Origin of the sequence: Mycobacterium celatum (assembly GCF_002101595.1) — a bacterium.
GTDB classification, from domain to species: Bacteria; Actinomycetota; Actinomycetes; order Mycobacteriales; family Mycobacteriaceae; genus Mycobacterium; species Mycobacterium celatum.
Genome location: NZ_LQOM01000050.1, coordinates 1 through 57,671 on the forward strand (window position 1 = coordinate 1; position 57,671 = coordinate 57,671).

General features: G+C 65.5%; 52 protein-coding genes and 3 tRNA genes (1 of these 55 running past the window's edge). 33 read left to right on the plus strand and 22 right to left on the minus strand.

Going from position 1 to position 57,671, the window contains the following annotated elements; all coding sequences use genetic code 11:
• A partial coding sequence (trxA, locus tag AWB95_RS21235) for a thioredoxin (protein WP_099539785.1) occupies positions 1-293 on the plus strand: 293 nt, incomplete at its 5' end.
• A 121-nt stretch (positions 294-414) separates the two neighbouring features.
• Positions 415-1,635, plus strand: a complete 1,221-nt coding sequence (locus AWB95_RS21240) for an N-acetylmuramoyl-L-alanine amidase (RefSeq protein WP_062541622.1) — start codon at positions 415-417, stop codon at positions 1,633-1,635.
• Here AWB95_RS21240 and AWB95_RS21245 read toward each other — a convergent pair.
• The 9 genes from AWB95_RS21245 to rpmH all read right to left on the minus strand — a co-directional run bounded on the left by AWB95_RS21245 (position 1,622) and on the right by rpmH (position 7,853).
• On the minus strand, positions 1,622-2,353 hold the full coding sequence (locus AWB95_RS21245; RefSeq protein WP_062541623.1) for a hypothetical protein: 732 nt from the start codon (positions 2,351-2,353) through the stop codon (positions 1,622-1,624). The two genes, AWB95_RS21240 and AWB95_RS21245, sit on opposite strands and share 14 nt — an antisense overlap.
• Positions 2,354-2,589: 236 nt before the next feature.
• Positions 2,590-3,576, minus strand: coding sequence for a ParB/RepB/Spo0J family partition protein (locus tag AWB95_RS21250; protein WP_085168615.1), 987 nt, complete (start codon positions 3,574-3,576; stop codon positions 2,590-2,592).
• Entirely contained in the window at positions 3,573-4,532 is a 960-nt protein-coding gene (locus AWB95_RS21255; RefSeq protein ID WP_062539922.1) for a ParA family protein, read from the minus strand. Before AWB95_RS21255 ends, AWB95_RS21250 begins: the two co-directional genes overlap by 4 nt.
• Positions 4,529-5,242, minus strand: a complete 714-nt coding sequence (rsmG, locus tag AWB95_RS21260; protein ID WP_062539923.1) for a 16S rRNA (guanine(527)-N(7))-methyltransferase RsmG — start codon at positions 5,240-5,242, stop codon at positions 4,529-4,531. The genes AWB95_RS21255 and rsmG overlap by 4 nt, the downstream gene beginning before the upstream one ends.
• A 61-nt stretch (positions 5,243-5,303) precedes the next feature.
• Positions 5,304-5,852: a Jag family protein gene (locus tag AWB95_RS21265; RefSeq protein WP_062539924.1), complete on the minus strand. Its 549-nt coding sequence runs from the start codon at positions 5,850-5,852 to the stop codon at positions 5,304-5,306.
• A gap of 93 nt (positions 5,853-5,945) precedes the next feature.
• A complete protein-coding gene (gene yidC, locus AWB95_RS21270; protein ID WP_062539925.1) occupies positions 5,946-7,058 on the minus strand; it encodes a membrane protein insertase YidC in 1,113 nt (370 codons plus the stop codon).
• On the minus strand, positions 7,009-7,341 hold the full coding sequence (yidD, locus tag AWB95_RS21275) for a membrane protein insertion efficiency factor YidD (RefSeq protein ID WP_062539926.1): 333 nt from the start codon (positions 7,339-7,341) through the stop codon (positions 7,009-7,011). The genes yidC and yidD overlap by 50 nt, the downstream gene beginning before the upstream one ends.
• Entirely contained in the window at positions 7,338-7,688 is a 351-nt protein-coding gene (gene rnpA, locus AWB95_RS21280) for a ribonuclease P protein component (RefSeq protein WP_062539927.1), read from the minus strand. Before rnpA ends, yidD begins: the two co-directional genes overlap by 4 nt.
• 21 nt (positions 7,689-7,709) lie before the next feature.
• Positions 7,710-7,853 carry a 50S ribosomal protein L34 gene (rpmH, locus tag AWB95_RS21285; RefSeq protein ID WP_081968348.1) on the minus strand — a complete coding sequence of 48 codons (144 nt, stop codon included), beginning with the start codon at positions 7,851-7,853 and terminating at the stop codon, positions 7,710-7,712.
• 594 nt (positions 7,854-8,447) lie between these two features.
• On the opposite strand from rpmH, the gene dnaA reads away from it, so the two are divergent.
• The 9 genes from dnaA (at position 8,448) to AWB95_RS21330 (ending at position 20,636) form a co-directional block, all read left to right on the plus strand.
• On the plus strand, positions 8,448-9,941 hold the full coding sequence (gene dnaA / locus AWB95_RS21290) for a chromosomal replication initiator protein DnaA (protein WP_085168616.1): 1,494 nt from the start codon (positions 8,448-8,450) through the stop codon (positions 9,939-9,941).
• 467 nt (positions 9,942-10,408) lie between these two features.
• On the plus strand, positions 10,409-11,608 hold the full coding sequence (gene dnaN, locus AWB95_RS21295; protein ID WP_062539928.1) for a DNA polymerase III subunit beta: 1,200 nt from the start codon (positions 10,409-10,411) through the stop codon (positions 11,606-11,608).
• An 8-nt stretch (positions 11,609-11,616) separates the two neighbouring features.
• Positions 11,617-12,765: a DNA replication/repair protein RecF gene (gene recF / locus AWB95_RS21300; protein ID WP_062539929.1), complete on the plus strand. Its 1,149-nt coding sequence runs from the start codon at positions 11,617-11,619 to the stop codon at positions 12,763-12,765.
• A complete protein-coding gene (locus AWB95_RS21305) occupies positions 12,762-13,334 on the plus strand; it encodes a DUF721 family protein (protein WP_062539930.1) in 573 nt (190 codons plus the stop codon). Before recF ends, AWB95_RS21305 begins: the two co-directional genes overlap by 4 nt.
• A gap of 214 nt (positions 13,335-13,548) precedes the next feature.
• Positions 13,549-15,579: a DNA topoisomerase (ATP-hydrolyzing) subunit B gene (gene gyrB, locus AWB95_RS21310; protein ID WP_084707103.1), complete on the plus strand. Its 2,031-nt coding sequence runs from the start codon at positions 13,549-13,551 to the stop codon at positions 15,577-15,579.
• Between the two features lie 11 nt (positions 15,580-15,590).
• Positions 15,591-19,361, plus strand: coding sequence for an intein-containing DNA gyrase subunit A (gene gyrA / locus AWB95_RS21315; RefSeq protein WP_062539932.1), 3,771 nt, complete (start codon positions 15,591-15,593; stop codon positions 19,359-19,361).
• Between the two features lie 49 nt (positions 19,362-19,410).
• Positions 19,411-20,301, plus strand: coding sequence for a DUF3566 domain-containing protein (locus tag AWB95_RS21320; RefSeq protein ID WP_085168617.1), 891 nt, complete (start codon positions 19,411-19,413; stop codon positions 20,299-20,301).
• Positions 20,302-20,350: 49 nt separating this feature from the next.
• Positions 20,351-20,424: transfer RNA gene (locus AWB95_RS21325), tRNA-Ile, on the plus strand.
• A 139-nt stretch (positions 20,425-20,563) separates the two neighbouring features.
• Positions 20,564-20,636: transfer RNA gene (locus tag AWB95_RS21330), tRNA-Ala, on the plus strand.
• A gap of 6 nt (positions 20,637-20,642) precedes the next feature.
• On the opposite strand, the gene cwsA is transcribed toward AWB95_RS21330, so the two are convergent.
• The gene (gene cwsA, locus AWB95_RS21335; RefSeq protein ID WP_062539884.1) at positions 20,643-21,062 is read right to left on the minus strand and encodes a cell wall synthesis protein CwsA; all 420 of its coding nucleotides are present in this window, start codon (positions 21,060-21,062) and stop codon (positions 20,643-20,645) included.
• Positions 21,063-21,171: 109 nt separating this feature from the next.
• Here cwsA and AWB95_RS21340 point away from each other — a divergent pair, with 109 nt between their 5' ends.
• Positions 21,172-21,720 carry a peptidylprolyl isomerase gene (locus AWB95_RS21340; RefSeq protein WP_062539887.1) on the plus strand — a complete coding sequence of 183 codons (549 nt, stop codon included), beginning with the start codon at positions 21,172-21,174 and terminating at the stop codon, positions 21,718-21,720.
• 9 nt (positions 21,721-21,729) lie between these two features.
• Here the strand turns inward: AWB95_RS21340 and AWB95_RS21345 are convergent, their stop codons facing one another.
• Positions 21,730-22,146 carry a PH domain-containing protein gene (locus AWB95_RS21345; RefSeq protein ID WP_062539885.1) on the minus strand — a complete coding sequence of 139 codons (417 nt, stop codon included), beginning with the start codon at positions 22,144-22,146 and terminating at the stop codon, positions 21,730-21,732.
• Between the two features lie 155 nt (positions 22,147-22,301).
• Positions 22,302-22,583, minus strand: coding sequence for a cell division protein CrgA (crgA, locus tag AWB95_RS21350; RefSeq protein ID WP_062539886.1), 282 nt, complete (start codon positions 22,581-22,583; stop codon positions 22,302-22,304).
• Between the two features lie 97 nt (positions 22,584-22,680).
• On the opposite strand from crgA, the gene AWB95_RS21355 reads away from it, so the two are divergent.
• Positions 22,681-23,445, plus strand: coding sequence for a DUF881 domain-containing protein (locus AWB95_RS21355; RefSeq protein ID WP_085168618.1), 765 nt, complete (start codon positions 22,681-22,683; stop codon positions 23,443-23,445).
• A gap of 127 nt (positions 23,446-23,572) precedes the next feature.
• Positions 23,573-24,244 carry an aminodeoxychorismate/anthranilate synthase component II gene (locus AWB95_RS21360; RefSeq protein ID WP_085168619.1) on the plus strand — a complete coding sequence of 224 codons (672 nt, stop codon included), beginning with the start codon at positions 23,573-23,575 and terminating at the stop codon, positions 24,242-24,244.
• Here the strand turns inward: AWB95_RS21360 and pknB are convergent.
• The 7 genes from pknB to AWB95_RS21395 form a co-directional block, all read right to left on the minus strand.
• Positions 24,222-26,102, minus strand: a complete 1,881-nt coding sequence (gene pknB, locus AWB95_RS21365) for a Stk1 family PASTA domain-containing Ser/Thr kinase (RefSeq protein ID WP_062541831.1) — start codon at positions 26,100-26,102, stop codon at positions 24,222-24,224. The two genes, AWB95_RS21360 and pknB, sit on opposite strands and share 23 nt — an antisense overlap.
• A complete protein-coding gene (locus AWB95_RS21370) occupies positions 26,102-27,397 on the minus strand; it encodes a serine/threonine-protein kinase (protein WP_085168620.1) in 1,296 nt (431 codons plus the stop codon). Before AWB95_RS21370 ends, pknB begins: the two co-directional genes overlap by 1 nt.
• Positions 27,394-28,869, minus strand: coding sequence for a D,D-transpeptidase PbpA (gene pbpA, locus AWB95_RS21375; protein ID WP_062541585.1), 1,476 nt, complete (start codon positions 28,867-28,869; stop codon positions 27,394-27,396). Before pbpA ends, AWB95_RS21370 begins: the two co-directional genes overlap by 4 nt.
• Entirely contained in the window at positions 28,866-30,269 is a 1,404-nt protein-coding gene (locus tag AWB95_RS21380) for an FtsW/RodA/SpoVE family cell cycle protein (protein WP_084707389.1), read from the minus strand. Before AWB95_RS21380 ends, pbpA begins: the two co-directional genes overlap by 4 nt.
• A 50-nt stretch (positions 30,270-30,319) precedes the next feature.
• Entirely contained in the window at positions 30,320-31,780 is a 1,461-nt protein-coding gene (locus AWB95_RS21385; RefSeq protein ID WP_085168621.1) for a PP2C family protein-serine/threonine phosphatase, read from the minus strand.
• On the minus strand, positions 31,777-32,244 hold the full coding sequence (locus AWB95_RS21390; protein WP_045379966.1) for an FHA domain-containing protein FhaB/FipA: 468 nt from the start codon (positions 32,242-32,244) through the stop codon (positions 31,777-31,779). Before AWB95_RS21390 ends, AWB95_RS21385 begins: the two co-directional genes overlap by 4 nt.
• Before the next feature lie 124 nt (positions 32,245-32,368).
• The gene (locus tag AWB95_RS21395; RefSeq protein ID WP_062541670.1) at positions 32,369-33,907 is read right to left on the minus strand and encodes an FhaA domain-containing protein; all 1,539 of its coding nucleotides are present in this window, start codon (positions 33,905-33,907) and stop codon (positions 32,369-32,371) included.
• A 245-nt stretch (positions 33,908-34,152) separates the two neighbouring features.
• Here AWB95_RS21395 and AWB95_RS21400 point away from each other — a divergent pair.
• The 4 genes from AWB95_RS21400 (at position 34,153) to AWB95_RS21415 (ending at position 38,707) form a co-directional block, all read left to right on the plus strand.
• A tRNA-Leu gene (locus AWB95_RS21400) sits at positions 34,153-34,238 on the plus strand.
• 293 nt (positions 34,239-34,531) lie between these two features.
• On the plus strand, positions 34,532-35,398 hold the full coding sequence (locus AWB95_RS21405; RefSeq protein WP_238600953.1) for a hypothetical protein: 867 nt from the start codon (positions 34,532-34,534) through the stop codon (positions 35,396-35,398).
• A gap of 251 nt (positions 35,399-35,649) precedes the next feature.
• Positions 35,650-37,458 (plus strand): serine/threonine-protein kinase, encoded by a 1,809-nt coding sequence (locus AWB95_RS21410; RefSeq protein WP_085168622.1) that lies wholly within the window; start codon positions 35,650-35,652, stop codon positions 37,456-37,458.
• Positions 37,459-37,663: 205 nt separating this feature from the next.
• Positions 37,664-38,707: a DUF1942 domain-containing protein gene (locus AWB95_RS21415; RefSeq protein WP_085168623.1), complete on the plus strand. Its 1,044-nt coding sequence runs from the start codon at positions 37,664-37,666 to the stop codon at positions 38,705-38,707.
• 122 nt (positions 38,708-38,829) lie between these two features.
• Here the strand turns inward: AWB95_RS21415 and AWB95_RS21420 are convergent, their stop codons facing one another.
• Both AWB95_RS21420 and AWB95_RS21425 read right to left on the minus strand, forming a co-directional pair.
• On the minus strand, positions 38,830-39,120 hold the full coding sequence (locus tag AWB95_RS21420; protein ID WP_084707039.1) for a WhiB family transcriptional regulator: 291 nt from the start codon (positions 39,118-39,120) through the stop codon (positions 38,830-38,832).
• A 140-nt stretch (positions 39,121-39,260) separates the two neighbouring features.
• Entirely contained in the window at positions 39,261-39,464 is a 204-nt protein-coding gene (locus tag AWB95_RS21425) for a hypothetical protein (RefSeq protein WP_062539455.1), read from the minus strand.
• A 159-nt stretch (positions 39,465-39,623) separates the two neighbouring features.
• Here AWB95_RS21425 and espM point away from each other — a divergent pair, with 159 nt between their 5' ends.
• Positions 39,624-40,712 (plus strand): ESX-1 type VII secretion system transcriptional regulator EspM, encoded by a 1,089-nt coding sequence (espM, locus tag AWB95_RS21430; protein WP_062539454.1) that lies wholly within the window; start codon positions 39,624-39,626, stop codon positions 40,710-40,712.
• 7 nt (positions 40,713-40,719) lie between these two features.
• On the opposite strand, the gene AWB95_RS23120 is transcribed toward espM, so the two are convergent.
• A complete protein-coding gene (locus tag AWB95_RS23120; RefSeq protein ID WP_139818534.1) occupies positions 40,720-41,400 on the minus strand; it encodes a hypothetical protein in 681 nt (226 codons plus the stop codon).
• A 309-nt stretch (positions 41,401-41,709) separates the two neighbouring features.
• Between AWB95_RS23120 and AWB95_RS23900 the strand changes: the two genes are divergently transcribed.
• From AWB95_RS23900 to eccD, 14 genes are all read left to right on the plus strand, one after another.
• On the plus strand, positions 41,710-43,278 hold the full coding sequence (locus AWB95_RS23900) for an EspA/EspE family type VII secretion system effector (RefSeq protein WP_232315613.1): 1,569 nt from the start codon (positions 41,710-41,712) through the stop codon (positions 43,276-43,278).
• Between the two features lie 99 nt (positions 43,279-43,377).
• Positions 43,378-43,695 (plus strand): ESX-1 secretion-associated protein, encoded by a 318-nt coding sequence (locus tag AWB95_RS21440; protein WP_084707038.1) that lies wholly within the window; start codon positions 43,378-43,380, stop codon positions 43,693-43,695.
• Positions 43,696-43,698: 3 nt separating this feature from the next.
• Entirely contained in the window at positions 43,699-44,544 is an 846-nt protein-coding gene (locus tag AWB95_RS21445) for an ESX secretion-associated protein EspG (RefSeq protein ID WP_062539451.1), read from the plus strand.
• Between the two features lie 17 nt (positions 44,545-44,561).
• Positions 44,562-45,104 (plus strand): hypothetical protein, encoded by a 543-nt coding sequence (locus tag AWB95_RS21450; protein WP_062539450.1) that lies wholly within the window; start codon positions 44,562-44,564, stop codon positions 45,102-45,104.
• A complete protein-coding gene (gene eccA / locus AWB95_RS21455) occupies positions 45,097-46,818 on the plus strand; it encodes a type VII secretion AAA-ATPase EccA (RefSeq protein ID WP_062539458.1) in 1,722 nt (573 codons plus the stop codon). The genes AWB95_RS21450 and eccA overlap by 8 nt, the downstream gene beginning before the upstream one ends.
• A 3-nt stretch (positions 46,819-46,821) precedes the next feature.
• Positions 46,822-48,261 (plus strand): type VII secretion protein EccB, encoded by a 1,440-nt coding sequence (eccB, locus tag AWB95_RS21460; RefSeq protein ID WP_062539449.1) that lies wholly within the window; start codon positions 46,822-46,824, stop codon positions 48,259-48,261.
• Entirely contained in the window at positions 48,261-50,495 is a 2,235-nt protein-coding gene (eccCa, locus tag AWB95_RS21465) for a type VII secretion protein EccCa (RefSeq protein WP_062539448.1), read from the plus strand. Before eccB ends, eccCa begins: the two co-directional genes overlap by 1 nt.
• 49 nt (positions 50,496-50,544) lie before the next feature.
• On the plus strand, positions 50,545-52,320 hold the full coding sequence (eccCb, locus tag AWB95_RS21470) for a type VII secretion protein EccCb (protein WP_062539447.1): 1,776 nt from the start codon (positions 50,545-50,547) through the stop codon (positions 52,318-52,320).
• Positions 52,321-52,415: 95 nt separating this feature from the next.
• On the plus strand, positions 52,416-52,712 hold the full coding sequence (locus AWB95_RS21475) for a PE family protein (protein WP_062539446.1): 297 nt from the start codon (positions 52,416-52,418) through the stop codon (positions 52,710-52,712).
• A 46-nt stretch (positions 52,713-52,758) separates the two neighbouring features.
• Complete coding sequence (locus tag AWB95_RS21480; RefSeq protein WP_062539445.1) at positions 52,759-54,102, plus strand: PPE family protein; 1,344 nt, start codon at positions 52,759-52,761, stop codon at positions 54,100-54,102.
• 87 nt (positions 54,103-54,189) lie between these two features.
• Positions 54,190-54,495 carry a WXG100 family type VII secretion target gene (locus tag AWB95_RS21485; RefSeq protein ID WP_062539444.1) on the plus strand — a complete coding sequence of 102 codons (306 nt, stop codon included), beginning with the start codon at positions 54,190-54,192 and terminating at the stop codon, positions 54,493-54,495.
• A gap of 33 nt (positions 54,496-54,528) precedes the next feature.
• Complete coding sequence (locus AWB95_RS21490) at positions 54,529-54,816, plus strand: WXG100 family type VII secretion target (protein ID WP_062539443.1); 288 nt, start codon at positions 54,529-54,531, stop codon at positions 54,814-54,816.
• Between the two features lie 92 nt (positions 54,817-54,908).
• Positions 54,909-56,294 (plus strand): MinD/ParA family ATP-binding protein, encoded by a 1,386-nt coding sequence (locus AWB95_RS21495; RefSeq protein WP_062539442.1) that lies wholly within the window; start codon positions 54,909-54,911, stop codon positions 56,292-56,294.
• On the plus strand, positions 56,291-57,671 hold the 5' portion of the coding sequence (eccD, locus tag AWB95_RS21500; RefSeq protein ID WP_084707037.1) for a type VII secretion integral membrane protein EccD. The gene runs 152 nt beyond the window's last position; the window shows 1,381 of its 1,533 coding nt (coding positions 1-1,381); the start codon lies at positions 56,291-56,293; the stop codon falls past the right edge of the window. The genes AWB95_RS21495 and eccD overlap by 4 nt, the downstream gene beginning before the upstream one ends.

The window sequence follows — 57,671 nt, forward strand, 5'->3', positions numbered from 1 at the left end:
CGACTTTCGCAACCGACGTGTTGAAAAGTAATACGCCTGTGCTGGTTGATTTTTGGGCCACCTGGTGCGGCCCGTGCCGGATGGTGGCGCCGGTGCTCGCCGAAATCGCCGCCGAAAAGGCCGGGCAACTCACCGTCGCCAAACTCGACGTGGACGCCAATCCGGAGACCGCGCGTGATTTCCAGGTGGTCTCGATTCCGACGTTGATTTTGTTCAAGGACGGTCAGCCGGTGAAACGGATTGTGGGCGCCAAGGGTAAGGCGGCGCTGCTGCGGGAGCTTTCCGACGTGTAGTCGAGACACCGTCCCAATTTGCCTGGTGTTTTCCCGAAATCGAAGACCGTCTGCGACAATACCGCCAAGCCTGTCAAGCAATGGGCAGGGCTGATCACACCGGCTCACCGGAGGCCTTGGAATGTCGACTCCGCATCGCGGCGCCGGCGAAGCGCTGCGCTGGGGTGACCGCAGCGCAGCGGTCACCGAGATTCGCGCTGCGCTGGCCGCGTTGGGCCATTTGAGCGGTCCCGACGAGGATCTCACCACCGGACGGCATGTCGCGCTCGACCTGTTCGACGAGGAACTCGACCACGCGGTGCGCGCTTTTCAGCAGCACCGCGGCTTGCTGGTGGACGGTGTCGTCGGCGAGGCCACCTACCGTGCGCTCAAAGAAGCGTCCTATCGGCTGGGTGCCCGCACGCTGAGCCATCAATTCGGTGCCCCCATGTACGGCGACGACGTCGCGACGCTGCAAGCCAGGCTGCAGGATCTCGGTTTCTACACCGGGCTGGTCGACGGATACTTCGGGTTGCAGACCCACAACGCGCTGATGTCGTACCAGCGCGAATACGGGCTCTACGCGGACGGCATCTGCGGCCCGGAAACGTTGCGCTCCTTGTATTTTCTCAGCGCGCGGGTCAGCGGCGGGTCTCCGCACGCCATCCGCGAAGAGGAGCTGGTGCGACGGTCGGGCCCGAAGCTGTCCGGTAAACGAATCATCATCGACCCGGGTCGCGGCGGTTCGGACCACGGGCTGATCACACAGAACTCAGCCGGGCCGATCAGTGAAGCAGATATCTTGTGGGACTTGGCAAGTCGGCTCGAAGGTCGGATGACCGCGATCGGCATGGAGACATTCCTGTCGCGACCTACCAACCGCAGTCCGTCGGACGCCGAGCGGGCCGCGACGGCCAACGCCGTCGGCGCCGACCTGATGATCAGCCTGCGCTGCGCAACCTTGGCCAGCCCGTCGGCCAACGGCGTGGCGTCCTTCCACTTCGGCAACTCGCACGGCTCGGTGTCCACCATCGGGCGCATGCTGGCCGACTTCATTCAGCGAGAAGTGGTGGCGCGCACGGGATTACGGGATTGCCGCACCCACGGCCGCACCTGGGACCTGTTGCGGTTGACCCGCATGCCGACGGTTCAGGTCGATGTCGGCTACATCACCAATCCGCGCGACCGGGCGATGCTGGTCTCCACCCAGACCCGCGACGCGATCGCCGAGGGCATCCTGGCCGCCGTCAAGCGGTTGTATCTGCTCGGCAAAAACGACCGTCCCACAGGGACTTTCACCTTCGCCGAGCTACTTGCTCACGAGTTGTCGGTGGAGCAGGCCAGTCGGCTCAGCGGTTCGTAACCGACGAGCCCGCCGCCACCGGCTGCTGTAGCTGTGCGCTCTCCAGGAGTCTTTCCAGCGCGGCTTCGACTTCGGCCTTCCAGCCCAGGCCCTTGTCGAGTTCCAGCCGCAGCCGCGGGAAATAGCGGTGCGGTGCCACCTCGACGAATCCGACGTCGCGCAGAAAGTCGGCGCTGATCACACAGCGGTCCACCGAACAGTCGCCGACCGATTCCAGCACCGGCCGCAACTCGGGGTCGACAGCGTGCGGATCGGCCAACTCGGCGACCTCCGCGGTGCGTCCGAAGGCCTCCAATGCCCGCACGCCCCGGCGGACCAGCTCGTCCACAACGCGGGCGATCAGGCTGTACGGCAGGTCGTCGGCGCCGCGACCCGGCTCCACCCCCATAGACGTGAGTAGGACCGCGTCGGCGGAGACTGGAGCGGTCGGAAACCGGTGGGCCCGCGGCACCGCCCGGGGCGGCGCATAAAGCACATACCCCAGGCATGGTGGTTCGCTGTGCTCACACTCCGCCGGGGGGGCCGTGGCCACCTGCCCGCACGACCCCCATTCCAGCATCACCATGGACAGCCAGGCTTCTTTCTCGAACTCCGGGTCGGCGAGGTGGTCGCCCTTGCGGAGGATCGCCGGGTCCACCTCCCAGAACACGCACCTGCGCGCATGCTTGGGCAGCTGCTCGAAGGCCTCGAGCCGCAGCGGTGTGATTCGAGCAGACACTAGACTCCTGCGCCTCCGTGCGGTGCTGCCGTCGACCCTGAAGCCGATACGCCCAGACAACCCTTCCAGGATAGGAGCATCGGGCCTCGCCGGGCCAGTAACGCGGTGTGGCCGGCGCCGTATCCGTTTGAGCGTCCAAAAGTACTGGGGCGCAGCATGATTCGCAGACAGGCGGATCGACCGGCCAGCTGGGACGACGCCAGTGTCACAGTGACGTAATTACCCGGTGTGTATATTCAGGATTTCGACGAGTTCATCAGGTCGACGATGCGCTGCAAATCGTCCACCGAACCGAACTCGACCACGATCTTGCCCTTGCGTTTGCCGAGGCTGACTGTCACGCGGGTGTCGAAGGCGCTGGAGAGCCGCTCAGCAACGTCCTGTAGCCCGGGCATCTGGATCGGCTTGCGTTTGGGCGCCGCGGGCTTGCCCGCGTCACCGCGATTGGCCAGGGTCACCGCCTCCTCGGTCGCGCGCACCGACAACCCCTCCGCGACGATCCGGGCGGCGAGTTCTTCTTGGGCCTCCGGGCCGCCCTCCAACGACAGCAGCGCGCGGGCATGACCGGCCGATAACACCCCCGCGGCGACTCGGCGCTGGACCGCGATCGGCAGCCGTAGCAGCCGGATCATGTTGGTGATCAGCGGGCGGGACCGCCCGATGCGAGCGGCCAGTTCGTCGTGGGTGACCCCGAACTCGTCGAGCAGTTGCTGGTAAGCCGCCGCCTCTTCCAGCGGGTTCAACTGGACACGATGGATGTTCTCCAGCAGGGCATCGCGGAGCAGGTTGTCGTCACCGGTCTCCCGCACGATCGCGGGTATCGCCGTCATCCCGGCCTGCTGGGCGGCGCGCCAGCGCCGCTCCCCCATCACCAACTGGTAGCGCTGACCGTCCTGGGATGCGCCCAGCGCGCGAACCACGATCGGTTGCATCAGGCCGAATTCGCGGATCGAGTGCACCAGTTCGGCCATGGACTCGTCGTCGAACACCTGGCGTGGCTGGCGCGGGTTGGGCTCGATCAGTGCCGGATCGATCTCGCGGTAGACCGCGCCCATGCCGGCCGCTCCGGGCGCCGTCGGGCCGCCCAGCACCACGTCGGCGGCGGCGTCGCCCATCCGCGGCCCCAGGCCCTGCGAGGCGGCCTCGCCGTCCGTCGGTCCGGTGGGAATCAGCGAAGCCAGGCCGCGTCCGAGGCCGCCCTTCCTGCGCAACGGCTGAGTCATGGTTGCCCCTTCACTGGTCGGTCTCGTTCAGCGAGTTCGCGGCTGGCGTCGAGGTAGCTCATCGCCCCGCGCGAACCGGGATCGTAATCGATGATGGTCATGCTGTAGCCCGGCGCCTCGGACACCTTGACGCTGCGCGGGATGACCGTTCGCAACACCTTGCCGCCGAAGTAGCGGCGCACCTCGTCGGCCACCTGATCGGCGAGCTTGGTCCGGCCGTCGTACATGGTGAGGATGACGGTGGTCACCTCGAGCTGTGGGTTCAGGTGAGCCTTCACCATCTCGATGTTGTTCATCAGTTGCGAGACACCCTCCAGTGCGTAGTACTCGCACTGGATGGGGATCAGCACCTCGGGCGCGGCGACCAACGCGTTGATGGTCAGCAACCCAAGCGACGGCGGGCAGTCGATGAAGACGTAGTCGAAGTCCGACTGGTCCAGTGCGGTCAGCGCGGTCCGCAGCCGGTTCTCGCGGGCCACCATGCTGACCAATTCGATCTCGGCGCCGGCCAGGTCGATGGTGGCCGGCACGCAGAACAACCGTTCGCTGTGCGGGCTGCGGCGAAGAGCGGCGCGCAGCGGCATTTCACCGAGCAACACCTCATACGACGACGGGGTGCCGGAGTGGCGCTCGGTGATGCCGAGCGCGGTGCTGGCGTTGCCCTGCGGGTCCAAATCGATGACGAGTGTCTTGAGGCCCTGGATTGCCAGCGCCGCAGCGAGGTTGACCGCCGTCGTCGTCTTGCCGACCCCGCCCTTCTGGTTGGCGATCGTGAACAGCCGCCGGTGGCTGGGCCGTGGTAACCGCTCGTGCGCGGTGTGCAGCACCTGCATTGCCCGCTCGGCGGCGGCGCCGATCGGGGTGTCGTATTCGGCCGATGTTTCACGTGAAACATTCGGCGCGGGCATCTTGGGAGCTTCGGGCCCGGAGGCAACCGGCCTGCGTGGCGCAGTCATAGGCTCTCCCTGTTCGGCCGGCAGGGCCGCGGGCGCGGGCGCTGCCCCATCGGGGCCGGCTTTCCGCGCTGTGCCACCACCACGGTTGCGGGCGGACTCAAGTAGTTCACGCCACATTTCACCACCCTGACATTCACGGCGCCTAACTCTGTCATCACACGCCGGTGTTCACCGACTTCCTCTGTCGCACGCTCGCCCTTGATCGCCAGCATCCGTCCGCCGGGCCGTAGCAGCGCCAGACTCCAGCGGGTCAGCTTGTCCAGCGGCGCCACCGCGCGCGACACCACCACGTCGCTTCCGCCCACCCTCTCGCGGACGGCGCGATCCTCTGCCCGGCCCCGCAGCACGTCCACGTCGAGTTCGAGCTCGGCGACGGCGTCCCGGAGGAACTCGGTTCGGCGCAGCAGCGACTCGACCAGAACCATGCGGATGTCGGGGCGCGCAATCGCCAACGGCAACCCGGGCAGGCCGGCGCCGCTGCCGATGTCGGCCACCCGCGCCCCCGACTGCAGGAGTTCGGCCACCGCAGCGGAATTCAGCAGATGGCGATCCCACACCCGATCCACCTCGTGCGGACCGAGCAGGCCCCACTCGACACCGGTGCCCGCCAATAGTTCCGCGTATCGCTGGGCGACACCAAGCCGATCTCCGAAGATTGCCGCTGCGGCATCCGGAGGAGTGGCCACCTCGACATGTTTCACGTGAAACATCCTCCGGTCTTCCGGCCGTGCCGCCGTCGCGAACTACACGGGTGTAACTCTGACGGGCCCGTCAGTCGAGCAATACGACGACCCGGCGCGCGGGCTCGACGCCCTCGCTCTCGCTGTGTACCCCGGGCACCCCAGCGACGGCGTCGTGGACGATCTTGCGCTCGAAGGGCGTCATCGGCGCAAGCTCTTCGCGCTCGCCCGTCTCCAGCACGCGCCGGGCGACCTTGTCGCCCAGCGCGGCCAACTCTTCCCGACGGCGCCGGCGCCAGCTGGCGATGTCGAGCATCAGCCGGCTACGCACACCCGTCTTCTGGTGTACCGCCAGCCGGGTCAGTTCCTGCAGCGCGTCGAGCACCTCCCCCTTGCGTCCCACCAACTTGGTGAGGTCGTCGCTCCCATCGATGCTCACCACCGCGCGGTTGCCCTCGACATCCAGATCGATGTCGCCGTCGAAGTCCAGCAGGTCGAGCAACTCTTCCAAATAGTCGCCTGCAATTTCGCCCTCGGCGACCAAGCGTTCCTCCAAATCGGCGTCCGCGGTGGGCTCGTCGTCCGGCGCCTGTTCTTCCGCCGGTTGGTCGTTCGCGTCGCGTTCTGTTGTCCCCGTCATGGCTGTCTCTTCCTCTATCCCGTCGTCGGGCTGCTTTCTGACCCGGCTGCTGCAGACCGGCTTCCGCTCACGCGGGCCGCATCCGCGGGCCGGTCACCGTTTGCGTTTCTTCGGCCTCGCTCCGGGCCGCGGGGTCCGGTTGGCCGGATTGGCCTTCGCGGCCGTCGGCTCACTGGCCTGGCCGTCGGACTCCGCGCTTGCCGCCGCCGACTCGCTCGCCGGCGTCGACGCCCCGTTTCCTGCCGAGGCCTTCTGTGTGCGCTTGGGTTTGGCGCCGGGCGCCGGTGCGTTGGCGGCTCGCCGTTCCAGCGCTTCGCGCTTCTTGGCTTCTTCCTCTTTCTCGATCATGCCGAACACGTAGTGCTGCTGACCGAAGGTCCAGATGTTGTTGGCGAACCAGTACAGGATGATCGCCAGCGGCAGGAACGGGCCGCCGACCACGACGCCGAGCGGAAACACATACAGCGCAAGCTTGTTCATCATCGCCGTCTGCGGGTTGGCCGCCGCCTCGGGGCTCTGTCGCGCAACCGACGCGCGACTGTTGAAGTAGGTCGCGATGCCGGCCAGGATCATCACCGGCAGGCCGACGGCGATCACCGCGGGCCGACTGAACTCTGTGAACGCATCCAGCCCCGTGCGCTGGGTCATGAACGCGCCGATCGGTGCGCCGAACAGGTTGGCATCCAGGAAGTGCGCCACATCTGTTGGGCTGAACACGTAGTTTCCCGTGGCACGGTTCTCGGCGACCGACATGTGCGGCTGACCGAATCCACCCGTCGTGCGGTTGAACGACCGCAACACGTGGTAGAGCCCCAAGAACACCGGGATCTGCGCCAGCATCGGCAGGCAGCCCAAGATCGGGTTGAAGCCGTGTTCGCGCTGCAGCTTTTGCATCTCCAGCGCCATCCGCTGGCGATCCTTGCCGTACTTCTTCTGCAGTGCCTTGATCTGCGGCTGCAATTCCTGCATCTGCCGGGTCGTGCGGATCTGGCGAACGAACGGCTTGTAGAGGATGGCCCGCAGGGTGAACACCAGGAACATCACCGACAGCGCCCAGGTGAAGAAGCTCGAGGGTCCCAGTAGGAAGCCAAATGCCTTGTACCACAACCACATAATGGCCGACACCGGGTAGTAGAAGATGTCCAGGCTGAACACATCAAACAACGGACTCGATCTCCCCTCGCTCGGCTGGGGGGTCCCAGACATCTCGCACGCCGGCCGGCGCTACCCCGCGCTCCGGTATTGGATCCCATCCTCCCCGATGCCACGGAGCGCACTTCGCCAACCGGACCACCGCCAACCAGCCGCCCCGCACCAGCCCGTATTCGGTCAACGCGTCGACGGCGTACTGGCTACAGGTCGGCATGAACCGACAGGTTGCCGGCCGGAGCGGTGACACCATGTGGCGGTAGAGCTGGATCAAGAAAATCGCCGCACGGGCCGCCGTTGCCCCGGCGCCGCGGGCCCATCGAGGCCTCAGCGCAGTCATCCGCGCGATCCCGCCAGCTGACGGATCCGCCTCAGCCCGGCGCGCAACTGCCGCTCCAGCCGCGCCGAAACCGCGTCGCGGCTGCTGGGCAGCGCACGGATCACCACGTGATCGGACCCCAGTTCCGGCAACACCGAGCGCGCCACATGCCGTAGCCGGCGGGCCACCCGATGCCGCTGTACGGCCGAGCCAACCGACTTCGAAATGATCAACCCGACCTTCGGCGGCGCACCCTGCGGACCCGGTAGGGCATGCACGACAAGATCCGGCTGCGCCGCTCGCAGCCCGTGCTTGACCGTCGCATCGAAATCGGTCGACCGCGTCATGCGGTTCTGCGCGGAAAGCACCGCTGTGTCACCAGAAATGGATCAAGCAGTAAGTGAACGGCGTCCTTTACGACGCCGGCTGGACACGATTGCCCGTCCTGCCCGAGTACGCATCCGCAGCCGAAAACCGTGGACGCGGGCTCGGCGCCGGTTGTTCGGCTGGAAGGTCCGCTTGCCCTTCGCCACGGCTCTCTCCTCGTTGCCTGCGGCATCGCTTCCGGCCACGCAACTCGAACGGCCGGACACGATTGCCTTTGGTAGGCTCTGTGTCTCGCTGGTAACCGGCGCGGGCCCCGAACGAACTAGCTCGGATCGCAGCCGTATCGCCGACTTTCGGGCGACTGTTCGAGGGTACTGACGCGGCTTCGCCGGGTCAAACCAGTCCCTTCGCGCAACTCGGACCAACCCAACCATGCGCTCACCCATCATCTTCCGAGAGGCGATCCTTAACTGGTTTCACACCTGCCACGCTGCGTCAAACAATCTGATTGAAGCGCACCAGGAATGTTGCAGAACGGTTGGCACTCGCACGGAAAACTGTTAGCTTCGGGCCATGCCGTTTCAGACTGGAACGGCGCCCGACAACGAAGCGAGGATGGCGAACCGGCTCTCTCCCCAGGCAACCTACGGTGGCTGTCTCGGGCGCCGATTTCGCGTGCCGTCGCCGATAGACTGCGTCGCGATGACGACCGTCCTGTCCACACCTGTGGATAACCATGTGGACAGTCCGTCGTCGCTACCAGTGGTTGTACCGCGACTTCAAGCCAGGGGGATCCGTCGTTGACCGATGATCCCAGTCCAAACTTCGCGACGGTGTGGAACGCGGTCGTCTCCGAACTCAACGGCGAAGCAAACGGCGACGGCACCCCGACCAACGGCGAACCGTATGCCGCGCCCCTGACTCCCCAGCAAAGAGCCTGGTTGAACCTGGTTCAGCCGCTCACAATCGTCGAGGGGTTTGCTCTGCTGTCGGTGCCCAGCAGCTTTGTGCAAAACGAGATCGAACGACACCTGCGCACCCACATCACGGACGCGCTGAGCCGTCGGCTCGGCCACCAAATCGAACTCGGCGTCCGCATCGCCCCGCCGTCGCCGGACGGCACCGACACCGACACCGGGCCGCTGCCCGAGGACCCCACCGACGAGGTCGACGAAGACCGTGAAGCGCTCGCAAGCGCCCACGAGAGCTGGCCGACGTATTTCACCGAACGGCCCCACAGCAACGATGCAGCGACCGCGGGCGGCACCAGTCTCAACCGCCGGTACACCTTTGACACTTTCGTCATCGGCGCGTCGAATCGGTTCGCTCACGCTGCCGCCCTGGCGATTGCTGAGGCACCGGCCCGCGCATACAACCCGTTATTCATCTGGGGCGAATCCGGGCTGGGCAAGACCCACCTTCTGCACGCGGCCGGAAACTACGCGCAACGACTGTTTCCCGGCATGCGGGTCAAGTACGTCTCGACCGAAGAGTTCACCAACGACTTCATCAATTCTCTGCGCGACGACCGCAAAGTCGCCTTCAAACGCAGCTACCGCGACGTGGACGTGCTGCTGGTCGACGACATTCAGTTCATCGAAGGTAAAGAGGGCATCCAGGAAGAGTTCTTCCACACCTTCAACACGCTCCACAACGCCAACAAGCAGATCGTGATCACCTCCGATCGCCCGCCCAAGCAACTGGCCACCCTCGAAGATCGGCTGCGGACGCGGTTCGAGTGGGGACTCATCACCGACGTCCAGCCACCAGAACTGGAAACGCGCATCGCGATTCTGCGCAAGAAGGCACAAATGGAACGTCTCGCCGTTCCCGACGAAGTTCTCGAGCTGATCGCGAGCAGCATCGAGCGCAACATCCGCGAACTCGAGGGCGCGCTGATCCGCGTCACGGCTTTCGCATCGTTGAACAAAACGCCGATCGACAAGGCGCTGGCCGAGATCGTGTTGCGTGATCTCATCGCCGACGCCAGCACCATGCAGATCAGCGCGGCCACCATCATGGCGGCCACCGCCGAATACTTCGACACCACAGTCGACGAACTTCGCGGGCCCGGCAAAACGCGCGCCCTGGCGCAGTCCCGCCAAATCGCCATGTATCTGTGCCGCGAACTGACCGACCTGTCACTGCCGAAGATCGGACAGGCATTCGGCCGCGACCACACGACTGTCATGTACGCGGAACGCAAGGTCCGTGGCGAGATGGCCGAGCGTCGTGAGGTCTTCGATCACGTCAAGGAACTGACGACCCGGATCCGCCAGCGCTCCAAGCGCTGATCTGTCGAAAAATTTTTGTCATCACCGGCTGTGCATACAGCTGTGTGCAACCGACGCAGGCCTTCGTCCTCGCCGCACAGCCTCGTGCACAAGCGCGCCACATCCCCAACCCGCGCACACAAACCCCACAGGCCCCGACAACTTCATCCACACCCCGGTGCCATCCCCATCAGCACCGACAGTCCACCGTCCCCAGGATGCACAGCACCTATTACTGTTACCGGTATCTCTTCGTAGATTCTTCTTCGAAAAGACCGTTGGGGACACACCGTTCCACACCCGCCTATCGGCTCGACGGTCACGGCTTGTCACTGCGATCGATTAGCTTTCAAGATGACGACGGAAGCTCTACGGTTGTTGTTCGACTGCCGTTACGGCCGTCGTGGCGGATTTACAGGCAGTGGCGTTCGTCAGCGGGGTTGGCCGTTGGAGATGAACCTTGCTGTTCGGGGTGATGAAGGGACGCTATGGACGTGGCGACGACCAAGGTCGGCTTGACTGACTTGAAATTCCGCTTGGTCCGGGAAGACTTCGCCGACGCCGTCGCGTGGGTGGCGAGGAATCTGCCCACCAGACCCACGGTGCCGGTCCTGGCCGGTGTGCTGCTGACCGGCTCGGACGACGGGTTGACCATTTCCGGGTTCGATTACGAGGTGTCCGCCGAGGTACGGCTTGCTGCTGAAATTGCTTCGCCTGGAACGGTTTTGGTATCCGGAAGGTTGCTGTCGGATATCACCCGTGCATTGCCGGACAAACCGGTCGACGTCCATGTCGACGGCACCCGGGTGTCATTGACCTGCGGGAGTGCTCGCTTTTCGCTGCCCACGATGGCGGTCGAGGATTACCCGACGCTGCCGACACTTCCCGAAGAGACAGGTGCGTTGTCGGCGGACTTGTTCGCCGAGGCCATCAGCCAGGTGGCCGTCGCGGCCGGACGGGACGACACCTTGCCGATGTTGACCGGCATTCGGGTCGAGATTTCCGGTGAGACGGTGGTGCTGGCCGCCACCGATCGGTTTCGGCTTGCGGTCCGCGAGCTCACCTGGTCGGCGGCCTCCCCGGACATCGAGGCCGCGGTGCTGGTGCCGGCGAAAACGTTGGCCGAGGCGGCGAAGACCGGTACCGACGGCACCGAAGTGCGCTTGTCTCTGGGTGCCGGGTCCGCGGTGGGCAAGGACGGGCTGCTCGGCATCAGCGGTAACGGCAAGCGCAGCACGACACGTCTTCTTGACGCTGAATTCCCGAAGTTCCGTCAACTGCTGCCCACCGAACACACCGCGGTGGCCACCATCGGGGTGGCCGAGTTGACCGAAGCGATCAAGCGCGTCGCCCTGGTGGCCGAGCGGGGCGCGCAGGTGCGGATGGAGTTCTCCGACGATGCACTGCGACTGTCCGCCGGCGCCGACGACGTCGGTCGGGCCGAAGAGGACTTGCCGGTCGAATTCGCCGGTGAACCGCTGACGATCGCGTTCAACCCCACCTACCTGACCGACGGGCTGGGGTCGCTGCATTCGGAGAAGGTGTCGTTTGGTTTCACCACGCCCAGCCGGCCGGCGGTGTTGCGCCCGACATCCGACGACGACCCGCAACCCACCGATAGCGGCCCGTACCCCGCCGTCTCGACCGACTACGTCTATTTGCTGATGCCGGTCCGTTTGCCCGGTTAGCGGTTGGCGTGTACGTCCGTCATCTTGGCTTGCGAGATTTCCGGTCGTGGGAACACGCCGATCTGGACCTGGCGCCGGGACGCACCGTGTTCGTCGGACCGAATGGGTATGGAAAAACGAATCTTATTGAGGCGCTGTGGTATTCGTCGACGCTGAGCTCACACAGGGTGGCGACCGATGCACCGTTGATCCGGGTGGGCGCACCGCGGGCCGTGGTGTCGACGATCGTGGTCAACGAGGGTCGGGAATGCGCTGTCGACCTGGAGATCACCAGCGGGCGGGCGAATAAGGCCCGGCTGAATCGTTCCCCGGTGCGCAGTGCGCGCGAAGTGATCGGCGTGTTGCGTGCGGTGCTGTTCGCGCCCGAGGATTTGGCGCTGGTCCGCGGCGATCCGGCCGACCGGCGTCGTTACCTCGATGACCTGGCCACCGTTCGGCGGCCACGGATCGCGGCGGTGCGCGCCGACTACGACAAGGTGTTGCGTCAGCGCACGGCATTACTGAAGACCGCGGTCGGCGGCCGGTTGCGGGGCGACCGCGGGGTCTTGGACACGCTGGACGTATGGGACGGCCACCTGGCGGCCCACGGCGCCGCGTTGATGGCCGCGCGGATGGAGCTGGTCAACGAGTTGGGCCCCGAGGTGGTCAAGGCGTACGCCCTGTTGGCCCCTGGATCACGGACCGCATCGATTGGTTATCGCGCCAGCATCGACATCGCTTCCGGCGATGGTGCGGACGTGGAGTTCCTGGAAGCTGCGTTGTTGGCCTCGATGGCGCGCCGGCGCGACGCCGAACTGGAGCGCGGTGTGTGTCTGGTTGGGCCGCACCGAGACGACCTGGAGTTACGGCTGGGCGATCAGCTCGCGAAAGGCTTTGCCAGTCATGGTGAATCGTGGTCGATGGCGTTGGCGCTGCGGCTTGCGGCTTATGAATTGCTCCGTGGCGAGGGAGGTGATCCGGTGCTCTTGCTCGATGATGTGTTCGCCGAACTCGATGCGGCTCGTCGGCAAGCCCTTGCCGTCGCGGCGGCTTCGGCCGAGCAGGTGTTGGTGACCGCGGCGGTCGCCGACGACGTGCCCCGCGATTGGGACGCCCGACAAGTCGCCATCACTTTGGCCGAGGACGACCACGGCCGGGTATCGGCGGTGCAGATATGACAGACCGGGACGACGCCACTGCTGCTGCGGGCCCGCCGGAGCACCTGCGCGGGTTGGCAGGGATGGATCTGGTTCGGCGCACGCTGGAAGAGGCCCGCGGCGCTGCGCGCAACCAGGGCAAGGACATCGGGCGGGGCCGCCGGTTACTACCGCCCGGCCGTCGCGTCGCCGGCACGTCCAGCCGACGACGCTGGTCCGGGCCCGGTCCCGACCATCGAGACCCCCAACCGCTCGGCACCGCCGCGCGGGACGTGGCGAAGAAGCACGGCTGGTCGCAGCGGGTCGCCGAGGGCGCGGTGTTCGGGCAGTGGTCCTCGGTGGTCGGCCAGCAGATCGCCGAACACGCCACCCCGACCGCACTGCGCGACGGCGTATTGAGTGTGTCGGCGGAATCAACGGCCTGGGCAACCCAGTTGCGAATCATGCAAGCGCAACTGATCGCGAAAATCGCCGCTGAAGTCGGCGACGGCGTGGTGACGTCGTTGAAGATCACCGGCCCGGTCGCGCCGTCGTGGCGCAAAGGGCCGCTGCATATCGCTGGACGAGGCCCCCGGGACACCTATGGTTGACGAATCGAAGGATCGGCTGAGGGCCGTCAGAAGGGAACGAGTTGCCCCGGCAAGCGTCAGGACGCAGGTAGTTCCGAGAAATTCCGCGCACGGCGCAGACAGCTGTGTAGAAACACCCTCACAGAGTGGGTGCGACCGCTACTTACCGGTAGACTGGCCCAGAACACGCGCGCGGTAGCTGATCGCGTGCCCGCCCCCCAAGGAGACCTTTCCGATCGTGGCTGCCCAGAAGAAGGCCCGCACATCGTACGGCGCAGACTCCATCACCGTCCTGGAAGGGCTAGAAGCCGTCCGCAAACGGCCCGGCATGTATATCGGCTCCACCGGGGAGCGCGGATTGCACCATCTGATCTGGGAGGTCGTCGACAACGCGGTCGATGAGGCAATGGCCGGCTACGCCACCCAAGTCGACGTCAAGATCCTCGCAGACGGCGGAGTCGAAGTCACCGACAATGGCCGCGGTATCCCGGTCGCCATGCACTCCACCGGGATCCCCACCGTCGACGTCGTGATGACCCAGCTGCATGCCGGTGGGAAGTTCGGTGGCGATGACAGCGCCTACGCGGTGTCCGGCGGCCTGCACGGGGTCGGTGTGTCGGTGGTCAACGCATTGTCCACTCGACTCGAGGTCGAGATCTCCACCGACGGCTACGAGTGGTTTCAGCATTACGACCGCTCGGTTCCCGGGACGCTCAAGCAAGGCGAGAAGACCAAAAAGACCGGGACCACAGTGCGGTTCTGGGCCGACCCCGACATCTTCGAGACCACCGAATACGACTTCGAGACCGTCGCGCGCCGGCTGCAGGAGATGGCCTTCCTGAACAAGGGACTGACCATCAACCTCACCGACGAGCGGGTCAGCAACGAGGAGGTCGTCGACGAGGTCGTCAGCGACACCGCCGAAGCGCCGAAATCGGCGCGCGAGGAGGCCGAACAGCGCTCCACGCAGAAGGTCAAGCACCGCACGTTCCACTACCCCGGCGGCCTGGTCGACTTCGTCAAGCACATCAACCGCACCAAGAACCCGATCCACAGCAGCATCGTCGACTTCTCCGGCAAGGGACCCGGCCACGAGGTCGAGATCGCGATGCAATGGAACGCCGGCTATTCCGAGTCGGTACACACGTTCGCCAACACCATCAACACCCACGAGGGCGGCACCCACGAAGAGGGATTCCGGGCGGCGCTGACGTCCGTGGTCAACAAGTACGCCAAGGACCGCAAGCTGCTCAAGGACAAGGACCCCAACCTGACCGGCGACGACATCCGCGAGGGCCTGGCCGCGGTCATCTCGGTCAAGGTCAGCGAGCCGCAGTTCGAGGGCCAGACCAAAACCAAACTCGGCAACACTGAAGTCAAGTCCTTTGTGCAGAAGGTTTGCAACGAACAGCTCACCCACTGGTTCGAGGCCAATCCCAGCGACGCCAAGACCGTCGTCAACAAAGCGGTGTCGTCGGCGCAGGCCCGCATCGCCGCCCGCAAGGCCCGAGAACTGGTGCGCCGCAAGAGCGCAACGGATATAGGCGGGCTGCCGGGTAAGCTGGCGGACTGCCGTTCCACCGATCCGCGCAAATCGGAACTGTATGTGGTGGAAGGCGATTCGGCCGGCGGCTCGGCCAAGAGCGGCCGCGACTCGATGTTTCAGGCAATCCTGCCGTTGCGTGGAAAGATCATCAACGTGGAGAAGGCGCGCATCGACCGGGTGCTGAAAAACACCGAAGTGCAGGCGATCATCACCGCGCTGGGCACCGGAATCCACGACGAGTTCGACATCTCCAAGCTGCGCTACCACAAGATCGTGTTGATGGCCGACGCCGACGTCGACGGCCAGCACATCTCCACGCTGCTGCTGACCCTGCTGTTCCGGTTCATGCGGCCGCTGATCGAAAACGGGCACGTGTTCTTGGCGCAGCCGCCGCTGTACAAGCTCAAGTGGCAGCGCAGTGAACCGGAGTTCGCCTACTCCGACCGGGAACGCGACGGCCTGCTCGAGGCGGGCCAAAAGGCCGGCAAGAAGATCAACAAGGACGACGGCATCCAGCGCTACAAGGGTCTCGGCGAGATGGACGCCAAAGAGTTGTGGGAAACCACGATGGATCCGTCGGTGCGGGTGCTGCGCCAGGTCACGCTTGACGACGCCGCCGCGGCCGACGAGCTGTTCTCCATTTTGATGGGCGAGGACGTGGAGGCCCGCCGCAGTTTCATCACCCGTAACGCCAAAGACGTTCGCTTCCTAGACGTTTAACCGAGGACTAGATGACAGACACCACTCTGCCACCGGGCGGTGACGCCGCCGAACGCGTCGAACCGGTCGACATCCAGCACGAGATGCAGCGCAGCTACATCGACTACGCGATGAGCGTGATCGTGGGCCGCGCGCTGCCGGAAGTGCGCGACGGCCTCAAGCCGGTGCACCGCCGGGTGTTGTACGCGATGTTCGACTCGGGGTTCCGCCCGGACCGCAGTCACGCGAAATCGGCACGCTCCGTTGCCGAGACGATGGGCAACTACCATCCGCACGGCGACGCGTCGATCTACGACACGCTGGTCCGGATGGCGCAGCCCTGGTCGCTGCGCTATCCCCTGGTCGACGGCCAGGGCAACTTCGGTTCGCCGGGCAACGACCCGCCAGCCGCCATGCGCTACTGTCTCTCGCGAGATGCGTTGGTGCGCTTGCCGTTTGGGCAGGCAGTGCGGATCGGCAATGTGGTTTCGGGCGCCCGGTCTAACTCCGACAACGCGGTCGAGCTCAAGGTGCTTGATCGGCACGGCGACCCGGTTCTAGCCGACCGCCTTTTTCACTCCGGCGAACACCAGACCTATACCGTTCGCACCGCCGAAGGGTACGAGGTCACCGGCACCGCGAACCACCCATTGCTGTGCCTGGTCGACGTCGCCGGCGTGCCGACGCTGCTGTGGAAGCTGATCGAAGAGATCCGCCCCGACGACCACGTCGTTCTACAACGGACCCCGCCAGTGGAGTTCGGCCCTGCGGACTGGCACGACGTGATGGAAGCACTGTTGTTGGGCGCCTTCATCAGCGAGGGATTCATTTCCGAGAAGCGTGCCGGATTCAACAATCTGGACCGCAGCTATATCGACATGGTGGTCGCGGCCTACGACGCGGTTGTCGGAGGCCAGCGCTATGTCTCCACCAGGACGATCCGCTCTGGCTCGACACTGTACGAGTTGGATATCCATAATCTGACGGCATTGAAGAAGTCGCGGCTGGGCGGCTTGTGCGGGCAGCGATCGGCGGAGAAGCTCGTTCTTGAATGGCTTTGGCAGGAACCTGCCGCTGTCAAGCGGGCCTTCCTGCAAGCCCTCTTCGAGGGTGACGGATCCTGTTCGGTATTGCCGCGGAACACAATCCAGGTCTCGTACTCGACGCGTAGCGAGCGATTGGCCAAAGACGTGCAGCAGATGCTGCTGGAGTTCGGTGTCATATCGCGCCGGTATCAGCATACGGTCGGCGAGTACAAGGTCGTCATCACCAACCGAGCGCAGGCCGAACTTTTTGCGAGCCAAGTCGGCTTCGGCGGTGCCAAGCAGCAGAAGCTGCTCGGCATCTTGGAAGCGTTTCCACCTTGTGCCGGTCGGGACAACGACCACGTTCCCGGGCTGGCGCGGTTTATCCGCAAGCACTGCGGCAGCCGCTGGGTCGACAAGGACTGGCTGAACCGCCACAACATCGACCGCATCCAACGATGGCGCACCCGTGGTTCTGAAATCCTGTCGCATATCGCCGATCCCGATGTGCGGGCCATCGCAACCGAACTGACCGACGGCCGGTTCTACTACGCGACGGTCACCGCGGTAACCGATGCCGGCGTCCAGCCCGTCTACAGCCTGCGGGTCGACACCGACGACCACGCGTTCATCAGCAACGGGTTCGTCAGCCACAACACCGAAGCGCGGCTGACTCCCCTGGCGATGGAGATGCTACGCGAAATCGACGAGGAGACAGTCGATTTCACTCCCAACTACGACGGCCGCGTGCAGGAGCCCACGGTCCTGCCCAGCCGCTTCCCCAACCTGCTGGCCAACGGGTCGGGCGGCATCGCGGTCGGCATGGCCACCAACATCCCGCCGCACAACTTAAGAGAACTCGCCGAAGCGGTGTTCTGGTGCCTGGAGAACTTCGACGCCGACGAAGAGGCGACGCTCAAGGCGGTCACCAAGAAGGTCAAGGGCCCCGACTTCCCCACGTCGGGATTGATCGTCGGCTCGCAGGGCATCGCCGACGCCTACAACACCGGCCGCGGCTCGATCCGGATGCGCGGAGTCGCTGAGATAGAAGAGGATTCGCGCGGCCGCACCTCGCTGGTGATCACCGAGCTGCCGTATCAGGTCAACCACGACAACTTCATCACCTCGATCGCCGAACAGGTCCGCGACGGCAAGCTCGCCGGCATCGCCAACATCGAAGACCAAAGCAGTGACCGGGTCGGGCTGCGCATCGTCATCGAGCTCAAGCGCGACGCCGTCGCCAAAGTGGTGCTCAACAACCTCTACAAGCACACCCAGCTGCAGACCAGCTTCGGCGCCAACATGCTCGCGATCGTCGACGGCGTGCCGCGCACACTGCGGCTCGACCAGCTGATCCGCCACTACGTCGACCACCAGCTCGACGTGATTGTGCGGCGCACCCGATACCGGCTGCGCAAGGCCAACGAGCGGGCGCACATCCTGCGCGGTCTGGTCAAGGCGCTCGACGCGCTCGACGAAGTGATCGCGCTGATCCGGGCCTCGGAAACCGTCGACATCGCCCGGCAGGGTCTGATCGAGCTGCTCGACATCGACGACATCCAGGCCCAGGCCATCCTGGACATGCAGCTGCGGCGGCTGGCGGCGTTGGAGCGCCAGCGCATCGTCGACGACCTGGCCAAGATCGAAGCCGAAATCGCCGACCTGGAAGACATTTTGGCCAAGCCGGAGCGCCAGCGCGCCATCGTCCGCGACGAGCTCAAAGAGATCGTCGACAAGCACGGCGACGACCGGCGCACCCGCATCGTGGCCGCCGACGGCGACGTCAGCGACGAGGATCTGATCGCCCGCGAGGACGTCGTCGTCACCATCACCGAGACCGGCTACGCCAAGCGAACCAAGACCGACCTGTACCGCAGCCAGAAGCGTGGCGGCAAGGGCGTGCAGGGCGCGGGCCTCAAGCAGGACGACATCGTCGCGCATTTCTTCGTCTGCTCGACGCACGACTGGATCCTGTTCTTCACCACCCAGGGCCGGGTGTACCGCGCCAAGGCGTACGACCTGCCCGAGGCGTCGCGGACCGCGCGCGGCCAGCATGTGGCCAACCTGCTGGCCTTCCAGCCCGAGGAGCGCATCGCGCAGGTCATCCAGATCCGCAGCTACGAAGACGCCCCGTATCTGGTGCTGGCCACCCGCAACGGCCTGGTCAAGAAGACCAAGCTGACCGACTTCGACTCCAACCGGTCGGGCGGGATCGTGGCGATCAACCTGCGCGACGGCGACGAGCTGGTCGGCGCGGTGTTGTGCTCGGCCGACGACGACCTGCTGCTCGTGTCGGCCAACGGCCAGTCCATCAGGTTCTCGGCGACCGACGAGGCGCTGCGGCCGATGGGTCGGGCCACGTCCGGTGTGCAGGGCATGCGGTTCAACGCCGATGACTACCTGCTGTCGCTGAATGTGGTCCGCGAGGGCACGTATTTGCTGGTCGCGACGTCGGGCGGGTACGCCAAGCGCACCGCGATCGAGGAGTACACCGCACAGGGCCGCGGCGGCAAAGGCATCCTGACGATCCAGTACGACTCGCGCCGTGGCAGGCTGGTCGGGGCGTTGATTGTCGATGATGACAGCGAGGTGTACGCCATCACCTCCGGCGGCGGGGTGATCCGCACCGCGGCGCGGCAAGTCCGCAAGGCCGGACGGCAAACCAAGGGCGTTCGGTTGATGAACTTGGGCGAGGGCGACACACTGTTAGCCATCGCACGTAATGCCGAAGAAGCCGCCGTAGCCGACGGCGAGCCGGGCACCGAACCCGGCGCATGAGCTAACGCCGGCCGCCGCCGCGGCCGGATGCAGAGGTAAGGAGCCCGCGGTGACGTCACCGAACGAGCCGGGATACCCCGGACTGGGCGACAGCCCCAACGGGAACGGCACGGTCGATGGCGGGGGCGTGCACCGATCCGAAACCCGCCCCACCCCGCGGCAAGGCTCCGATGCGAGCTCGGACACGGGCGGGGCTCCGCCGTGGCAGCGAGGCGGCACCCGGCCGTCGGCGCCGCAGCAGCGCCCGCAGTTGGAGACCCCGGGCCAGCACGAACGGCGGCCGTCGGGTCACTCCCCCGGTGTCGAGGCGCGACTGACCCGGTTCATCTCGGGCACTGCAGCGCCCGGCGCCAGCGCGATGCCGCAGGGCAGTCACCCGAAGACCCACGAGTCCGACGGCCCGCCCGCCCGCGGCGAGACTCGGCACAGCGAGGCCTACGCCAGCGAGCTGCCCGACCTGTCCGGCGGTGCGCCGCGGCCCGCACAGCGCAAACCTATTCCCGACCGTGGACCGGAGACGTCGTCGACATCGGCCGCGGGCCGCCCGACGAGCCGCATCCACGTTTCCGGCCGGGCTCGCGGCCCGGTGCGGGCCAGCATGCAGATCCGGCGGATCGACCCGTGGAGCACGCTGAAGGTGTCGCTGGTGTTGTCGGTCGCGCTGTTCTTCGTCTGGATGATCGCCGTCGCGTTCCTGTACCTGGTGCTCGGCGGCATGGGCGTGTGGAGCAAGCTCAACAGCAACGTCGGCGATCTGCTGAACAACACCAGCGGCAGTACCGAGCTGGTCTCCAGCGGCACGATTTTCGGCGGCGCGGTGTTGATCGGGCTGTTGAACATCGTGCTGCTCACCGCGATGGCCACGATCGGCGTGTTCGTCTACAACCTGACCACCGACCTGATCGGCGGCATCGAAGTGACACTGGCAGATCGGGATTAGTGCCGGGGCGGTCGAGTGCGGTAATCTCGTCGCTCGGTCGTCCGCGTGCGGGCCTATAGCTCAGGCGGTTAGAGCGCTTCGCTGATAACGAAGAGGTCGGAGGTTCGAGTCCTCCTAGGCCCACAACCATGTGTTCGCCCAGACGCTCCGTGAGATTGCTGTTGCCGCTGGCCGCGCTCGCCGTGGCGGCGGCGGTGGTCCGGTCGCGGCGGAGTGTCGAGGTCTGGCATGTGGCCGCTGACCAAACCGCGGACCGCGGCGAGGGGCCTTAGCTCAGTTGGTAGAGCGCTGCCTTTGCAAGGCAGAAGTCAGGGGTTCGAATCCCCTAGGCTCCACGGTCTTTACGGGCGCGGCTGTACATCCACGCTCGGCGGCCGAGGCGACGGCTCCGGGCGCGACTTGCGGCGGATCATCGAGAATGCCGCCGCACCGCCGGCCAAGGCGGCCACCGCGATCCCGGCAATCACCCACGGACGCTTGCTGCGGCGCTGGGCCCGGCGGGCCTGCTGCAGCGCTTCCGGCAGCCCGGCAACCACCTCCTGCGCCGCGGCCAACTCCGCAGCGATGGTCTCTTGCGCACTCTGCAGATCCCGCGCGAGCCGGCCCTCCTGATAGCGGCGACGCAGGCTCGACGCCCCCGCCTGCGCGGAGTGCACGCCCAGGCCGACGAGGCCGCGCGTGACGTCCACCGGTCCCGCCGCCGTGTAGGCCAGCCCTCGGGTCAGTCGCTGCCGCGGGGTCAACTTCGTCGTCGCGCTCATCTGCCGCCTTTCTGCCGCGAGTGGGTAAAGCTCCACCCTGCCATCATTGGCACGTCTGCGGGCCCGATGCACGGCTACCGGCACCGGCAGGTGAGTGGCCGCAGTGGTGATGGCAGACTGTGATGCCGTGACTACCAGCCCAATTCAGACCGCCACTGCCACGCTGCACACCAACCGCGGCGACATCAAGATCGCACTGTTCGGCAACCACGCTCCCAAGACCGTCGCCAACTTCGTGGGTCTGGCGCAGGGCACCAAGGATTATTCGACAGAGAACGCCTCCGGCGGCACCTCCGGCCCGTTTTACGACGGCGCCGTCTTCCACCGCGTGATCAGCGGCTTCATGATCCAGGGCGGCGACCCAACGGGCACCGGCCGCGGCGGCCCGGGCTACAAGTTCGCCGACGAGTTCCACCCGGAGTTGCAGTTCGACAAGCCCTACTTGCTGGCAATGGCCAATGCGGGGCCGGGCACCAATGGCTCGCAGTTCTTCATCACGGTCGGCAAAACGCCCCACCTGAACCGGCGGCACACCATCTTTGGCGAGGTCGTCGACCCAGAGTCGCAGAAGGTCGTCGACGCGATCGCCGCTACTCCCACCGACCACAGCGACCGGCCCACCGAACCGGTTGTGATCGAATCGATCACGATCTCCTGAACCGCGCTTTCAGGAGCCTGCGTACCCAGCGGCGGTCAGCGCGTCGAGCACCTCCAGAGGGTTGGTGCCCAGGTCCCAGCGGGACAAGAGCAGCAGCCGGTCGTCGACGGTTTCGATTTCCAGCAGACGAGTCTTGCGTCCAATCCGCCGGAACTCGGTGATCCGGACGATCTTGATCTCGGGCCGTCGCAAAAGCTGCGTTCGCAACCACCCGCGAATCAGCAGTCCCTCAGGGGTGATTGCCAGCTTGGGCCGCGCGCGCCACGAAACGCTTGCAAACAAGATCAAACCCACCGCGGCAATACCTGTGAGTACCCTGCCAGGCGCGTCTGTGACCAGAGTCACACAGGCGATAGCCATCACGATACCGACAACGCCACAACCTGCGATTCCGGTCGTGGAGGGTGCCCACTCGGTTTGCTGCACGGGCTGGCTAGACCGTCCTACCTTTGGCGATGCAGTTATCCACAAGCGCTATCAACAATGGGGATGAATCACACGCGTGTGATTGAGTAAGCGACGCGTTGCCAGCCCAGTAACGATACCCACCCCAAATGAATTCATTACGGCACAGGCGACTGCTACCGCCACCGCATGGTGAGCAACAATCCGGTGATCATGAAAGCAAACGCCACCGCGTAGTTCCACGGCCCCAGCTCCGCCATCCAGTCCAGCACGGACGGCGCATTGGGCCCCGTGGCGGCCAACTGGAACACCATCAGCCAGATCAGTCCGATCAGCATCAACCCGACGAACAATGCGACGTACCAGACGCTGGACGGCCCGGCCTTGACCTTGACCGGCGTCCGGCTCACCGGACTGGCAGCGAAGTCGCTTTTCTTGCGGACCTTGGACTTGGGCATCGGTACCTCAGGACAGTCGAGCGGATGCAACGATGAAAGCTGCAAGCATTGTTCGGCTACGAGACTAACCCACCCGAACACCGGCGAACGGGGGCCGATGGCTAAACCGACGACGCGTCTCGCCACCAGCGGCCGCGCGCTGTGGCGCGCAGGTGTTCCGCTGGTGTGTCTGCTGGCCGGATTGCTGCTCGGCGCGACGCACGGGGTGTCCGGGGGCGGTGAGATTCGGCGCAGCGACGCACCACGGCTGGTCGACCTGGTCCGCGAGGCGCAGTCGAACGTCGACGGGCTGTCCAGCGAGCGGGATCGGCTGGCCGCGGCGATCGACTCCACCCACGGCCGGTCGGCGGATGCCGCGCTGGCGGCGATGCAGCGGCGGTCCGCCGAGTTGGCCGGCGACGCGGGCCTGGACCCGGTGCACGGGCCCGGCCTGGTGGTCACGCTCAGCGACGCGCAGCGCGACGCCAACGGCCGCTTCCCCCGCGACGCTTCCCCCGACGATCTCGTCGTGCATCAGCAGGACATCCAGGCCGTCCTCAACGCGTTATGGAGCGCGGGCGCGGAGGCGATCCAGATGCAAGACCAGCGCATCATCGCGACCTCGGCGCCGCGCTGCGTCGGAAACACGTTGCTGCTCAACGGACGTACCTACAGTCCGCCCTACACCATCACCGCCGTCGGCGATCCCGGCGCCATGCAGGCCGCGTTGGCCGCCGCTCCCCTGGTGACCCTCTACAAGCAGTATGTGGTGCGGTTCGGACTCGGCTACACCGAACAGGTCACGCCCGACGTGCGCATCGCCGGGCACACCGAGCCGGTGCGGATGCACTTCGCCCAGCCGGCCGGCCCGGTCAGCTACTGACGCAGCCGGTGTTGCGCGGCGACCCGCTGCGCCCGGCTACGCCGCGCTTGCGATCGCCGTAGGTGTTGCGCGGCGACCCGCTGCGCCCGGCTACGCCGCGCTTGCGATCGCCGCGTAGCCTGTTGCGATGCGGATCCTGGTCGTCGACAACTACGACAGCTTCGTCTTCAACCTGGTGCAGTACCTCGGGCAGCTCGGCGTCGAGGCGCAGGTGTGCCGAAACGACGACGCCCGGCTGTCCGACCACGCCGCGGTAGCCGCCGAGTTCGACGGCGTGCTGCTCAGCCCGGGACCGGGCACGCCCGAGCGCGCCGGCGCCTCGATCGGCCTCGTGCATGCCTGCGCGGCGGGGCGCACCCCGCTGCTGGGCGTGTGTCTGGGGCATCAGGCCATCGGCGTGGCGTTCGGCGGCACCGTGGACCGCGCCCCCGAGTTGCTGCACGGCAAGACCAGCAGCGTCTTCCACACGAATGTCGGTGTGCTGCAAGGGCTTCCGGATCCATTCACGGCAACCCGCTATCATTCGCTGACGATTCTGCCGGAGACCCTGCCGGCTGAGCTCGAGGTGACCGCGCGTACTCGAAGCGGCGTGATCATGGGGGTACGGCACACCGAGCTGCCGATCCACGGCGTGCAGTTCCACCCAGAGTCGATCCTCACCGAGGGCGGTCATCGGATGCTGGCCAATTGGCTGGCCTACTGCGGACACCCCCGGGACGACGCGCTGGTGCGCCGGCTGGAGAACGAGGTCATGAAAAGCACTGCCGCGCTGCCGGCTACTGACCGAACTTCAGCGTGATCGGGCCGTCCTTGTTCACGCCTTGTCCCGCCGCCGGGCTCTGGTAGACGATCCGGTTGTGCTTGTCGCCGCCGGCGTCGACGTCGGCGCCTTTGACCAGCACCCCGGTCCAGCCTAGCGCCCGTAGTTGCGGTTCGGCGTCCGTCCAGAACATGCCGGACAGGTCGGGCATCGTGAACTGGTTGCCCTTGGACACTTGCAGCTCGATCACCGAGTCCACCGGCACCGTAGCGTCGGCGGGCGGATTGGTGCCGACCACCTCGCCGGCCGGGCGGGAGCTGTCCACGGCGGCCTCGGTGAACTTGGTGAAGCCGTACACCGTCAAGTTCTTTTGCGCGAGCTCGACGGTCTGCCCGGCGACGGCGGGCACCTGCTTGGTCGCCGGACCCGACCCGACGATGACGGTGATTTCGTTGGTGATCGCCGAGGTCTGGTTGGCTGGCGGGTTGGTTCCGATGACCCGGTCCTTCATGTCCGGCGTCGACGGCGAATTGACTTGCTTGAACCGCCCGAATCCGGCGGCCTTCAACTTCTTGACCGCCGACGCGTAGCTCAGCGACGAGACGTCGGGCACCTCACGCTGCTCGGGTCCGGTGGACACGTTGATGGTGATCTCGTCGCCGGCACCCACCGAGGAGTTGGCGCCGGGATCGGTGCCGATGACATGGTCGGGCGGGACGGTCGAATCGGGCTTTTGCTGTGTGCGGGTCTTGAAGCCGCGGTTCTGCAGCGTCGCAATCGCGTCGGCGGATGCCTGACCCCGCACGTCGGGCACCTGCACATTGCGCATGTTGCCGCCGAACGTGTTGATCACGATCGTCACGATCACGGTCAGCACGGCCAGCACCGCCACCGCGATCAGCCAGCGGCCAACCGAACCCGCATTGCGGTCCTTGGCGAAGTCGAGTTGCTGACGCGGCAGCGGGTCCGTTTGCGGCCCCACCGGGCCAGAGGGATGCGACGCCATCATCGACGTGCGCTCGGCATCGGTGAGCACCTTAGGCGCTTCGGGCTGCTCCCCGTTGTGCACGCGAATCAGGTCGGCGCGCATCTCCGCGGCGGTCTGGTAGCGGTTGTCCGGGTTCTTCGCGAGTGCCTTGAGCACCACGGCGTCGAGCTCCGGTGGGATGCCCTCGTGCCGCTGCGACGGCGGGATGGGGTCTTCGCGGACGTGCTGATAGGCCACCGCGACCGGTGAGTCACCAACGAAAGGTGGCTCTCCGCAAAGTATTTCGTATAGCACACAACCCAGCGAGTAGACATCGGAGCGGGCGTCTACCGGCTCACCGCGGGCTTGCTCGGGCGAGAGGTATTGGGCCGTCCCGATCACCGCCGCGGTCTGGGTGACGCGGTTGCCGCCGCTGTCGGCAATTGCCCGGGCGATGCCGAAGTCCATCACCTTGACCGCGTTGTTGTTGCTGATCATGATGTTGGCCGGCTTGACGTCGCGGTGGATGATGCCGTGCTGGTGAGAGAAGTTCAGCGCCTGGCAGGCGTCGGCGATGACCTCGATGGCCTTTTTCGGCGGCATCGGGCCGTCGGTGTGCACGATGTCGCGCAGCGTGACCCCGTTGACGTACTCCATCACGATGTAGGGCAGCGGCCCGGCGTCCGTCTGCGCCTCGCCGGTGTCGTACACCGCGACGATCGCCGGGTGGTTCAGCGCCGCGGCGTTTTGCGCCTCACGCCGGAATCGCAAATAGAAGCTCGGGTCGCGGGCCAGGTCCGCGCGCAACACCTTAACCGCGACGTCGCGGTGCAACCGGACGTCGCGGGCGAGGTGAACCTCGGACATGCCGCCGAAGCCGAGGATTTCCCCCAGCTCGTAGCGGTCGGACAGGTGTTGCGGGGTGGTCATTACCGTATCTCGTGTCGATCCAGCGACGCGTGCGTCAACGCGACAGCTGCAGGCTGCGCCTTTTGCCGTCCAGAATTACCTGTCGCCCCGCGATCCGTCCAATTGGACGGCTGTACCGTCGACGAGCCCGCGTTGCTCGGCGAGGGCGTCCCGGTATCGGTGACAGTGGGCGCCGACGGCTGAGGCTGCGTGGTCTCGTCGCGAGAGTTGATGACGATGAGCACCGCGATGATGATCGCCAGTGCGCCGAGCACACCCGCCGCCCACAACAGTGCGCGCTGGCCGGACGAGAACGTGCGGCGCGGCGGCGGTGGTCGGTGCCCGCCCGTCGTCGGCCGTGATCGGCGCGCCGCGGGAGTGCGGCCGCTGGGGTTGGCGACGGCCCTTGCCTTGGCGCCGGACGGGATGGAGGCGGGGGTGGCCCGCCCGGCTGTCGCCGCCTGGTTGGGTCGCGGCGGCCGGCGACCCGCGCGGACGGCCGCTACCGCGTCGGCGAAAGGGCCCCCACTGCGGTAGCGCATGCCCGGATTTTTGACCAGCGTGATCTCGATGAGTTCACGGACATTGGGCGGCAGCTCGCTGGGCAGCGGCGGAGGCGGCTCCTTGATGTGCTTCATCGCCACCGTCAGCGCGCCGTCACCGGTGAACGGGCGACGGCCCGAAACGCATTCGTAGCCAACCACTCCCAGCGAGTAGACGTCACTGGCCGGGGTGGCGTCGTGGCCCAGCGCCTGCTCGGGGGCGATGTATTGGGCGGTGCCCATCACCATGCCGGTCTGGGTGACCGGCGCCGCGTCGACGGCCTTGGCGATGCCGAAGTCGGTGATCTTCACCTGGCCGGTCGGGGTGATCAGGATGTTGCCGGGTTTGACGTCGCGGTGTACCAAGCCGGCGGCGTGCGCGACCTGCAGCGCACGACCGGTCTGCTCGAGCAGGTCCAGCGCGTGCCGCAGCGACAGCTTGCCCATGCGCTTGAGGACGGAGTTGAGCGGCTCGCCGTTGACCAGCTCCATCACCAGGTAGGCGGTGCGGCCCTCGCCGTTCATCTGGGTTTCGCCGTAGTCGTGGACGCTGGCGATCCCGGGGTGGTTGAGCATCGCGGTGGTGCGCGCCTCCGCGCGGAACCGTTCGATGAATTCGGGGTCGGAGGAGAACTCGCTCTTGAGTACCTTGACCGCGACGCGGCGGCCCAGCCGGCTGTCCACCGCCTCCCACACCTGGCCCATGCCGCCGGTGGCGATGAGGCGCTGCAGGCGATACCGGCCAGACAGCGTCACACCTACTCGCGGGCTCATGGTCCTCCCTGCAGGGCGGCCTCGATCACCGCCCGTCCGATCGGCGCGGCCAGCGCACCGCCGGTCGCGGACAGCCGGTCGGCGCCATCCTCCACCAGCACCGCAACGGCCACCTTCGGGGTCTGTGCCGGCGCGAAGGCGATGTACCACGCGTGCGGTGGAGTGTTGCGCGGGTCGGTGCCGTGCTCTGCGGTACCGGTCTTGGATGCGATCTGCACGCCGGGGATCGCCCCTTTCTGCTGTGTGACTTGCTCGGCGCCGACCATCAACTCTGTTAGCTTAGCCGCGACCTGCGGCGACACCGCACGGCGCTGTTCGTGCGGGGTGGCTGTGCTGATGTTGGCCAGGTCCGGCCCCTTGAGGCTATCGACTAGGTACGGCTGCATGGTGACTCCGGCGTTGGCGATGGTCGCGGCCACCAGCGCGTTCTCCAACGGCGTCAGTGCGACGTCCTTCTGCCCGATGCTCGACATGCCCAGCGCCGCGGCATCCGGGATCGGGCCGAGGGTGGACTCGGCGACCTGCAGCGGAATGGGGTCTGGCGCCGCGTCGAAGCCGAACGACTGCGCGGTGCTGCGCAGCGCGTCGGCGCCGGTGAGCATGCCGAGTTGGACGAATGCGGTGTTGCACGAGTGAGCGAAGGCCTCGCGCAGCGACACCGTCGGCTCCTGGCCGCACGAGGAGCCGCCGTAGTTCTCCAGCGTGGCGCTGCTGTCGGGCAGCGGAATCTTGGGTGCCGCGGTGAGCTGCTCGTCCTCGGTGGCTCCCGACTGCAGCGCGGCGGCGGTGGTGATCACTTTGAACGTCGAACCAGGCGGGTAGGTTTCGGCGATGGCACGGTTGGTCAGCGGCGAGGCGGGGTCGTCGCGCAGCCGCTGCCAGGCCTGCGACTGCTCCTCGGCGTTGTGTGAGGCCAGCAGGTTGGGGTCGTAGGACGGCGACGACACCAGCGCCAGGACCTTGCCGGTGGACGGCTCCAGCGCCACCACCGCGCCCTTGCACGGTCCGCCGCAGCCCTGCTGCATGGCATCCCAGCCGGCCTGCTGGACACGCGGGTTGATGGTGGTGTCGACGTTGCCGCCGCGGGGGTCGCGGCCGGTGAAGAAGTCGGCCAGCCGGCGGCCGAACAGCCGCTGGTCGGAGCCGTTGAGCAGCGGGTCTTCGGCGCGTTCCAACCCGGTGCTGGAATAGCGCAGCGAATAGAAGCCGGTCACCGGCGCGTACACCGCCGGCTCGGGGTAGACCCGCAGGAAACGAAAGCGGTTGTCGGTGGCCACCGAATAGGCCAGCAACTGCCCGCCGGCGGTGATCTGACCGCGCTGGCGCGAGTATTCGTCGAGCAGCACCCGCTGGTTGCGAGGGTCGGAGCGCAGCCCGTCGGCGGTGAACACCTGCGTGAGAGTGGCGTTGAACAGCAGCAAGACGATCAGCGCCATCACGGTCAGCGAGATCCGGCGCAGGGAGGCATTCATACCCGCTCGATCACCTCGGTGCTGGCCGCTGCGATCGGCGACGTGTTGCGAGGCCGGGCGCGGAATGGGCGCCGCGCTGCGTGCGAGATGCGCACCAAAATCGCCAGCAGCACATAGTTGGCCAGCAGCGACGAGCCGCCATAGGACATCCACGGCGTGGTCAGGCCGGTCAGCGGAATCAGCTTGGTGACGCCGCCGACCACGATGAACAACTGGATGGCCAGTGTCGAGGACAGGCCCGCGGCCAGCAGCTTGCCGAAACTGTCACGCACCGCAATCGCGGTGCGCAGCCCGCGGATGATGACGATGGTGTACAGCATGAGAATGCCTGCCAGACCGACTAATCCGAGCTCTTCTCCGAACGCGGCGGTGATGAAATCGGTCGACGCCGCGGGCACGGTATCGGGTTGTCCGTTGCCCAGCCCGGTGCCGAAGATGCCGCCGGTGGCGAAGCTGAACAGCGACTGCACCATCTGGTAGCCGTTGCCGTCGGGGTCCGCGAACGGGTCCAGCCAGGTCTGCACGCGTATCCGGACGTGGTCGAAAACGTAGTACGCCGCAAGGCTTCCCAGCGCGAACAAGGCCAGCCCGATGACCACCCAGCTGAACCGCTGGGTGGCCAGATAAACCACCACCAAAAACGATGCATACAGCAAAAGCGAAGTGCCCAAGTCTTTTTCGAAGACCATCACGCCGACGGAGATCACCCAGGCGGCCAGCAGCGGCGCGAGATCACGGGGCCGGGGCAGGTCCATGCCCAGCACATGTTTCCCGGCGCTGGTGAACAGCCCCCGTTTGGCCACGAGCACCGCCGAAAAGAAGATGAGCAGCAAGATCTTGGAAAACTCGGCGGGCTGAATCGAAAAGCCCGGCAACCGAATCCAGATCTTGGCGCCGTTCTGTTCGGAAAACGATGCCGGCAGCAGCGCGGGAATCGCCAGCAGCATCAGGCCGGCCAGCCCGCTGATGTAGCCGTAGCGGGCCAGTTGCCGGTGATCCTTCAGCGTGCTCATCCCGAACGCGAACGCGGCCACCCCGACCACCGTCCACAACATCTGCTGGTTGGCGCTGGGGCCACTGCTGTGGCGGGGGCCGGCGAGGTCGAGCCGGTGGATCATCACCAGGCCCAGGCCGTTGAGCAGGGCCACCACCGGCAGCAGCAGCGGATCCGCGTAGGGCGCAAAACGCCGGATGGCCAGGTGCGCGCCGACGAAGACCGCCAGGAACGCGGCGGCGTAAGTGACCAGGTCCCAACGCAACCCGCGGTCCTGGTTGGCCTGGACGATCGTCAACGCCGCCGCGGTGATCACGGTGGCGAAGCACAGCAACAGCAGTTCGGCGTTGCGCCGGGTCGGCAGCGGAGGTGTCACCGCGACGGGCGGCTGCGGCGCCGTGCTCACTGCGCGCGTCGCGTCCTCGTCGTTGCGCGCTGCATCGCCGCCGGCGCGGGTCATGCCGCCGCCCGGCAATCGGTTCCTGGCTCGGGTGGCGGCGGGGGAAGTGCAGTCACAGTGGGCGCGGTGGTCGTTGGCGACGGACCTTGCGCGGGTTCTTCGGGGCCTGCCGTGCTGCGCGGCGGCGCGCCCGGTTCCGGTGTGCGGCTGGTGGTCGGCGCGGTCGAGGACGGCGAGGTGGCGCGCGGCGGGGGGCACGGCGGCAGCAAGGAGCCGGCGGACAATTGATGAAGTTGCGCGATGGCGTCCTCGAGAGTTCCGGCCGGCAGGCCTGCGGCGACCTGGGCGCGTTCCGATGGACGCAGGTCGGACAGTTTCATCGGTCGGCAGTTCAGCGTGCCTTTGGACTGGCCGTAGTTGATCTGCGACAGCTCGTTGCGGCCGTTGAGGCAGCCGACCAGATACGGCTCGTGCAGCGGAAAGCCCAGTATCGAACCCTGGATGCCGCGCATGATCGACACATTGCCGTTGTAGGCGGCCACGTAATAGTTGCTGCGGATCACGGTGCGGCCGACCGCCAGCCCCGACAGGATCAGCAGCACCACCAGCGCGACGCCGATCGCCATCCGTCGTCGCGATCGCCGCGGGCGTGGGAACGTATCTATTTGTGGCAGAACACGTTTGACGACGCTCTTGCGGGGACTGATCGCCGACGCCCGCCCGGCGGCGGTGTTGGGCCGGGTGAGTTGGTCGTCGTCGCCCGACACCGCGCCCGCGATGATCGGCTGGGTCGGGCCGTAGTTGTCGTCGACGACGTCGGCTACCACGACAGTCACGTTGTCGGGGCCCCCGCCGCGCAGCGCCAGTTCGATGAGGCGGTCGGCGGCCTCGACGACGTCGGGGATCTTCAGCGCTTCGAGGATGGTCTCGTCGCTGACCGGGTCGGAGAGTCCGTCCGAGCACAGCAGGTAACGGTCACCGGCGTGTACCTCCCGCATGGTCAGGGTCGGCTCGACCTCGTGACCGGTCAGGGCCCGCATGATCAACGAGCGCTGCGGGTGGCTGTGCGCCTCCTCCCGGGTGATGCGCCCCTCGTCAACCAGGGTTTGGACAAACGTGTCGTCCTTGGTGATCTGCGTCAGCTCGCCGTCGCGCAGCAGGTACCCGCGCGAGTCGCCGATGTGCACCAACCCAAGCCGGTTGCCCGCGAACAGAATTGCCGTGAGAGTGGTGCCCATACCTTCGAGATCGGGGTCCATCTCGACTTGGGCCGCGATGGCCGAGTTGCCGGCCCGCACCGCGGCGTCGAGCTTGGCCAGCAGATCACCGCCCGGTTCGTCGTCGTCCAGGTGGGCCAGCGCGGCGATCACCAACTGCGACGCCACTTCGCCGGCCGCGTGGCCGCCCATGCCGTCGGCCAGGGCCAACAGCCGCGCGCCGGCATAGACCGAGTCTTCGTTGTTGGAACGCACCAGGCCGACATCGCTGCGAGCCGCATAACGCAAGACCAGGGTCACGGGCGCAACTCGATTACCGTTTTGCCGATGCGAACCGGCGTGCCAATGGGAACCCGTACCGCCGTCGTCACTTTCGCCCTGTCAAGGTAAGTACCGTTGGTCGATCCTAAGTCCTCGACGTACCATTCCGAGCCGCGCTGGGATAGCCGCGCGTGCCGCGTCGAAGCGTAGTCATCGGTGAGTACCAAGGTCGAATCGTCGGCCCGGCCGATCAGCACCGGTTGGCCGCTCAACGTGATCCGTGCGCCCACCAGCGAGCCTTCGGTCACCACCAGGTAGCGCGCGGTGGTGCGCCGCTGCCGCGACGGCAGCAGGGTGCCGCGTAACGCCAAGCCGCGTCGCACCATCACCGCGCCGGTCGGCGCGTAGATGTCGGTCCGCAAAATTCGCAACACCGACCAAATGAATAGCCATAGCAGCATCAAGAATCCGGCGCGCGTCAGCTGCAGTACCAATCCCTGCATCTGGCGTCCTCTCCGTCCTGGCACCGCTCGCTTCGCCCGCGATACCGAGCACATCAGCAACGTCACGATACTTGGACAGCGCTCGACGCGGAGTGAAGCTGGTTAGCTTGGCCCGGCTGTGACCTCAGTGAATATGGACGATGATCTCTGAATGGCCCAGGCGGATCACGTCGCCGTCGGCAAGCTGCCACTCCTGCACGGGTGCGTTGTTGACGGTGGTGCCGTTGGTGGAGTTGAGGTCGGAAAGTAGCGCGACCTGTCCGTCCCAGCGGATTTCCAGGTGCCGACGCGACACCCCGGTGTCGGGCAGCCGGAACTGTGCGTCCTGCCCGCGGCCGATGATGTTGGCGCCTTCACGCAGTTGGTAGGTCCGCCCACTGCCGTCGTCGAGCTGCAGCGTGACCGTGGTGCCGGTGGACCCGTAAGCGCTCTGGCCGTAACCGCCGTAACCAGCGGCCCCTGCCTGGCCGTAGTCGTAGTCGCGGCCCGCCGGTTCGGCGTAACCTGCGGCGGGCGGGGCGTAGCCGCCACCGGCAGGACCGGCGTCCGGGTAGCGGCCGTAATCGGGTTGACCGTAGTCCTGGCGCCCGTAACCCGGGGCGCCTTGGTAGCCCTGGTCGTAACCGCCCTGGTCCGGATAGGGCGCGCGCTGGTCGGGTTGCGCGTAGCCGCCTTCGTCAGGGCGGGCCGGCCCCCGCCCGTAGTCGCCGTAGTCGCCGTAACCCTGGCCGGCGGGTTGGCCGTAGCCGCCTTGTCGATAACCTGCGTCGTAGCCCGGGGCGCTGTAGCCGCCGGCCGGGCGCTGTTCGTAGGGCTGATAGCCGCCTTGCTCGGGGTAGCCGCCTTGCTCGGGGTAGCCTCGCTGGTCTGGGTAGCCGCCGCCCTGGTCCGGGTAGCCCCGCTGCTCCGGGTAGCCGCCCTGGTCTGGGTAAGCGCCCTGCTCGGGGTAACCCCGTTGCTCTTGGTAGCCGCGCTGGTCCGGGTAACCGGCTTGGTCGGGGTAGCCGCCCTGGTCCGGCTGCCTGGGCGGATAACCGCGCTGGTCCGGATAACCACCGGATTCCGGCGGATACGGAGCGCGCGGCTCTTGGCCGCCGCCCCGAGGCTCGTCGGGCCCGCGCCCGTAGGGGTCGTCGTAGTAATCGTCACCGGGCCGCCCCTGCCCCTGGCTGCCGCGATAGCTCGAATTCTCAGTCATCGGTGGTACTCCTGATTCTGCGCGGAACGCATGATCTGATTGTGGCGGGGCGAAATCGCTAATTGTCGGGTGGGGCTCCACGTCGGGGTTGACAGCGCCGCGGGCGCGGAACTGCCCGGTGTGCAGGTTCGACGACTGTTCGAACCGGACGACCACATCACCATACGTTTGCCACCCCTGTTCGCCGATGTATGCCGCCAAGCGCTTAGCGAAAGCGTTGGAAGTCAGAGCCGGGTCGGTGCCCACTTTCTGGTAGTCGTGCATACCGAGGGTAATGATGTATTCGTTCGGAGCCAAAAGGCGATTGCCCTGCAGCGGCCGAATACCGTCGGCCGCTTCTCTACGCAGCATGGCCTCAAGCTCTTGCGGGACGATCGAGCCGCCGAACACCCGGGCAAACGCATCACCGACGGTGGCCTCGAGTTTGCGCTCGATACGTTGAACTAGCCCTTTCTGGCTGCTCATGTTCAGCGCTGCCTCACTCGTTTTGCTGCCTCGCCGCTGCAGGGCGGACGACCTCCCTCGCGTCGCGTCACCCGTGTTCTTCCCAGATGGTATCGGGCCAGCGCAGCTCAGCGGCACCTCCAGAACTCTGAGAATCGCATCTCAGCAGGTCACCGGCGATCGACCCAGGTGCGCCCAGCCCCTCCGGGGCACTGGCGCGATTGGGGAAGCCAACTATTACAGTGGTAGTCTCCACCGGTTGTCTAGGGCGAGTGGCGGAATGGCAGACGCGCTGGCTTCAGGTGCCAGTGTCCTTCGGGACGTGGGGGTTCAAGTCCCCCTTCGCCCACCATCTTGACCAGGCGGGTCGTCGCCGACCGAGGTTCGGTCGCCATGTCCGCAGTATCAAGCCTGATCGAATATAAACGGCAGCAACGACTTCCAGAAGCTGGCGTGTTGGCGCGACCAATCCGGTAGCCAGTTAATTAAGTCGCTCCGATCGAGCAGAATCGCCTCAGCCCGTCGATATGAGGACGCCCGCGGATTCCAGTCCCGACCAGGGCTAAGCGGCCGAGTCATTATGATGCACCCTTACGAGCAGGGGCGGGGGGCCCGATGCGAGTGCGCCAGCGGAAGGTGGAGTCAGTGGGCTGGATTAGCGACCGGTGGCATGACCTGAGCAACTTCGGGTCCACCGCCTGGCTGGGCCTTGCGCTGTGGGTGATCGTCGTCGTCGCTCTGGTGGCGCTGATCTATGTGCGCTACCACCTCGCCCGCATGCGCAAGTTGAGTTTCGAAGACCACCGCCCGCAGGTCACCATGTTCATGGAGCCGCACGCCGCGGACTGGCATCTCGTGGAACTGGTGGTCAGGAACTTCGGTCAACGGACGGCGTATGACGTGCGGTTCCAGTTCAACAACCCGCCCACCGTCGCCGAGTACGAGAACGCCTACGAGGGCATGGTCGACATCACCGAACTGCATCTGCCCGAGGAGCTGCCGGAGTTGGCGCCCGGCCAGGAGTGGCGCACGGTGTGGGATTCGGCCCTGGATCGTCATCAACTTGGTGGTGCTATTGCATCGCTTTTCACCGGAACGGTCACCTACTACGACAGTCCGGCTCCGGAAGGCCGGTGGAGCAATTTCAGAGCGCGGCGACGCAAACCGATCGAAACGAAAGTGGTGCTCGATTGGGGCACGCTGCCCCCGGTGCAGCGGATCGAATTGATGACGTCGCACGACCTGGCTAAGCGCGAGAAGCAGAAGCTGGAGCTGTTGCGCTGCCTGCTGACGTATTTTCAGGTCGCCAGTCAGGAAACCAGACCGGAAGACGTGCGCAGCGAGATCGACCGGATCAAGCACGCGACGCAGGAAATTCGCAATCGGTGGCGCAGCAGACAGCTCGAAGAGCCCACTGACGTCAGGATGCGTCGGCCGCACTCCGGGCGCCCGCCGATCCGCGACGGGGAGCCGGAGCCCGAGCCCAGCCGGCGTCGTACCGAGTTGACGTAACCGGCAGCCGACGTCAACGCGCGCCCGCCTGAATGCCTCCCGTAAAATTTATCTGCCTGACTGGCGCCGACTTGACGTGCTAACTAAGAGCTGAGTAGCCCCCTTAGGGCGGCTGCTACGGTAACCGTGTGACCAAAGTGCCGAGGAATTACCGTCGTAGTTGACGCACCCTGGCGTCGCGGTCGGCATGTCTGCCGGAAGATCGTCTCGCCGCTGTCGGTGGGGTCGTGGGTTGACTTAAGGAGTCGGCGATGAGCGACACCGCGCAGGGTTCGCGCGTGGGGTCACAATTTGGGCGCTATCGCCTTACACGCCTGCTCGGGCGTGGCGGGATGGGCGAGGTCTATGAGGCCGAGGACACGGTAAAAGAACGGGTCGTCGCGCTGAAGGTGCTCTCCCCGGCGCTGTGCCAGGATCCGGTGTTCCGTGAACGACTGCAACGCGAAGCCCGGACTGCGGGCCGCTTGCAAGAGCCGCACGTGGTTCCCGTCCACGACTACGGCGAGATCGACGGGCAGCTGTATTTGGATATGCGCCTGATCCAGGGCACCGATTTGGCGACGTTATTGAAAGAGTCTGGTGCATTGACTCCGCCGCGCGCCGTGGCAATTGTGCGCCAGGCCGCTTCGGCACTGGATGCTGCCCATGCCGCCGGGGTGATACACCGCGATATCAAGCCGGAAAACATTCTGGTCACTCGCGACGATTTCGCTTATCTGGTCGATTTCGGCATCGCAAGTGCCACCACCGACGAGAGGTTGACCCAGGCGGGCAGCGCGGTGGGCACGTGGAAATACGCGGCTCCCGAGCGTTTCACCAATGCCGAGGTCACCCACAGCGTCGACGTTTATGCACTGGCTTGCGTACTTCACGAGTGCTTGACCGGCTCGCCGCCATATCGGGCCGACAGTGCGGGAATGCTCATTACCGCGCACTTGATGGAGCCCATTCCGCACCCGAGTCAACTGCACCCCGGTATTCCGAGTGCATTCGACAAGGTGATCGCTCGCGGTATGGCCAAAGACCCCAAGGACCGTTATGCCAGCGCCGGCGAACTGGCGCAGGCAGCGCTCGAGGCGCTCAGCGCACGGGATCAGGATCGCGCGGGCGACATCATCGAGCGCAGCGAAGAAGCCACCCTTCCCGATCTCGAAGCACGACCCCTTCCTTCGCCTCCCCCGCCTCCGCCGCCAGCCACACCGCCGCCCCCGCCAGGACCCTCGACGCGTCCGGCGAGCGGCACGGAGGCGCCGCCCCGCCCGACACCACCACCACCGCCGCAGCCCGCGGGCCCCGGATGGGGTGGCGGCGGTGCTGCGGGGCCCGTGCACCCAGGTCCCGCGCCGGGCGAAACGTCCCGCTCCGCCCCTTCCTTCACACCGGCTGGGAGCAGCTGGCCGGGCCAATTCGGTGCTCCGCCAACAGGAATCCCCCCACGCCGCCCCGCGCCCCGCAGGCCACGTAAACAAAACCGTCGGCTTCCCCTGGTCGCGGCCGCGGCGGCCGTGGTCGCCATCGGCGGCTTGGTCTGGCTGCTACTCCCCTCGGACTCCTCACCGGGCCCGTCACCCACGCCCGAGCCGACGTCCTCCCCCACCGCTGCGTCGTCGCCGACGGTGTCCACACCGCCGCCCGCCGAATCCCAAGCCCGGCTGTTCGGCATGCTGCCTCCTGGCTACCCGCCCGACGTCTGCAAGCCGATTACGCCGCCAAAAGACGCGTTCGCCAAGGTGTCCTGCGGGAAAAATGTCGATCCGGACGGGCCGCCCTCGGCAACTTACGCACTATTTCCCGACAAAGCGACGGCGCGTGCTGCGTTCGACAGAATCGTCAAGACTTCCGCACCCGTCGACTGCCCCGGCCGAATACAATCACCGGGCCCTTGGCACCGAAACGCCACACCGGACCAAGTCAGCGGCATGCTGCTATGCGCAATGCAGCAGGGCTACCCGGCGGTTGTGTGGACCAATGACGACGAACAGCTGGTCAGTGTGGTCCAAGGTGAGCCGCAAGGGCCAACTCTCGAGCAGCTATATATGTGGTGGAGCACGCATTCATGACGCTTGTCGCCGGCCCGGTTCAATGCGGACGGCGGATACAAGCGGCGCGCGACGCTGCCGGGGCGGGTGGTAGAACAGGGGTGTTAATTAGCGCTGGCGACATCTAGGCTCCACAGAATCGGCATAATGTGCCGGTGTTGGCAGCAATCCGTCGCAGCGAAGCCGCCACCGAAGACGATTGAAGACGAAAAAGGAGTGAATCATCTTGAAGATCAGAACCAGCGCATTGGCAGCAGCAGCCATTGCCGCCGCAGGTGCCATCGGGATCGCTGGCGCATCGTTCGCTTCGGCCGATGAGGGCGCGGCTACCAGCAGCCAGAGTCTGGGCAGCCAGGCGAAGATCGTCAACGGCACCAATGTTCAGGGCTGGACCGTCACCGACCTGAAGCCGAGCTCAGACAGCATTCCGTACCAACCGCACGGCACGCTGTGGGAAGCCACCGCCACCGATGAGGCCATCCAGGGCGGGGCCACGCCGATCGTGTCGAACTTCAACGCGGTGTCGCCGAGTGGCCAGACGTACCACGTCTTGTACCAGGTCGCCACTCCGCAGGGCGTCAACCCGGCCGGTCTTGCGGAGGGCCAAAAGACCAGCGGCAAGATCTATTTCGACGTGACCGGCGACAACCCGAACTCGGTCGTGTACACGGACGGTGGCGGCAACCAACTCGCATCCTGGGTGCAGTCGTCACAGCCGCAAGGCCGAACCGGTGGACGTGCGACACCTTCTCCCGCCGGCAACTCCACCACGCCTGCGCAGACCGGGACGCCGGGGGCGGCTACGCCCGCCGGCAACCCTGCGGCACCTACAGCCACCGGTAGCCAGGGGACGCCGATTCCGGCTGGCAGCCAGGGAACGCCACCGACCGCTGGCGGCGCTGCGACGCCGGCCGTCAGCCCCGCCGCGCCCGGGGCAGCTGGTACCCCGGCAGTGCCTGCTGGACCTGCAGCGCCTGGGGCGGCGGGTAGCCCGGCAGCCCCGGCACAGGGAGCACCTGCAGCACCTGGAGCAGCAGGTGCGCCGGCAGCTCCTGCTCCGGCCACATCCGGCGCGCCGGAGACGTCGCCTGGTGGTCAGCAGCCGGGCGGCAGCCAGGGGACGCCCTCTTCGGGAGGCACGCCAGAGGCGCCCGGTACTGCGGGCAGCCCGGATACGACTGCCGGCAGCCCGACGGCCCCGACACCTGGGGCAAGCCAGGCGACCCCGGCGGGGAGCCAGGGCCAGGGCGGCGCCGGCCGCAACGGCTAAGCCGGGAATCCCTACTTCCCGACCCCGGACAGAATCCGACCCCTGCGGTTATCCGCAGGGGTCGGTTTCATATGCGACGCTTCGCTGCCACCCCCTCGTTTGGCGGCGGGGCGTCGACTTGGTTATGCGGGGACCGGGCAGGCCTTGCGGTCCCTCACGGGGTAGCCGTTGCGCTCGGCGAGTGAGCGGAGCTGGCGCAGCGCAAACGTCCGTGCACGACCCGTTTCAGGAACCACCACTCCGGCCCAAAGGCCTTCTACCCCAGGCAGTTCGCAAGCTTCTCGAGCACAAAGCCAGCGACGTGGGCAAGACCGACAGATCGTCTTGGCCTCTTCGTCGGGGATCGTCGTCCAACGCTCCGGGTCTCGTGTGCACGCACCCAGCGGGAGTTCGTAGAGAGCTGTTGCGGTCATGTGTCCCGTTCCTTCGATAAGTGCCGCGGTCTCACGGCCGATGGTTCAGAAGCGTATAGCACAAACCGTAGCAGTGCAACAGTTACCGCTACATTCCCTGCAACGGTCGGCGCAACACTTTACGAAGGGCACCCCGAACGTCACGTCGGCCATGCCTGGCGGCCGCCTTGCCGCACGGGGCCGGGCTGGCCTGCCGGCGCCATCGCGACGACGACGGCGTCATAGCAGTTCACATGCAGATAGGACGACGCAAGTGGTCGCCGAACGCCCGCCCGGCCGGGGCCGGTGGACAACACATCGGCGACGCCGACAGCGGCGAAGACACGCGCCGGTTTCCGCGGCATAAGCCGTAGCGCTGAGACGGTTTTACGTGCTGCCGCACCCCTTCTCGAGAGACGTGCGTCGCCTAACAAACGTAGCTCCGGCCATAGCGCACAGCGGCGTGCAACGGTTACCATCGAAGCGGCGACCAAAGCCAACCGAAATCCCAAGGAACCCCTCAGATGACCAACGTCGAGCCGACTGCCGACTCAACCCTGTTGATCGTGCAGGACGGCGAGAAATCGCATGCGATCGAGGCCGGTCGCGGGGTGGCGACAATCGGTAGGAACCCAGAGGACCGGGTACAGATCAACGATCCGCGGGTTGCCCTCAAGGTGGAATCCATCGACGGGCAGTGGCGGGTCGTCGACAGCAGTCCTTACGGGATGTTCGTCGACGGATTGCGGACGAGCTCGGTAGCCGTCAAAGGTAGGACAACAGTGCGCCTGGGCGACCCGGCTCAAGGCAGGCCGTTGACCTTCGAGGTCGTCGAGCAGAATAAACCCGGAGACCGGCAGCGGTCCAGCGAGCCCGAAGACCTCGATGTCACTGGCACGTGGCAGATCGATGACCTAGACCCCGGTGTGGTCCGCGCCGGCGCGGCGGCGGCGGCACGTCGCCGCGAGCTCGACATCAGTCAGCGCAGCCTTGCTGCCGACGGGGTCATCAACGCCGGGGCGCTCATCGCTTTCGAAAAGGGTCGTAGCTGGCCGCGGGAACGCACCCGGGCCAAGCTCGAGGAGGTGTTGCGCTGGCCGCCCGGTGCAATTGCGCGCATCCGGGAGGGCGGCCCCGTCCCTGGTGAAGAGGTCACCGAGATTCTGTCCGGCGACGATCAAGTGCCGTTGATCGCGCAGGCCGTCATCGCCGCGGTAGATAGTTGCAGCCTGGCGATCTCCGCCCTGCCGCCGGTGCAGGATCCCGAGTTCACTGGCGGGGTGACATCGATCCTGGCGGACTTGCGCCGACTCGAGGCCGTTGCCGTTCGGGCGACGCAAATCGGCAAGGTCACTCCGCCGTTGATCAAGGCGCTCAGCACGGTACGTCACCACTACGACCAGCTGATGATGCTGGCTGCGACGGCGCCGGGCGCGACGCTCGGGCAGCGGCTGTATGCCGCGCGTCGGCGGGCGAACCTATCGATATCGGAGACCGCGCAGGCGGCAGGCGTAACCGACGACGTGATCGTCCGCGCGGAGACAGAGGAAGCGCTACCTGCCGCGACCGCGGATGCGCTCGAATCGCTGATTGCCCAGATCAGCTGGCGTTGAGCCAGGGCTAAACAATTTGCGTCGCAAAAGCAGCCGCGCACATCGGCATTAGGGTCGCCAATACGACCGCGTTCGGCACTGTCGTATCCAGGCCAGTGACTAGGCGCGTCTTCCGCTTCTCCCCTACCTGCGCCCACACCCTTGCCTGTCCGTGGTTCTTGCCGGGAGACATGTTATTGAAGGCAGCGTTAACTTCGACGTGGTAAAAGTCGGACCAGGAGAATGCTTTCGTGCGGAAGACTTTCCCACGGAAGCCTGAACTCGAAAGTGCAATGAAGCACCCGCCGTCATCGATTGTATACTCCTCTCCCTCGCGCAGGGACCCAAGAATACGGTGGGAGACTTGCGGTTCAATAAACCGACGAGAGATGTCAGCCAATCCTCTCCACGCTGTCTCGTTTTCTGGTACATCTCTCGCCACCGGATTGTCGAAGTTGAGAGTATAGTTATTTCCACGAGAATCATTTACAGAAAACCCTCGATAGATATACATTCCGCTGCCGTAATTATTTGCTGGACCGGGTACACCGATTATTGTCCTGTTCCAGTACGCAACTTGGGTAATATCGCTGAACGCGATCCACTGACCTTGAAGCGTTAGGTGGTCGTTGGTAAGGGATATCGCCCACCGCTGACCATCCCAGAAGCTGGTGATGTAATGACCGTCCGGACCCGGATACCATGGCATGACCGATACCTTCTCATAACTTCGCCCTGGGTGCAGCGACCGTATCGATCCGTTGCAAAGCACACCATCGCATCGTCTGGGCGTGGACCCGTGCATCTAGATCGCGGTGCGGAGGCCACCGCGCGCCGAAGTGGACATCTTTGGGACTAGCGCCGTTATCCCTCCGACTAGCTGGCCCTTTGGCCAAAGCCGCCGTCGCACTCTTTTGGATGAGAGCGATGCTTGAGCGGGATGCCGCCCGCCAAATTCATGCACGGGGGACCATCGGCACGCTGATACGCTGTGATCCGACGAAGGGAGCTGCCCGGTATGGGTGATGGTCCGAATGAGGATGCAGGCCTGCAGAAGTTCTATGACTTATTAGGAGTACCTGAAAAGTTCTCAGAACTGCTGGATCCAGGCGGCGGCAGCGCTTTCCGCAAAAGCGGTAAAGCACTCAATAACCTTAACGATGGTTGGAAAGCGCTCGACCATCTGACGGGTGCGCTGGACGGTAATCCGAAAGACATCGTAGACCTCTTCGGCGATATGGGGAGTGGCCTCGGTAAGGGCTTGAAGCTAAAGAGTCTGCCGGACATGCTAAAGACGACCGGCAGGCTGATGGAGGCCGCCGGGAAGAAAGCTGGAATCGAAGGTCTCGAGCAGTTTGGAAAACAGCTATTCTCCAAAGCGGGTTCAAAGTGGGTAAGCGGTCTAGCTGGCGCGGAGACCCCGATTATTGATGCAGCTTTGTTAGCCCTTACCCTGATGAGCCTCCAGCTGGGCTTTGGAGACCCCGATTCAGGTGACCGATTCGGTAACGGTTCGACACAGTTCCAACAGATTTGCGAAGTATTGGAATCCGCCTTTCCGAACGGTTGGGAAGGCGCGGGGTCGCAAGCGTATACCAAACAGAACACCAAACAACAAGGCCACGCAGAAATCATGGCGCACGCCGACAACATGATGCACGGGATTGTGCAAGAAGAGGCGCGCCAGCTCACCCAGACCCAGACATGCATAGACGTCGCATCGGACTTCCTAATGGTCTGCATTCCCGCAGCCATCGCGATGTATGCCGTACCTGTGGTCGGCCCAGAGATGTCTTTGGCATTCCAAACGGGAGTGGTGGCTGGCGCGATGCCCCTCCCCTACGCACGAATGACCCAGATGGCCTTCCAAGCCATGCAGAACGCGATGCAAGTGCAGCAAGTGATCGGCAAATACAACGAGGTGGCCTCCACCGCGCGCCCAACCGGCGCGCCGTCTGCCTTCTGTCCGTCGCCGGGGACTGATGGCACCCCGGGTGGCCCGGGCAAGTCTGCTACGCCCGGTAGTCCGGGCAAATCGGGTTCGCCAACCGGGCCGACTAAGCAGGGTTCGCCGGGTGAGCCCGGCAGGTCAGGGTCGCCGAGTGGGCCGAGCAAGCCGAGTTCGCCAAGCGGGCCTGGCAAGTCCGGGGAGCCCAGCACACCCGGGACGCCCAGCGCTCCGACCGGGCCTGGCGCGCCCAGGATGCCTACTGTTCCGAGCGCTCCCAGCGCACCCGGCATGCCGAGCCAGCCCACCACGCCCAGCTCACCGGACACGCCAACGTCGCCCGGGACGCCGTCCACCCGCAACATCCCGTGGGTGACCACTACGCCGAGCGGTGGCCCCACGCCGGTAGCGACGGCATTCAGTGGGCAGACAGGCGGAGGCGGGTTGGCAAGCACCACCCCACCGGTGCAGCCGGTTACGCCCGGAGCAGGGCCGGGGCCCAGTGTCCCGAAACCTCCTGGACCACAAACGGTTCCCGGTGCAGGACCCGACACGAGCAAGCTGCCCCCGATGGGGCGCGCGCCCGTTAGCCACGAGGTCGAGACCGATACCGATCAGGTGGAGGAGCGGGCAACCTAAGGTTGGATCGGTCAATCCACCGATACCGCACGCCACCGCGTCGGCGCAGTTGTAAATAAGGCAGTTGTAGATAACGAGTAGGAAGAGGGGGGTCTATCCATGACCGACCCGTTACAAGTCACAACAGAAGAACTGCACGAGCTGTCGAGCAAACAGCAACAAGCCGCGTCTCTAGTCGGAGCAGCATCAGCGGCAGCTCAAGGTGTCAGCAGCTCGATGCTGGTGAACCACGGGGTTATCTGCGCCGGAACTACGGCGGCGGTAATGATGGCCGAACAAACCCGAAGCGCCGCGAGCGCCGGCATGCAAGCGGTATCGACCGACCTCGCGGAAAAGCTGAACATGGCGGCAACTAATTATCAGTGCACCGACCAGCACGAGGCCGGCAAGCTCGACGGACAGATGCACACGAGGTAGACGATGACGAGTTCGTATACGACCGACCGCGCGGGCGCCAACATCGACGACGTTGTCGGGGTGGAGGTGACCATCGACGGCATGTTGGTGATCGCCGACCGCCTGAACTTGGTGGATTTCCCGATCTCATTGGGCATCCGGCCCAATATCCCCCAGTTGGAGCTGCGAGATCTTGTTTGGGACCAAGTGCGACGAGATCTCACCGATCAGGGTGTTCTCGACCTCTACGGCACGCCGCATCCGGCGGTCGCGGCCATGGTCGACACGCTCAGCAGGGCAGACCGGACACTGGAAGCCAGGTGGTGGCGCCGCGACGTCAACGGCGGGACCATGGTGCGGTTTGTCGTGTGCCGCAAAGGCGAACGCCATGTGGTCGCAGCCCGCGACGGAGACATGCTGGTGCTCCAGTTAGTGGCTCCGCAGGTCGGCTTGGCCGGCATGGTGACCACCGTCCTGGGGCCCGCCGAACCCGCCGACGTCGAACCGCTCACCGGAGTCGCCAGCAAGCTTGCCGAGTGCACGACTCCCACCCAGATCGCGCAGTACGGCGTCGCTCCGTCATCGGCGCGCATCTACGCCGACATCATCGCCAACCCGACCAGTTGGGTCGAAATCACCGCAACTGAACGCCACCCAGGCGGCACGACGACGACTACCGATCTGGCAGCCGGTGTTGCGGACTCGCGACAGGGCAGAGTGGTCTCGATTCCGCGTCGCGTCAACGGTGAGCTCTACGGCAGTTTCCTGCCGGGCACAAACGAGAATCTCCAGCGCGCGCTGGAGGGGTTGGTGGGATTCTTGCCCTCGGGTGGATGGTTCGATCCGACCGAGGCCGAGTACTCACAGTAAGGGTTTGGGAAGGAAGCATGGTGGATGGCGTTCCGCCATACGATCTAGAGGGTGACGACGACGATCACGATGATCTGTCCGCCCTAGATTTCTCCGTCGCCGATGACGGCGCCGAGGAGTCCGTGCTAGATGTGTTCGACGAGTATGTCCCGACCGGGGAGGCGGGGGATACTGACGGCGACCTGGACGCCTTCGGCACCCCCGAAGAGGAGGACGACGAGCTTCAATCGCCGCTGTTCACGGTGACCAACCCGCCCGGGACGGTGACGGTGACGGCGTATATGGATGGGCGTGTGCAGCGGATTGATCTGACGGCGAAAGTGACGACTATGAGCGAAGCGCATCTTGCTGAAGAGATACGCGTCATCGCGGACCTGGCCAGGCAGAAGGCGCGGTCCGCGCAGTACGCATTCATCTCCGAGGCTATGCGTGAACTCGGGCAAGACAACGCGACCACACGCGACTTCCTTACCCGCGACCTGAACCTGCCGACGCCAGAGGAAGCAACAGCGGCGACGGCACAGGTCTTCGCGACACGATATGCAGGTGACCATGACTGATCATTTGGCCAATATGTTCGCCAGCGCCGTGAGCATGCTGCCGATGTCGCCGGCGCGGTCCATGGAGCTGTTCACCGAGATCACGAACTATGACGAGTCCGCCTGCGATGCGTGGATCGGTCGGATCAAGTGCGGCGACACCGACCGAGTGACGATGTTTCGGGCCTGGTACTCGCGGATGAACTTCGGGCGACTGGCCGGGGCTGCGGAAATTTCGATGAACGCACTCAACGCAAGAGTCCCGATCGGCGGCTTGTACGGCGACATCACGTACCCGATTACCTCTCCCCTGGCGATCACCCTGGGCTTTGCCGTCAGCGAAGCTTCCGCCGGAAGCTTCGCCGACGCGATGGACGCCTTGGAGAGCGCCCCGGCCAGCGGTGCGGAGTTCCTGGTCTCATGGGTCAAGGCGGTGGTCTACGGCGCAGCGGAGCGCTGGACCGATGTGATCGACGAGGTTAGAGGGTCTTCAACCTGGACCGACAGCTTCCTGGCTGCTGCCGCCAGTGTTGCCCACGGGGTTGCGGCGGCCAACCTGGGTCTGTACAGCGAGGCTGAGCGGCGGCTCACGGAGACGCACGATTCGCCCGCCGGTCAAGCATGTGGACGCGCGATCGCCTGGTATCTGGCCATGGTTCGGCGCGGCCAGGGCAACGAAGAAGGCGCGATACCGCTGCTGGAATGGTTGCAGGCAAACTATCCGGAGCCCAAAGTTGCTGCAGCACTGAGAGATCCGGGCTACCGACTGGTGCCCACCAGCGCCGAAAAGATCGCGGCCCGCAAAGATCCGTGGGACCCGTCCAGCGTTGTCGCCGACACCTCCGGTCAGGAGAAGCTGCTTGCCGAGGCTCAGGCCGAATTGGACCGTCAAATCGGATTGGGCCGGGTCAAAGAACAGATCGAGAGATACCGGGCAGCGACCCAGATGGCCAAAGTTCGTGCCGCCAAGGGCATGAAGGTCGCCCAGGCAAGCAAGCACATGATCTTCGCCGGGCCGCCAGGTACGGGCAAGACGACGATAGCCCGGGTGGTCGCCAATATCTTGGCCGGGCTCGGGGTGATCGCCGAACCAAAGCTCGTCGAGACTTCGCGCAAGGACTTCGTCGCCGAATACGAAGGTCAGTCGGCAGTCAAGACCGCTAAGACAATCGACCGCGCGGTCGGCGGTGTGCTGTTCATCGACGAGGCTTACACGCTGGTACAAGAACGAGACGGCCGCGCCGACCCGTTCGGCACCGAGGCGCTCGACACGCTGCTTGCCCGCATGGAAAACGACCGCGACCGCCTCGTGGTGATCATCGCCGGCTACAGCTCCGACATCGAGCGGCTGCTGGAAGTCAACGACGGGCTGCGGTCACGCTTCGCAACCCGGATCGAATTCGACTCCTATTCGCCCGAGGAGATCCTCGAGATCGCGAAAGTGATTGCCACAGCCAATGACTCGACGCTAAGCATCGACGCGGCCGAGAATCTGCTGGAGGCGGCGAAACTGCTGAGTCAGCGCACATTCGGAGACAAACCGGCACTCGATGTGGCGGGTAACGGCCGCTATGCACGCCAACTGGTGGAATCCGCCGAGCAGTACCGGGACATGCGACTGGCGCAGGCCATCAACATCGACGACCTGGACGTCGACCGCCTGCGCGAGATCAACGGGCAAGACATGGCAGAAGCCATAGCCGCCGTGCATCGACGACTCAATATCGGCGAGTGAGAGATGGCGGGTTTTCGGCTTACCACCAAGGTTCAGGTCAGCGGTTGGAGATTTCTGCTGCGCCGCGTCGAGCATGCGATCGTGCGGCGGGATACCCGCATGTTCGACGATCCGCTCGCTTTCTACAGCCGGGCAGTGGGGTTGGGCATCGTCATCGCGGTGCTGGTCGGGCTCGGCGCCGGCATGCTTGCGTACTTCAAACCACTGGGCCGTCGCAGCGGCGACACGCTGCTCGTCGACCGCACCACCAATCAGCTCTATGTGGTGTTACCGGGAACCGGCCAGCTGCATCCCGTCTACAACCTCACTTCTGCGCGACTGGTATTGGGGAGCGCCAGTAACCCCTCGGCGGTGAAGTCTGCCGAATTGGACAAGATGCCAAAAGGCCAGCGCATCGGGATCCCAGGTGCTCCCTACGCCACGCCGGTCTCAGCTGATACGTCGTCCGACTGGGCGCTGTGTGACACCGTCGCCAACCCCGAGAGCGTTGCTCCCGCGGTCGATACGTCAGTGATCGCAATGCCTTTGGCGACAGACCGGTCCGTCGGTCCGATGCAACCCAATCAGGCATTGCTGGCCTCGTATCACGGCAAGGAATGGGTGGTCACCAAAACCGGCCGCCACGTCATCAACCTGACCGATCGGGCCGTCGCATCGGCCGTCGGGATCCCGGTCACCGCCAAGGCGACTCCCATGTCCGAAGGGATGTACAACGCCATACCCGATGTCGGGCCCTGGCAACTGCCGCCCGTGCCAGGCGCCGGCGCGCCCAATACCGTTGGGCTGCCGGAGAATTTGCTGATCGGGTCCGTCTTCCAAACCCAGAGCGAGTCGGGCCCGCAGAAGTTCGTGGTTCTGCCCGATGGTGTAGCCCGGGTGAACGCGACGACGTCGGCGGCGCTGCGCGCCACCAATTCGTTCGGGTTGATCACGCCTCCGACGATCGAGTCGAGCCTGGTCGCCAGGATTCCCGAACGGGTGTACGCCTCGCCGCTGCCAGACGAGCCGCTGACGATCCTGGCCCGGCAGGATGCGCCCACCTTGTGCTGGTCATGGGAGCGTGAAGCTGGCGACCAGTCGCCGAAGACCGCGGTTTTAAGCGGTCGGCACCTGCCGATTCCGCCGTCGGCCATGAACACTGGCATCAAGCAGATCGACGGAGCTGCAACGGTTTTCACCGATGGCGGGAAATACGTACAACTGCAATCGCCGGATCCCAAACACGGGGAGGCGTTGTACTACATCGATCCCCAGGGGGTGCGCTACGGCCTGCCCGACCAGGAGACCGCCAAAACGCTGGGCCTGACATCGCCTAAGAAGGCGCCATGGGAGATCGTGCGGTTGCTGGTAGACGGTCCGGTGCTGTCCAAGCAGGCAGCACTGCTGGAGCACGACACCCTGCCCCCTGACCCGAAGCCGCGGAAAGTCCCGGGAGAGAGCTGATGACTACCAAGAAGTTCACTCCGACCGTCAAGCGCGGACCACGGCTGACGCCAGGCGAGATCAGTGTCACCCCGCCGGAGGATCTTGGCGTCGAGATTCCTCCGTCGGGCGTCCAGAAGGTGCTGCCCTACGTGATGGCCGGCGGCATGCTCGGGATGATCGCGATCATGGTGTTCACCGGCGTCCGGCAATTATCGCCCTACATGTTGATGATGCCGCTGATGATGATCATGGCGACGGTGGGCTTCATGGCCGGCGGCGGACCGGGCGGTAAGAAAGTGCCCGAAATCAACGCCGACCGTAGGGAGTATCTCCGCTACCTAGCGGGCCTACGCACACGCGTGACGTCGTCGGCCAGTGCACAGGTGACATTCTTCGGCTATCACGCACCCCATCCGGACGACCTGCTTTCGCTGATCGGCACTCATCGCCAGTGGTCCCGCCCTGCCAACGCCGACTTTTTCGCGGCCGCCCGCATCGGGATAGGTTCGGAGCCCGCAGTGGACCGCCTTTTGAAGCCGGCCTTGGGCGGCGAGCTGGCCGGTCCCGACGCCGCGCCGCAACCGCACCTGGAGCCTGTGAGCCACATGTGGGTACTGAAGTTCCTGCGCACCCACGGGCTTGTCCACGACTGCCCGAAACTCGTTCAGTTGCGGACATTTCCGACCATCGCGATCGGAGGCGACCCGGACGGCGCGGCCGGATTGCTGCGCGGGATGATCTGCCATCTGGCCGTGTTCCATCCGCCGGACCTAATGCAAATCCGGGTGCTCACCGAAAACCCGGAAGACCCGGACTGGGCGTGGCTGAAATGGCTTCCGCATGTGCAGCATCAGACCGACACCGATGCCGCCGGGTCGACCCGGATGATCTTCACCCGTCCCGACGGGCTGAGCGATCTGACCGCGCGTGGTCCGCACACGCCGGATGCGGGTCCCGGCGGGCCGCACATCGTGGTGATCGACTTGACCGGAGGATCCGCCGGTTTCCCGGTCGACGGCCGGGCCGGAGTCACCGTCATCACGCTGGGTAACCACCGCGGATCGGCCTACCGCATCAGGGTCGACAAGGACGGCACCGCCGACGACCGCTTGCCCAACCAATCGTTCCGCCAGGTGACGTCGGCAACCGACTCGGTGTCGCCTGAGCAAGCCACCCGCATTGCTCGCAAACTTGCGGGCTGGTCCATCACCGGCACCATCATCGACAAGACCACCCGAGTCCAAAAGAAGGTGTCCACCGAATGGCATCAGCTGGTCGGGGCACAGACGATTGAAGAAGTGACGCCAGCCCGGTGGCGAATGTTCGCCGACACCGACCAGGATCGGCTGCGGATCCCGTTCGGGCATGAGCTCAAGACCGGCGAGGTCATGTACCTGGATATCAAGGAGGGCGCGGAATTCGGGGCCGGACCGCACGGCATGCTCATCGGCACGACGGGGTCGGGTAAGTCAGAATTCCTCCGAACGCTCATCCTGTCGCTGGCCGCCACCCACCATCCGAACCAGATCAATTTGCTGCTCACCGACTTCAAGGGTGGCTCGACGTTCCTGGGCATGGAACGATTGCCGCACACTGCGGCCGTCGTCACCAACATGGAGGAAGAGGCCGAGCTGGTCAGCCGGATGGGCGAGGTGCTGACCGGCGAACTCGACCGTAGGCAAACGATTCTGCGTCAGGCCGGCATGCAAGTCGGTGCCGCAGGTGCCCTGTCTGGCGTGGCCGAATACGAGAAGCACCGCGAGCGTGGCGCCGACCTTCCACCGCTGCCAACCCTTTTCGTGGTTGTCGACGAGTTCGCCGAGCTACTGCAGAACCATCCGGACTTCATCGCATTGTTCGACCGGATTTGCCGCGTCGGCCGGTCGCTGCGAGTCCATCTACTGCTGGCTACGCAGTCGCTCAACACCGGCGGTGTGCGCATCGACAAGCTCGAACCCAACCTGACGTACCGAATCGCCTTGCGGACCACCAGTTCTGCGGAATCCAAGGCGGTGATCGGCACACCCGAGGCGCAATACATCACCAACAAAGAAAGTGGTGTCGGATTCCTGCGCGTGGGCATGGAAGACCCGGTCAAGTTCAAGAGCGTCTACACCGGCACGCCGTACGTTCCCACCGTGCACAAGGACGGTGAAACAAACGGTGAAGCACCCGTGCAGCAGCGCAGACGCGACATACAGATCCATCGATTCACAGCGGCGCCCATCTTTGACCGGGCGGTGATGTCATGACCCGCGCCGGCGACGATGCAGAGCGAAGCGATGAGGAGGAGCGGCGCTGATGACAGTCGAACCGGAACAGCGGGTACTGCGCGAGGTCGTGCTCGACCAGTTGGGCACCGGCGAAGCGATCGCCTACCGAATGTGGTTGCCGCCGTTGAAGGATCCGGTCCCGGTCAACGAACTCGTCGAGCGCGACATCGGACAGCCGCTGCGCTTCCCGCTGGGAATCATGGATGAGCCGCGCCGGCACCGCCAGGATGTCTGGGGCGTCGACGTATCGGCGGCGGGCGGTAACATCGCCGTTGGTGGCGCACCGCAAACCGGCAAGTCCACCTTCCTGCAAACCCTGGTGTTGTCGGCAGCGGTCACCCATTCGCCGCGAGACGTCCAGTTCTATTGCATTGACCTCGGTGGTGGTGGACTGATCTATCTCGAGGATCTGCCGCATGTCGGTGGGGTGGCGACCCGGTCCGAACCCGACAAGGTCAACCGCATGGTCGCCGAGATGAAAGCCGTGCTGCGATCTCGGGAACAAATCTTCAAGCAGTATCGGGTGGGCTCGATCGCGGCTTACCGGCAGATGCGGAACGACCCCAACCATCCCGCTGCGGCAGACCCCTTCGGAGACGTCTTCCTGGTCATCGATGGCTGGCCGGCGTTCATCGCGGAGTTTCCCGATCTCGAACCGATGGTGCAGGACCTCGCCGGCCAGGGTCTGGCCTTCGGTGTCCACACCGTCATCTCCACGCCACGCTGGACGGAACTCAAGGCGCGGGTGCGTGACTACCTGGGCACCAAGGTGGAATTCCGGCTCGGCGATATCAACGAGACCCAGATTGACCGGATGACCCGTGAGATTCCGGCTAACCGTCCCGGCCGCGCGATCTCGCTGGAGAAACATCACCTGATGATGGGAGTTCCGAGGCTGGACGGCGTGCACAGCGCTGACAACCTCGTCGAGGCGATCACGGCAGCGGTGCAGCAGATCGGGACCCGCCACACCGAACAGGCGCCGCAGGTCAGGGTGCTCCCGGAGCGCATCTACCTGCACGAGTTGGATCCGAACCCACCCGGCCCCGACGCCGACTACCGCACCCGGTGGATGATCCCCATCGGGGTGCGCGAGGCCGACCTCTCGGTGGCCTACAACAACATGCAGATGACCCCGCACATGCTGATCTTCGGTGCGGCCAAGTCAGGCAAGACCCGCATCGCCCATGCGGTCGCGCAGGCCATCTGCTCGCGCAACAGTCCCAAACAGGTGCGCTTCATGCTGGCGGACTACCGGTCCGGCCTGCTGGATGCCGTGCCGGAGTCGCATCTGCTCCCGGCGGGGGCAATCAACCGCAATAGCTCGTCGCTGGACGAGTCGGTCAAGGCACTGGCTGAGATTCTGCGGAAGCGCCTGCCACCGCCCGATCTGACGACGGCACAGCTGCGGTCACGGTCCTGGTGGAGCGGGCCTGACATCGTCCTGCTGGTCGACGACTGGCACATGATTGTGGCCGCTGGCGGTGCAATCCCACCGATGGCGCCGCTAGGACCGCTATTGCCGGCGTCGGCCGATATTGGTTTGCACATCATCGTGACCTGTCAAATGAGCCACGCGCATCGCGCCACGATGGACAAGTTCGTCGGTGCCGCATTTGGCGCCGGTTCGCCGACTCTGTTCCTGTCCGGCGATAAGCAGGAGTACCCGTCGCAGGAGATCAAGGTCAAGAGAAGGCCCCCTGGCCAGGCGTTTTTGGTCTCACCGGACGGCAAAGAGGTCATTCAGGCGGCGTATGTCGATCCTCCAGAAGAAGTGTCGGCACCACCCTCCGTGGGCGGTTAGGATCAGTCCGACAGCTTTAAAACCGGAGACATTGGCAATGCCGCCAGACCCCCACAGGTCACCGTCTCCGACAGAAGTAAAGGGGAGGTAGCTAAATGCAACCGATGACATTCGACCCAGCAGCTGCCGGAATTGGTGCGCAGGTTATTGCCAACGCCACTCAGGGGCTGGCCACCGGCACCACTGCTTCGGCGGCGGTGACGGGTTTGGTGCCAGCCGGAATCGACGAGGTGTCGGCGCAGGCCGCAATGGCTTTCGCGTCGGAGGGCGTCGAGACGTTGGCGCTGCACACCTTCGCGCAGGAGGAGCTGGCTCGGGCCGGCGCGGCGTACGTGGAGATCGCCAGCATGTACACGGCGGTCGACGCCGCCGAGGCTGCCACCCTGTTGTAGCGAACCGCTGCCAACCAACCGACGTCCAGAGCAGAGCAGTTAAGCCATGCCACCAGGGCTCCCTGTGGGGATCGCGTTCGTCGCGAATCCGCCGGAGATCAACACCTTCAAGCTGCAGGCCGGTGCGGGCGAGGCGCCCATGCTGCAGGCCGCCGCCGGGTGGGAAGCGTGGGCGGCGGCGTTGGCGGCTCAGGCAGCCGAACTCGCCGCGGCCCTGGCCGCGATGAGCGCTGCATGGACGGGGATGGGCAGCGAACGCGGAGTGTCGGCGGTCATGCCGATGGTGGCGTGGCTTGAAACGCTGGCGATGCAGGCGCAGAAGCGCGCCGCGCAGGCAACGGCGCAAGCAACGTCGTACGTGACTGCGGCAACAACCACGCCGCAGATACCGGAGATCGTGCAGAACCACGTCACGCATGCGGTTCTGGAGGCCACCAACTTCCTGGGCGTCAACACCGTGCCGATCGGGTTCAACGAAATGGACTATGCCCGGATGTGGGACCTAGCTGCCTCCGTGATGTACGCATATGAGGCGGAGACCACGGCCAACGTCATGTTCGAGCCGATCATGCCGATGACGCCGATCGTCATTCCGGGTGTCGGGGAAGGCGTGCTGGGGGCGGCGTTGGGTCAGGCTGCAGCGGGTATGGCCGGCGCCGTTATTCGCGACGGGGTGTTCACCCACGTCACTGGTCAAGCCACGATCGAATCGGTGGGGCTCAACAGCGGCAAGGGTGTCGACCTGGCCAACATGGCGGCCACGGACGCCCAGGGGGCGGCAAAGATAGGTGAGAACGCCGGGCAGACCGCAACGAACCAGTCGACGCAGCAGCAGACCCAGGCCCCGCAGCAGGTGATGCAGCAGGTGATGCAGATTGGCACTCAGGTCGGTTCGCAGGCGATGCAGATCCCGCAGCAGCTCACCCAGATGGTGAGCAGCCCCATGCAGCAGCTCACCCAGCCGTTGCAGCAGGTGACGTCGATGTTCAGCCAAATGGGCCTGGGGTCGAGCGACCACCCCGTGCAGGTGGGCTTCCTCGGCACGTCCCCCGTCTCGAACCACCCGCTGGTGGGTGGGACGGGGCCCAGCGCCGGCGCCGGCTTGATGAGGGCCGCGTCGCTGCCCGGCATGAGCGGGTCGCCGCCGCGTACGCCGCTGCTGGCCAAGCTGATTGACAAGGTCGACACGGTGCCGGCCGCCGTCGAACCCGTGGGTGCAGCTGCCGGAGCCTCGGTGACGGCGGGCGCGGCCCCGGTCGGGGGCAGTGGAGGAGCACCCCCGATGGGGCTCGGCGGCCAGGCCCCGAAATCGGGCGGCACGAAGGCGGGCCTGAAAGCGCCCGCACCACTCGCCCAGGACCTGGGCGAAGAAGAAGGCGACGACTGGTAGTCGCAGACCAAAGACTTCCCGGCCATCCGGGCCGGAAAGACTCGCCATTCCGTGGTGAGGACACAGGAAAAGAGAAAGTAGTCCAGCATGGCACAGATGCAAACCGATGCCGCTGTCCTCGCCAAGGAGGCCAGCAACTTCGAGCGGATCTCCGGAGAGCTCAAGGGCGTCATCGCGCACGTGGAATCGGTCGCGGGTTCCTTGGCCCCGCAGTTCCAGGGCCAAGCGGGTTCCGCCGCCCAGGCAGCGCTGATGCGGTTCCAGGAGGCTGCCAACCAGCAGATCCAGGAACTGAACGACATTTCGTCGAACATCCACACCGCAGGTGCGCACTACACCTCGACGGACGAAGAGCAGCACTCGGCATTGTCTCAGGCAATGGGCCAGTTCTGACCACCACACAGACCGAAAGAACGGAGCTATAACATGAGCGAACAGGTTTGGAATTTCGCCGGCATCGAGGGCGGTGCCAGCGACATCCAGGGCGCCGTCCAGACCACGCACGGCCTGCTCGACGAGGGCAAGGGGTCCCTCGCCTCACTGGCAGCAGTGTGGGGCGGGTCCGGTTCGGAGGCCTACCAGGCTGTCCAGCAGCGCTGGGACAACACCGCCATGGAGCTGAACACGGCACTGCAGAACCTTGCGCAGACCATCAGCGAAGCGGGTCAGACAATGGGACAGACAGAAGCCGGTGTCACCGGTATGTTTGCCTAGAACGGCAGGGCGTGGGGGGCGAGTTCGACCACTGGGGGATCTCGCCCCCCACGTGCGTCCTGTCAACTTCGATTGACTTTTGAGAGGTGCTCATGTCGGCCGACTATGACCGGCTCTTCAACGCCCCGGAAGATGCCCCCGGGGACGCGACGACGCAGGTGGATCTGGAGTCCATCCGACGGTTCCAGGCTCCGATGCCGACGAGCCCGCAGGCGCCCACCGATGCGCCCGTCCCCCCAATGCCCATCGGAGGGCAGGGAGGACAACAATCGGGACAGGCCTGGCAGACCCAGGCCCAGCAGCAACAACCGCCGCGTTCGGAGATGCCGATCCCCCAACCGAATGGGGGCGCCACCGGGATGCACAGGAGCGCAGGCGCCGGCGCACAGTATGAGCAGCCGCGTACACCGCCGCCCCCGCCGCCGCAGATGCAGCCCGCGCCTGCGCCGAGCCAACACTTCGCCGAATCGCAGCCGGAGACCGGATGGAGAGCTGCCCCACCGCCGCCCAGCCAGCCGACCCAGACCTCGGCTGCCACGATCGGCAATCACCGCGCCATCGACGCGCTGTCGCACGTCGGCGTCAAGTCGGCGGTCAAGATGCCGTCGCAACAGGGCTGGCGGCACTGGCTCTACCTCTTGACGCGGGTCAACCTCGGCCTGTCGCCCGACGAACTCTACGAACTGGACTTGCAGATGCGAGTCCGGCGCAACGCCCGTGACTCGTACCAAATCGCGATATTGGGTCTGAAGGGCGGCGTCGGAAAGACGGCCGTGACCGTCGCATTGGGTTCGGCGCTGGCGAAGGTGCGTGGCGATCGGATTCTGGCCATCGACGCAGACCCAGGCGCGGGAAATCTTGCCGACCGTACGGGACGTCAGTCGGCGGCCACCATCGCAGACCTGCTCGCCGACAAGTCGCTGTCGCGGTACAACGACATTCGCGCGCACACCAGCATGAACACCTCGAACCTCGAGGTGTTGTCCTCCGAGGAGTACAGCGTGGCGCGCCGGGCGTTCAACGACGAGGACTGGAAGGGCGCCACCGAGATCGTCTCGAGGTACTACAACCTCGTCTTGGCAGATTGCGGAACGGGTCTGTTCGACTCGGCTACCCAGGCCGTGCTGGAGACGGTATCCGGCATCGTGATCGTGGCGAGCGCATCGATCGACGGCGCCCGACAGGCCGCGGTCGCGATGGACTGGTTGCGCCAAAACGGCTACCAGGATCTGCTTTCTCGGGCATGCGTCGTGATCAACCACGTCGTACCGGGCAAGCCGAACCTGGACGTCGACGACCTGGTGCAGCAATTCGAGCGGCACCTGCAGCCCGGCCGGGTCCTTGTGCTGCCATACGACAAGCACATTGCGTCGGGGACGGAAATCCAACTTGACCTGTTGGGCTCCACGTTCCAGCGCAGGGTCCTCGAGCTGGCGGCAGCCCTGTCCGACGACTTCGACCGGCTCGAACGGCGGTGAGCGCGCCCGCCGCTGCCCCGGCAACGCCGGGCACCACACCTCCGAGCAGGCCGGCGACTACCCGGGTGACGATTCTGACCGGGAAGCGGATGACGGACCTGGTGTTGCCGTCGTCAACGCCGATCGAGGCCTACATCGACGAAACCGTCTCTGTGCTGGCCGATTTGCTCGAAGACACACCGGCTGATGTGTTGGCCGGTTTTGATTTCTCCGCGACCGGCGTGTGGGCCTTCGCCCGCCCGGGTGCTCCGCCGTTGAAACTCGACCAATCACTTGACGAAGCAGGTGTGGTCGACGGCTCGTTGCTCACGTTGGTGTCGGTCGCGCGCACCGAACGGTATCGGCCACTGGTCGAGGACGTCATTGATGCGATCGCAGTGCTCGACGAATCGCCTGAGTTTGATCGTGTGGCGCTGAATCGCTTTGTCGTTGTTGCCCTTCCGGTTGTGATGTTGGCGATCACAGTCGTCTCGCTGCTGTGCTGGACAAAAACCGGACACGCGATTTGGTGGGCTCCTGCGCTCGGTGTTCTGGGTATCGGTCTGCTGGCGGGCAGCGCCATCGCCCGAAGCCGATATGGAAACCTGAACATGGCGGAAAGCCTGCTGGTTGCGGCATTCCCGGTGATCGCCGGCGCGGTGGCGTTGGCGGTCCCGCTACCGCGCGGCTTCAGTTCGTTTGGCGCGCCGCAACTTGCGGGCGGCGCAGCGGCGGTGCTGCTGCTGACACTGGCGACCCGCGGTGGGCCGCGGCGGCGCGCGGAGCTGGCGTCGTTCGTGACGGTTACCGCGATTGCGGTAGTGGGGGCGGCAATCGCCTACGGGTACGGCGCGCAGCGCTGGGTGCCGCCAGTGGCGATACTTTTCGGCTTGTTCGTCGTTACCAATGCAGCCAAACTGACTGTCGCCGTTGCGCGTATCGCGTTGCCACCGATCCCGGCACCCGGTGAGACGGTAGGCAACGAAGAGTTGCTCGATCCGGTCGAGACGCTCGATGCCACCGAAGAAGAATCGTCGACTTGGCAAGCGATCATAGCGTCGGTTCCCGACTCGGCCGCGCGGTTGACCGAGCGCAGCCGCCTGGCCCGGCAGCTGCTGATCGGGTTCGTTGCCGCGGGAACACTGGTTTTGGCGGTCGGCGCCATTGCGGTGGTGGTGCGGGGGCACTTCTTCGTCCACAGCGTTTTGGTGGCGCTGCTGGTGACATCGGTCTGCGGGTTCCGGTCGCGGCTGTACGCCGAAAGATGGTGTGCGTGGGCGCTTTTGGCCGCGGCGGTGGTGATACCCACCGGTGTGATGGCCAAGGTGAGTTTGTGGTACCCCGACAGCGCGTGGGTGATGCTGAGCATCTACATTGTCGCGGGAATCGTCGCGGTCA

Coding starts and splice junctions, on each gene's coding strand:
- eccCa (WP_062539448.1), top strand. CDS start 48,261: ATGACTACCAAGAAGTTCACTCCGACCGTCAAGCGCGGACCACGGCTG.
- yidD (WP_062539926.1), bottom strand. CDS start 7,341: ATGACTGCGCTGAGGCCTCGATGGGCCCGCGGCGCCGGGGCAACGGCG.
- dnaN (WP_062539928.1), top strand. CDS start 10,409: ATGGACGTGGCGACGACCAAGGTCGGCTTGACTGACTTGAAATTCCGC.
- yidC (WP_062539925.1), bottom strand. CDS start 7,058: ATGTCTGGGACCCCCCAGCCGAGCGAGGGGAGATCGAGTCCGTTGTTT.
- AWB95_RS21370 (WP_085168620.1), bottom strand. CDS start 27,397: ATGAGCCCGCGAGTAGGTGTGACGCTGTCTGGCCGGTATCGCCTGCAG.
- AWB95_RS21420 (WP_084707039.1), bottom strand. CDS start 39,120: ATGACCGCAACAGCTCTCTACGAACTCCCGCTGGGTGCGTGCACACGA.
- AWB95_RS21255 (WP_062539922.1), bottom strand. CDS start 4,532: ATGACTGCGCCACGCAGGCCGGTTGCCTCCGGGCCCGAAGCTCCCAAG.
- AWB95_RS21425 (WP_062539455.1), bottom strand. CDS start 39,464: ATGCCGCGGAAACCGGCGCGTGTCTTCGCCGCTGTCGGCGTCGCCGAT.
- AWB95_RS21475 (WP_062539446.1), top strand. CDS start 52,416: ATGCAACCGATGACATTCGACCCAGCAGCTGCCGGAATTGGTGCGCAG.
- pknB (WP_062541831.1), bottom strand. CDS start 26,102: ATGACCACCCCGCAACACCTGTCCGACCGCTACGAGCTGGGGGAAATC.
- AWB95_RS21305 (WP_062539930.1), top strand. CDS start 12,762: ATGACAGACCGGGACGACGCCACTGCTGCTGCGGGCCCGCCGGAGCAC.
- AWB95_RS21390 (WP_045379966.1), bottom strand. CDS start 32,244: ATGCAGGGATTGGTACTGCAGCTGACGCGCGCCGGATTCTTGATGCTG.
- AWB95_RS21450 (WP_062539450.1), top strand. CDS start 44,562: ATGGTGGATGGCGTTCCGCCATACGATCTAGAGGGTGACGACGACGAT.
- pbpA (WP_062541585.1), bottom strand. CDS start 28,869: ATGAATGCCTCCCTGCGCCGGATCTCGCTGACCGTGATGGCGCTGATC.
- crgA (WP_062539886.1), bottom strand. CDS start 22,583: ATGCCCAAGTCCAAGGTCCGCAAGAAAAGCGACTTCGCTGCCAGTCCG.
- AWB95_RS21250 (WP_085168615.1), bottom strand. CDS start 3,576: ATGACTCAGCCGTTGCGCAGGAAGGGCGGCCTCGGACGCGGCCTGGCT.
- AWB95_RS21410 (WP_085168622.1), top strand. CDS start 35,650: ATGAGCGACACCGCGCAGGGTTCGCGCGTGGGGTCACAATTTGGGCGC.
- AWB95_RS21395 (WP_062541670.1), bottom strand. CDS start 33,907: ATGAGCAGCCAGAAAGGGCTAGTTCAACGTATCGAGCGCAAACTCGAG.
- eccA (WP_062539458.1), top strand. CDS start 45,097: ATGACTGATCATTTGGCCAATATGTTCGCCAGCGCCGTGAGCATGCTG.
- gyrA (WP_062539932.1), top strand. CDS start 15,591: ATGACAGACACCACTCTGCCACCGGGCGGTGACGCCGCCGAACGCGTC.
- AWB95_RS21340 (WP_062539887.1), top strand. CDS start 21,172: ATGGCAGACTGTGATGCCGTGACTACCAGCCCAATTCAGACCGCCACT.
- AWB95_RS21240 (WP_062541622.1), top strand. CDS start 415: ATGTCGACTCCGCATCGCGGCGCCGGCGAAGCGCTGCGCTGGGGTGAC.
- cwsA (WP_062539884.1), bottom strand. CDS start 21,062: ATGAGCGCGACGACGAAGTTGACCCCGCGGCAGCGACTGACCCGAGGG.
- AWB95_RS21480 (WP_062539445.1), top strand. CDS start 52,759: ATGCCACCAGGGCTCCCTGTGGGGATCGCGTTCGTCGCGAATCCGCCG.
- rsmG (WP_062539923.1), bottom strand. CDS start 5,242: ATGTTTCACGTGAAACATGTCGAGGTGGCCACTCCTCCGGATGCCGCA.
- AWB95_RS21355 (WP_085168618.1), top strand. CDS start 22,681: ATGGCTAAACCGACGACGCGTCTCGCCACCAGCGGCCGCGCGCTGTGG.
- eccB (WP_062539449.1), top strand. CDS start 46,822: ATGGCGGGTTTTCGGCTTACCACCAAGGTTCAGGTCAGCGGTTGGAGA.
- AWB95_RS23900 (WP_232315613.1), top strand. CDS start 41,710: ATGGGTGATGGTCCGAATGAGGATGCAGGCCTGCAGAAGTTCTATGAC.
- eccCb (WP_062539447.1), top strand. CDS start 50,545: ATGACAGTCGAACCGGAACAGCGGGTACTGCGCGAGGTCGTGCTCGAC.
- AWB95_RS21360 (WP_085168619.1), top strand. CDS start 23,573: ATGCGGATCCTGGTCGTCGACAACTACGACAGCTTCGTCTTCAACCTG.
- AWB95_RS21495 (WP_062539442.1), top strand. CDS start 54,909: ATGTCGGCCGACTATGACCGGCTCTTCAACGCCCCGGAAGATGCCCCC.
- AWB95_RS21445 (WP_062539451.1), top strand. CDS start 43,699: ATGACGAGTTCGTATACGACCGACCGCGCGGGCGCCAACATCGACGAC.
- AWB95_RS21490 (WP_062539443.1), top strand. CDS start 54,529: ATGAGCGAACAGGTTTGGAATTTCGCCGGCATCGAGGGCGGTGCCAGC.
- AWB95_RS21485 (WP_062539444.1), top strand. CDS start 54,190: ATGGCACAGATGCAAACCGATGCCGCTGTCCTCGCCAAGGAGGCCAGC.
- AWB95_RS21440 (WP_084707038.1), top strand. CDS start 43,378: ATGACCGACCCGTTACAAGTCACAACAGAAGAACTGCACGAGCTGTCG.
- AWB95_RS21265 (WP_062539924.1), bottom strand. CDS start 5,852: ATGACGGGGACAACAGAACGCGACGCGAACGACCAACCGGCGGAAGAA.
- AWB95_RS23120 (WP_139818534.1), bottom strand. CDS start 41,400: ATGCCATGGTATCCGGGTCCGGACGGTCATTACATCACCAGCTTCTGG.
- espM (WP_062539454.1), top strand. CDS start 39,624: ATGACCAACGTCGAGCCGACTGCCGACTCAACCCTGTTGATCGTGCAG.